This is a genomic window from Niastella caeni, from assembly GCF_004834005.1.
GTDB lineage: Bacteria > Bacteroidota > Bacteroidia > Chitinophagales > Chitinophagaceae > Niastella > Niastella caeni.
Genome location: NZ_STFF01000002.1, coordinates 692,058 through 749,728, shown reverse-complemented (window position 1 = coordinate 749,728; position 57,671 = coordinate 692,058). Strand labels below are relative to the sequence as shown.

48 protein-coding genes (2 of these 48 cut by a window edge) are annotated in these 57,671 nt (G+C 43.4%); 21 read left to right on the top strand and 27 right to left on the bottom strand.

Annotated elements, in window-relative coordinates; translation table 11 throughout:
* The 7 genes from FAM09_RS10510 to FAM09_RS10480 form a co-directional block, all read right to left on the bottom strand.
* A protein-coding gene (locus FAM09_RS10510) for a SusC/RagA family TonB-linked outer membrane protein (RefSeq protein ID WP_136577042.1) crosses the window boundary here: on the bottom strand, nucleotides 1-1,002 show its 5' end (the start). The gene continues 2,592 nt to the left of window position 1, outside the view; 1,002 of the gene's 3,594 nt are visible here — the first part of the coding sequence; the start codon lies at nucleotides 1,000-1,002; its stop codon lies beyond the left edge, outside the window.
* A gap of 187 nt (nucleotides 1,003-1,189) precedes the next feature.
* A complete protein-coding gene (locus tag FAM09_RS10505) occupies nucleotides 1,190-2,422 on the bottom strand; it encodes a FecR family protein (RefSeq protein WP_166437087.1) in 1,233 nt (410 codons plus the stop codon).
* Between the two features lie 182 nt (nucleotides 2,423-2,604).
* Nucleotides 2,605-3,186: an RNA polymerase sigma factor gene (locus FAM09_RS10500; protein WP_136577040.1), complete on the bottom strand. Its 582-nt coding sequence runs from the start codon at nucleotides 3,184-3,186 to the stop codon at nucleotides 2,605-2,607.
* Nucleotides 3,187-3,361: 175 nt separating this feature from the next.
* Nucleotides 3,362-5,788 (bottom strand): T9SS type B sorting domain-containing protein, encoded by a 2,427-nt coding sequence (locus tag FAM09_RS10495; protein ID WP_136577039.1) that lies wholly within the window; start codon nucleotides 5,786-5,788, stop codon nucleotides 3,362-3,364.
* Nucleotides 5,789-6,248: 460 nt separating this feature from the next.
* Entirely contained in the window at nucleotides 6,249-7,319 is a 1,071-nt protein-coding gene (locus tag FAM09_RS10490; protein WP_136577038.1) for a hypothetical protein, read from the bottom strand.
* Between the two features lie 218 nt (nucleotides 7,320-7,537).
* On the bottom strand, nucleotides 7,538-8,122 hold the full coding sequence (locus FAM09_RS10485; protein WP_136577037.1) for a hypothetical protein: 585 nt from the start codon (nucleotides 8,120-8,122) through the stop codon (nucleotides 7,538-7,540).
* Nucleotides 8,112-8,624 (bottom strand): RNA polymerase sigma factor, encoded by a 513-nt coding sequence (locus FAM09_RS10480; protein ID WP_136577036.1) that lies wholly within the window; start codon nucleotides 8,622-8,624, stop codon nucleotides 8,112-8,114. The genes FAM09_RS10485 and FAM09_RS10480 overlap by 11 nt, the downstream gene beginning before the upstream one ends.
* Nucleotides 8,625-8,760: 136 nt before the next feature.
* Here FAM09_RS10480 and FAM09_RS10475 point away from each other — a divergent pair, with 136 nt between their 5' ends.
* Both FAM09_RS10475 and FAM09_RS10470 read left to right on the top strand, forming a co-directional pair.
* Nucleotides 8,761-9,543, top strand: coding sequence for a GNAT family N-acetyltransferase (locus FAM09_RS10475; protein WP_136577035.1), 783 nt, complete (start codon nucleotides 8,761-8,763; stop codon nucleotides 9,541-9,543).
* Nucleotides 9,544-9,800: 257 nt separating this feature from the next.
* Nucleotides 9,801-10,316: a hypothetical protein gene (locus FAM09_RS10470; RefSeq protein WP_136577034.1), complete on the top strand. Its 516-nt coding sequence runs from the start codon at nucleotides 9,801-9,803 to the stop codon at nucleotides 10,314-10,316.
* Nucleotides 10,317-10,976: 660 nt separating this feature from the next.
* Here FAM09_RS10470 and FAM09_RS10465 read toward each other — a convergent pair.
* On the bottom strand, nucleotides 10,977-13,319 hold the full coding sequence (locus FAM09_RS10465; RefSeq protein WP_243751646.1) for a glycoside hydrolase family 2 TIM barrel-domain containing protein: 2,343 nt from the start codon (nucleotides 13,317-13,319) through the stop codon (nucleotides 10,977-10,979).
* A 235-nt stretch (nucleotides 13,320-13,554) separates the two neighbouring features.
* On the bottom strand, nucleotides 13,555-14,922 hold the full coding sequence (locus FAM09_RS10460; RefSeq protein WP_136577032.1) for a YeiH family protein: 1,368 nt from the start codon (nucleotides 14,920-14,922) through the stop codon (nucleotides 13,555-13,557).
* A 131-nt stretch (nucleotides 14,923-15,053) separates the two neighbouring features.
* Here FAM09_RS10460 and FAM09_RS10455 point away from each other — a divergent pair, with 131 nt between their 5' ends.
* The gene (locus tag FAM09_RS10455; RefSeq protein WP_136577031.1) at nucleotides 15,054-15,635 is read left to right on the top strand and encodes a Crp/Fnr family transcriptional regulator; all 582 of its coding nucleotides are present in this window, start codon (nucleotides 15,054-15,056) and stop codon (nucleotides 15,633-15,635) included.
* A 59-nt stretch (nucleotides 15,636-15,694) separates the two neighbouring features.
* Nucleotides 15,695-16,159, top strand: coding sequence for a DUF2214 family protein (locus FAM09_RS10450; RefSeq protein WP_136577030.1), 465 nt, complete (start codon nucleotides 15,695-15,697; stop codon nucleotides 16,157-16,159).
* 28 nt (nucleotides 16,160-16,187) lie between these two features.
* Here FAM09_RS10450 and FAM09_RS10445 read toward each other — a convergent pair whose 3' ends face one another.
* From FAM09_RS10445 to kdpF, 7 genes are all read right to left on the bottom strand, one after another.
* Nucleotides 16,188-17,888 (bottom strand): sensor histidine kinase, encoded by a 1,701-nt coding sequence (locus FAM09_RS10445; RefSeq protein ID WP_136577029.1) that lies wholly within the window; start codon nucleotides 17,886-17,888, stop codon nucleotides 16,188-16,190.
* The gene (locus FAM09_RS10440) at nucleotides 17,888-19,021 is read right to left on the bottom strand and encodes a sensor protein KdpD (protein ID WP_136577028.1); all 1,134 of its coding nucleotides are present in this window, start codon (nucleotides 19,019-19,021) and stop codon (nucleotides 17,888-17,890) included. The genes FAM09_RS10445 and FAM09_RS10440 overlap by 1 nt, the downstream gene beginning before the upstream one ends.
* Before the next feature lie 3 nt (nucleotides 19,022-19,024).
* Complete coding sequence (locus FAM09_RS10435; protein WP_136577027.1) at nucleotides 19,025-20,098, bottom strand: porin; 1,074 nt, start codon at nucleotides 20,096-20,098, stop codon at nucleotides 19,025-19,027.
* Between the two features lie 7 nt (nucleotides 20,099-20,105).
* A complete protein-coding gene (locus FAM09_RS10430; protein ID WP_136577026.1) occupies nucleotides 20,106-20,678 on the bottom strand; it encodes a K(+)-transporting ATPase subunit C in 573 nt (190 codons plus the stop codon).
* A gap of 14 nt (nucleotides 20,679-20,692) precedes the next feature.
* The gene (kdpB, locus tag FAM09_RS10425; RefSeq protein WP_136577025.1) at nucleotides 20,693-22,783 is read right to left on the bottom strand and encodes a potassium-transporting ATPase subunit KdpB; all 2,091 of its coding nucleotides are present in this window, start codon (nucleotides 22,781-22,783) and stop codon (nucleotides 20,693-20,695) included.
* Nucleotides 22,784-22,803: 20 nt separating this feature from the next.
* Nucleotides 22,804-24,519: a potassium-transporting ATPase subunit KdpA gene (kdpA, locus tag FAM09_RS10420; protein ID WP_136577024.1), complete on the bottom strand. Its 1,716-nt coding sequence runs from the start codon at nucleotides 24,517-24,519 to the stop codon at nucleotides 22,804-22,806.
* A 140-nt stretch (nucleotides 24,520-24,659) separates the two neighbouring features.
* Nucleotides 24,660-24,740, bottom strand: a complete 81-nt coding sequence (gene kdpF, locus FAM09_RS31540) for a K(+)-transporting ATPase subunit F (RefSeq protein WP_014220321.1) — start codon at nucleotides 24,738-24,740, stop codon at nucleotides 24,660-24,662.
* A 399-nt stretch (nucleotides 24,741-25,139) separates the two neighbouring features.
* Here kdpF and FAM09_RS10410 point away from each other — a divergent pair, with 399 nt between their 5' ends.
* On the top strand, nucleotides 25,140-27,089 hold the full coding sequence (locus FAM09_RS10410; RefSeq protein WP_136577023.1) for a KUP/HAK/KT family potassium transporter: 1,950 nt from the start codon (nucleotides 25,140-25,142) through the stop codon (nucleotides 27,087-27,089).
* Between the two features lie 100 nt (nucleotides 27,090-27,189).
* Here FAM09_RS10410 and FAM09_RS10405 read toward each other — a convergent pair whose 3' ends face one another.
* A complete protein-coding gene (locus FAM09_RS10405) occupies nucleotides 27,190-28,512 on the bottom strand; it encodes a sigma-54-dependent transcriptional regulator (RefSeq protein ID WP_136577022.1) in 1,323 nt (440 codons plus the stop codon).
* Between the two features lie 705 nt (nucleotides 28,513-29,217).
* Between FAM09_RS10405 and FAM09_RS10400 the strand changes: the two genes are divergently transcribed.
* Nucleotides 29,218-29,868 (top strand): rhomboid family intramembrane serine protease, encoded by a 651-nt coding sequence (locus tag FAM09_RS10400; protein ID WP_136577021.1) that lies wholly within the window; start codon nucleotides 29,218-29,220, stop codon nucleotides 29,866-29,868.
* A 150-nt stretch (nucleotides 29,869-30,018) separates the two neighbouring features.
* Here the strand turns inward: FAM09_RS10400 and tilS are convergent, their stop codons facing one another.
* Nucleotides 30,019-31,449: a tRNA lysidine(34) synthetase TilS gene (tilS, locus tag FAM09_RS10395; RefSeq protein ID WP_136577020.1), complete on the bottom strand. Its 1,431-nt coding sequence runs from the start codon at nucleotides 31,447-31,449 to the stop codon at nucleotides 30,019-30,021.
* Between the two features lie 115 nt (nucleotides 31,450-31,564).
* On the bottom strand, nucleotides 31,565-31,876 hold the full coding sequence (locus FAM09_RS10390; protein ID WP_136577019.1) for a tetratricopeptide repeat protein: 312 nt from the start codon (nucleotides 31,874-31,876) through the stop codon (nucleotides 31,565-31,567).
* 111 nt (nucleotides 31,877-31,987) lie between these two features.
* On the opposite strand from FAM09_RS10390, the gene FAM09_RS10385 reads away from it, so the two are divergent.
* From FAM09_RS10385 to rocD, 5 genes are all read left to right on the top strand, one after another.
* Nucleotides 31,988-32,731, top strand: coding sequence for an electron transfer flavoprotein subunit beta/FixA family protein (locus FAM09_RS10385; RefSeq protein ID WP_136577018.1), 744 nt, complete (start codon nucleotides 31,988-31,990; stop codon nucleotides 32,729-32,731).
* Nucleotides 32,732-32,935: 204 nt separating this feature from the next.
* Nucleotides 32,936-33,901, top strand: coding sequence for an electron transfer flavoprotein subunit alpha/FixB family protein (locus FAM09_RS10380; protein WP_136577017.1), 966 nt, complete (start codon nucleotides 32,936-32,938; stop codon nucleotides 33,899-33,901).
* An 84-nt stretch (nucleotides 33,902-33,985) separates the two neighbouring features.
* Nucleotides 33,986-34,585 (top strand): bifunctional nuclease family protein, encoded by a 600-nt coding sequence (locus tag FAM09_RS10375; protein WP_136577016.1) that lies wholly within the window; start codon nucleotides 33,986-33,988, stop codon nucleotides 34,583-34,585.
* Between the two features lie 103 nt (nucleotides 34,586-34,688).
* Nucleotides 34,689-35,555, top strand: coding sequence for a 4-(cytidine 5'-diphospho)-2-C-methyl-D-erythritol kinase (gene ispE, locus FAM09_RS10370; RefSeq protein ID WP_136577015.1), 867 nt, complete (start codon nucleotides 34,689-34,691; stop codon nucleotides 35,553-35,555).
* A gap of 287 nt (nucleotides 35,556-35,842) precedes the next feature.
* On the top strand, nucleotides 35,843-37,069 hold the full coding sequence (rocD, locus tag FAM09_RS10365; protein WP_136577014.1) for an ornithine--oxo-acid transaminase: 1,227 nt from the start codon (nucleotides 35,843-35,845) through the stop codon (nucleotides 37,067-37,069).
* A gap of 200 nt (nucleotides 37,070-37,269) precedes the next feature.
* Here rocD and FAM09_RS10360 read toward each other — a convergent pair whose 3' ends face one another.
* Together FAM09_RS10360 and FAM09_RS10355 are read right to left on the bottom strand one after the other, a co-directional pair.
* Nucleotides 37,270-37,671, bottom strand: coding sequence for a hypothetical protein (locus tag FAM09_RS10360; RefSeq protein WP_136577013.1), 402 nt, complete (start codon nucleotides 37,669-37,671; stop codon nucleotides 37,270-37,272).
* A gap of 45 nt (nucleotides 37,672-37,716) precedes the next feature.
* Nucleotides 37,717-38,964, bottom strand: coding sequence for a multidrug effflux MFS transporter (locus FAM09_RS10355; RefSeq protein ID WP_136577012.1), 1,248 nt, complete (start codon nucleotides 38,962-38,964; stop codon nucleotides 37,717-37,719).
* Nucleotides 38,965-39,100: 136 nt separating this feature from the next.
* Between FAM09_RS10355 and kaiC the strand changes: the two genes are divergently transcribed.
* From kaiC to FAM09_RS10330, 5 genes are read left to right on the top strand one after another with little or no spacing between them, the layout of a single operon-like run.
* A complete protein-coding gene (gene kaiC, locus FAM09_RS10350; RefSeq protein WP_136577011.1) occupies nucleotides 39,101-40,831 on the top strand; it encodes a circadian clock protein KaiC in 1,731 nt (576 codons plus the stop codon).
* Nucleotides 40,809-41,159, top strand: coding sequence for a circadian clock KaiB family protein (locus FAM09_RS10345; RefSeq protein ID WP_136577010.1), 351 nt, complete (start codon nucleotides 40,809-40,811; stop codon nucleotides 41,157-41,159). Before kaiC ends, FAM09_RS10345 begins: the two co-directional genes overlap by 23 nt.
* Nucleotide 41,160: 1 nt before the next feature.
* Entirely contained in the window at nucleotides 41,161-41,481 is a 321-nt protein-coding gene (locus FAM09_RS10340) for a circadian clock KaiB family protein (protein ID WP_136577009.1), read from the top strand.
* Nucleotides 41,482-41,513: 32 nt separating this feature from the next.
* Nucleotides 41,514-42,785, top strand: coding sequence for a sensor histidine kinase (locus FAM09_RS10335; RefSeq protein WP_243751645.1), 1,272 nt, complete (start codon nucleotides 41,514-41,516; stop codon nucleotides 42,783-42,785).
* The gene (locus FAM09_RS10330) at nucleotides 42,769-43,176 is read left to right on the top strand and encodes a response regulator (protein WP_136577008.1); all 408 of its coding nucleotides are present in this window, start codon (nucleotides 42,769-42,771) and stop codon (nucleotides 43,174-43,176) included. Before FAM09_RS10335 ends, FAM09_RS10330 begins: the two co-directional genes overlap by 17 nt.
* Here the strand turns inward: FAM09_RS10330 and FAM09_RS10325 are convergent.
* The 5 genes from FAM09_RS10325 to FAM09_RS10305 all read right to left on the bottom strand — a co-directional run bounded on the left by FAM09_RS10325 (nucleotide 43,169) and on the right by FAM09_RS10305 (nucleotide 49,508).
* Nucleotides 43,169-44,521 carry a DUF3526 domain-containing protein gene (locus FAM09_RS10325; protein ID WP_136577007.1) on the bottom strand — a complete coding sequence of 451 codons (1,353 nt, stop codon included), beginning with the start codon at nucleotides 44,519-44,521 and terminating at the stop codon, nucleotides 43,169-43,171. The genes FAM09_RS10330 and FAM09_RS10325 overlap by 8 nt on opposite strands.
* A 3-nt stretch (nucleotides 44,522-44,524) precedes the next feature.
* On the bottom strand, nucleotides 44,525-45,967 hold the full coding sequence (locus FAM09_RS10320) for an ABC transporter permease (protein ID WP_136577006.1): 1,443 nt from the start codon (nucleotides 45,965-45,967) through the stop codon (nucleotides 44,525-44,527).
* A gap of 16 nt (nucleotides 45,968-45,983) precedes the next feature.
* A complete protein-coding gene (locus tag FAM09_RS10315; RefSeq protein ID WP_136577005.1) occupies nucleotides 45,984-48,266 on the bottom strand; it encodes a TonB-dependent siderophore receptor in 2,283 nt (760 codons plus the stop codon).
* Between the two features lie 37 nt (nucleotides 48,267-48,303).
* Nucleotides 48,304-49,005 (bottom strand): ABC transporter ATP-binding protein, encoded by a 702-nt coding sequence (locus tag FAM09_RS10310; protein ID WP_136577004.1) that lies wholly within the window; start codon nucleotides 49,003-49,005, stop codon nucleotides 48,304-48,306.
* 152 nt (nucleotides 49,006-49,157) lie between these two features.
* Nucleotides 49,158-49,508, bottom strand: a complete 351-nt coding sequence (locus FAM09_RS10305) for a hypothetical protein (protein ID WP_136577003.1) — start codon at nucleotides 49,506-49,508, stop codon at nucleotides 49,158-49,160.
* A gap of 205 nt (nucleotides 49,509-49,713) precedes the next feature.
* Between FAM09_RS10305 and FAM09_RS10300 the strand changes: the two genes are divergently transcribed.
* The 5 genes from FAM09_RS10300 to FAM09_RS10280 all read left to right on the top strand — a co-directional run bounded on the left by FAM09_RS10300 (nucleotide 49,714) and on the right by FAM09_RS10280 (nucleotide 56,563).
* The gene (locus tag FAM09_RS10300; RefSeq protein WP_136577002.1) at nucleotides 49,714-50,163 is read left to right on the top strand and encodes a response regulator; all 450 of its coding nucleotides are present in this window, start codon (nucleotides 49,714-49,716) and stop codon (nucleotides 50,161-50,163) included.
* Between the two features lie 87 nt (nucleotides 50,164-50,250).
* Entirely contained in the window at nucleotides 50,251-51,453 is a 1,203-nt protein-coding gene (locus FAM09_RS10295; RefSeq protein WP_136577001.1) for a sensor histidine kinase, read from the top strand.
* A 391-nt stretch (nucleotides 51,454-51,844) separates the two neighbouring features.
* Entirely contained in the window at nucleotides 51,845-54,208 is a 2,364-nt protein-coding gene (locus tag FAM09_RS10290) for a TonB-dependent receptor plug domain-containing protein (protein ID WP_166437086.1), read from the top strand.
* A gap of 11 nt (nucleotides 54,209-54,219) precedes the next feature.
* A complete protein-coding gene (locus FAM09_RS10285; RefSeq protein ID WP_136576999.1) occupies nucleotides 54,220-55,209 on the top strand; it encodes a DUF4249 domain-containing protein in 990 nt (329 codons plus the stop codon).
* A 199-nt stretch (nucleotides 55,210-55,408) separates the two neighbouring features.
* Complete coding sequence (locus FAM09_RS10280; protein WP_136576998.1) at nucleotides 55,409-56,563, top strand: glycosyltransferase family 4 protein; 1,155 nt, start codon at nucleotides 55,409-55,411, stop codon at nucleotides 56,561-56,563.
* Between the two features lie 146 nt (nucleotides 56,564-56,709).
* Here FAM09_RS10280 and FAM09_RS10275 read toward each other — a convergent pair whose 3' ends face one another.
* On the bottom strand, nucleotides 56,710-57,671 hold the end of the coding sequence (locus tag FAM09_RS10275; protein ID WP_136576997.1) for a family 43 glycosylhydrolase. Its footprint extends 1,216 nt past the window's final position; the window shows 962 of its 2,178 coding nt (coding positions 1,217-2,178); its start codon lies off the right edge, out of view; its stop codon occupies nucleotides 56,710-56,712.

Here is a 57,671-nt window from a genome sequence, read left to right as displayed (position 1 = left end):
CGCAGCATCTCTTAAAATTGTTATGGTCTCAATACTGTTAGGGTTTATGTTAGTTATATCGCCGTCATATGGAAAATTATCAAGAATGATCAGGGGTTGCGCATTGGCAAATATGGTACTGCGCCCCCGGATATTTATTACAGGTTGATCAGATTTACTATTTCTGTAAAAAGCCACCCCGCTGGCTACTCCTTCCAACCGGGAAAGAACATCTAAAGAAGCACTTCTATTTAATAGTTTATTATCAATTTGAATAAAAGAACCTGTGGCTCTTTCTTTGGGAATTTGCTGGTAACCTGTATAAACAGATACGGAAACAGCCGCCAATTCACTTTCTACCAGTTTCAGTTGTACAGTGATCGAAGCCTGCCCTTCCAATCTTACAATTTGCGTCTCAAATCCGAGGTAAGAAATTTCAATAGTAGCATTTTCCTCCACTCCCCTTAATACGAAATCGCCTTTTACATTAGTGATCCCACCAATAACTGTTCCTATCACTTTCACGTTAGCGCCGGCTAAAGGCTCTCCCTTATGATTCATCACTTTTCCTGTTACCTCCCCTGGCGGCGCTTTATCAACTTGATTTATTTGCCGCTTTTCAACCAGCCCCCTTTTCCTTGTTATAACGATGGTTTTATTTTCGATGAGATAGCCAAGCTGTTGATCCTTCAGGACATGTTCCAATACATCTTCCAATGTAGCATCTTTAACATGTAAGCTGACCTTTTTTGCGTCTTTGATGATTTCTGTTGTGTATAGAAATACATAGCCGGTTTGTTGCTTAATGACTGTAAATACTTTTTCAAGCATCAGATCATTACCCGAATAAGTAATGGTTTGGGAAAACCCCTCGGCTTTTACCTGAAGAAATACAATGGTTATTAATATCGCAGTTAATTTCATAATTCGTAAGGCTTGCTTTCTTACGATGGCTTTTAAACAGTTTTTGGATTTGCCGGCAGTATAATAAATAACAGCCCGCAGGTAATTGCGAAATTGCATACCTTAGTAATTGAAAGGTTTGATAATTGGATTCCTAACAGTTTTGATTATTAGCCTTTTTTTAACCGGTGCGTCCACGACAACGCACCGGCTTTTTTTTAGGCTACCCCTGCTTACTGAACCTGGTTTCACAGATCGCAGCAAGAAAATTTGTTTAGTTTATCATAAAGTTCATATGGATTAAAATTTAATATTGTGACATTACGATCAATTTCTTTCCTTCAATGCGAAAACGGATGCCGGAATATTCCAGTAACCGCATCACCTGGGCCAACGATAAATTCCGCTCCATTTCTCCTACAAACAATTGAGTTGGCTTAGCTCCTTCATATACTACCCCGATATCATACCACCTCGCCAATTGACGCATGATAACAGTGATATCGGCATTATTAAAAATGAACCTTCCGTTTTTCCATGCTACTACAGATTCAAGATTGGCATCATTTACCACCCTGGTAATGCCATTATTTACCTGTGCCTGCTGGCCAGGTTTAAGTAAGGTTACGGAATTATCCTGCCTAACCTTTACAGATCCTTCCAGCAACGTTGTTTTAATTGTATCATCATCATTGTAAGCATTGATATTAAAATGGGTCCCTACAACCTGTACATCCATTCCCGCGCTTCGTTGATGCGTTACATGAACGATGAAAGGCTTCTTTTCTCCTTCCCCACCGGGGAGTGCAGGGAGGGGGCTTACTTCAAAATATGCTTCTCCGGTTATTTCAACTTTTCTTTCACTGCTGGTAAAAGCTACCGGGTATCGTATCGAAGCACCCGCGTTAAGCCATACCTTACTGCCATCAGCCAATACCACTTTATAGGTTTCTCCATTAGCTGTACTTAAGGTATTGAACAGTAATTCATTTTTCGCCTGGCTTTTTTCCTGATAAATTAAAGTACCATTATTATTAACAACATCCATCTCTCCCTGTTGGGTCAATAGTCCTACAACCGAACTATCCAACTTTACCTTGCTACCATCGGCTAAGGTTAACAAGGCGCTTGTTTTACCAGGGATAACATCATTTTGAGCTATTGTTCCGCTTTTTTCCTCTGGCGCCGGCTTATCTTTCTCCCTGCGTGTATTGAGCCAAAAAAAGAATGCGGCAGTAAGTATAACAACCGCTGCGGCGGTGGTTGCCACCTCTCTAAATATCTTCCACTGCTTTTTTATACCTATTCGCTTTCCTATAAACAATTTTTGTTCAATGAAATCCTTATCGCCTTCAACATCAATTTTATGTACCTCCATCAATTTTTGAAGCAGGTAATCTTTATTTTTCAGGCCCTCATACAACTTACGATTTTCGGAGTCCATAAGCCATTGTTCCAGCGCCACGCCTTCCGTTGAAGTAAGTTCTTCTTCGGTGATGGCTTTAATAATTATATCATTGATGCGACTATTGTCCTTCATACACATTCTTTAATAAAACGATTACTAATCCGGGTTATGGACTATATGAATACGTACGAACAAAAATTTTGTACCAGTGGGATTGGAAATATCTGCAATAGTTGGTTGGGAGTAATTTACCGTAGAAACGAGATCCTGGCAAAACGCTACGTATAACGTTTTATAATATCTAGCAATTCTGTTCAGCGTGACATCAAAAAAAGTACTGCCAGCGAAATTAATATCACGAATTGTTCTACACCAAGTGTAAGCCTAAGCGCTTTCATGGCTGCAGCATTGGTATTTCGAATGGTGTTTTCAGATAAGTTCAGCATTTGGGCTACCTCTGCCCTGCTATAACCTTCCAGGTAGGTGAGTTTAAACACCTGTTGCATTCTTTCTGGCAACTGACTGATACGCGTGTATAAGATTTGAATTAATTCAGCTTCCTGGTACTTCCGCTCAATAGCATTTTCACTTAAGGTTTCTGAGTGAATGAGCTTGCTTTTTATTTTAGTCCTTAGTTTATCCTTCCGCAAAAAATCGATACATGAATTCTTTATAACGGTATAGAAGTATACCTGTAGATGAGCCATGTTGGAAAATTGGTTTTTTTGGGCCCAGAGCTTTATAAACGATTCTGTAACAATATCCCTGGCTTCTTCCGTGTCACCGACCAAACTTTTTGCAAAGAAAAATAATTTCCTATACAATTTATCATACACTTCATGGAAGGCCGCGGGATCTTTATCCATGATGCGTTGCATAATTTGCTCATCGGTCATACAGTAATGGATATTTGACAAATCAGTGAAATAAGGTTTTCAAGGTAACTGCCTCAAGTTATACATCCCCTTCCTTAAAAGCAAGAAAATTAGCAGTTTTCTTAACATCCCATAACTCGGTTAGGGAATTCGTTATTGTTAGTATATGTTCCGAAGAAGAGAGTCGAAGTCGAAGTTAACGCACCAGCACAAAATTCCCTCTTTTAATAATCACTTTCCCGGTATAATCAACGGCCTGTACCATATAAACAAAATTCTCGGTCGCCTGCCTGCTGCCGCCAACCGTTCCATCCCAGCCTTTATTAGCCTGGCTGGTACTGAATATTAATTGGCCCCAGCGATTGTATACCCTGAAAAAGTTCAATTGCTGTATACCCACTAAAACCGGGCGGATGACATCATTGCGACCATCGCCATTGGGCGTAAACCCTGATGGCATAAAGATGTCGGCACCTGTTTTAAAGATCTTGACTGTTATAGTATCGGTACCGGTGCAGCCGGCCATTGTTTGTGCGGTAACAACATAAGTGATGGCAGCCGGCGCATTCATGTTATACATCGCAACCGGATCATGAATATTGGCAAAGTTCAAACCGGTGGCCGGCGCCCAGCTCCAGTTGTTGGCAACCGGATCGTTCACCGTAGCATTCAGTTGCAACGGTTGATTAACAACCACCGCCGTATCGTTTCCCGCATTCACAATGATGGGATCGGTGACGCCTATATGAAAGGTATCTTTTAAAGAATTGGGACAACCCGCATTCGTAACGGTCAATACAACATTCGACGTTGTTTTCGGCGTTGCCGTTACAGTTAATGAATATGGTAATGCAGACACCGTTCCACTGCCACCGGGCGTTAATGGCACATTATTGCTCCAGGCATAATTGGTACCGGTTGTAATAGTAGCGTTCAACACCGCCGATTTACCAAAGCAGATAGTAGACGAATCCGGAACAATGGAAGCAGCAGGCACTGGCACATTGAAAAACCGGACAGTTGCCAGCCCACTGGTATCGGCCGGACAAACGCCGCTTTTCAACAAGGCACGGTAATAAGTGGTGCGGGTAACGGCGCCCGCCTGGTAACTATCACTGTTGTTAACAGGCGTAATATTGTTCCAGTTGCTATTGTCGTAAGACAATTGCCAGTTCAATACCGATCCTCTATAATTCACTAAAGAGAGTGCAGGATTTACGTTTTCTCCCAGGCACACATTCGTATTGGTGGGGCTCACTGCACCGCCAAGCGTTTTGGGGTCCACCGTAATGAGGGCGGCGGCGCTGGTATCGATATTACAGGCGCTGCCATTTTGCACCAGGGCTGCGTACCGTGTGGTGGTGGACAGATTTTGTGCAGTATAATTGTCGGCGGTAACGGCTATCTCGTTCCAGGTAATGCCATCAGTTGAAGAAATCCATTTCAACACAGCCCCCACTTCATCTGCTACCGATAATGGACAGTTGTTGATACCGGCACAAATCGTTGTATCGTCCATTACTCTTCCGGCAACCGTGGGCGGCGAGGTGGTTACAGCAATAGTGGCTGTAAGATCGGCGCAGCCATTTACTTCGCGGTTGGTGATAACACCGCCGTTACTTCCTACTGTTACGTTAATAATATTAGTATTAGAGCCAGAGTTGATCGTCCAGCCGGCGGGAACTGTCCAGTTATACGTAGCACCAGCGAGCGCCGGTACCGAATACTCAATTGTTGAATTGGTACACGCTACTTTTTTTCCACTGATCTCCAACCCGGCGCAAACATTACGCAAGGCCACATAGGAATAAGCAAAATGGGCGCCGGGGGTGCAATTGTCTGCCGCAAAAGTGAGGGTAACCTTATCGCCCCGGTAAGGAGAAAGATCAAAGGTCACTTCTGTCCATCCTTTTGTCCATACATCATACAGTAAGGTCCCATTACCGTTGCCATTTCCCGAAAAAGACAAAAAAGGAACAGGGCTGTTGGTAAAACCATTGGCAAGCGCTGCGGCGGTATCCAGCGTGGCGCCGGTGCTCGTACCGCCGCCGGGTGCATTATTAAAAGTGGGCAGAAAATATTCCGGCGAAGCACAGGTAATAATACCGGCAGAAGTGGTTAATGTAGCTTTAAACATCGGCTGCTCTGCTGAATTATGTGTTCCATTTTCCAACACCATGGCATAAGCGTAGGTCATGGTATATGGAATAGAAGGATCGCCTGCAGGCACATCGATGGTATAAGAAATGGCCCTGGTAAATCCGCCGGGACTACGGCCACCGCTGGTCAGATCGCGCGAAGTGGATGTGGAACCCAGCATGATGGAATAATTGTAAGTATATCCATTTATGGTTGGAATGGTAGGGAAAAAGCCATATGGATCGTTTGTAGAAGATGTGATCACTTTTATGCCGGTGTTGCCGATGGTGTATTCGGGAATAGAAGCAACACCTGAATTAGGTGCGGGATAGGTTTGTGTTGCCCCATTCATCAAGCCGGTAGTGGCAGACCAAAACGACAGATCACCCGAACTAAAATTGATATTAGATGGGCAAGTTTGCACCTGTGAGCGGCCTGCAATAACTATAAGTATCGCAACAAAGCAGAATAAATATTTCTTCATCAGTGTTTTGATAGGGGCACAATAAAGGCTTGTAATCTATTGTACGAAAAATTAATAGTTCCGGTTGGTATACAATTTAATAAAAACAGGCTTAATTGGGAAGGGATTGGATCAGTGTTATGAAGATAAATATATTAATAAAAGGACCAAATAGTGCCACATGCATCGGTAATTTGCAGGAAAGAACCGACGAAAAGAAAGCAGGCCGCATGCGGGTTCCAGTGCAATCGGCTTATAACAAGAGCGTTGTGAGGTGTTTGCCGCCTTTTAATTACTGGAGAATTGGCTCTACCCTATTTCTCTAACCGGTTCAGGGCTTCTCCTGGCACGCCCAGTTAGTTGCATTAATAAATATGCAACAAAAAAACCGCGCATTGCCCTGAGCTCAGGGCGAATGCGCGGTATGCGGGAATATTTTGGTGTGATACAATAGCGTTAATGACTATTGTAGCATCAACGATTATTGGTATTGAATATAGATCGGCTGCGGTTTCTCGGCAAGCACTTCTTCAGGCGTTAGCATGTGGCTGTTCTGTTTGCGAATGTCGTTTTTATAAAACAACTTATATCCGGCAAACTGAATAGGCTCCTTCCACACATAGGCTTTGTAGCTGTCATGTTTAAGCGAAGGTTCGCCCCAACCGTCCATGTCGATAACGATCTGCACTTCAGGCTGAAGTTTGATGTTCTTGTAATTGGTAACCATGTTTTGGGTGAAGCGATGCACCACCAGGATCTTGGGCGGCAGGTTATTTTCTTTTGTGAGTTTGGCCAGGTAATCGCTAACAAAATTCACATCTGAGGCATCCATGGTACCGATCACGGCGCCTGGTCTTTTACCTGTTTTCATTGAGAACTCAGGATCGATACCCAGGTGTACGTGCGGCATTTTCAGGTATTTTTCCAACTGGGGAATTTCAGCCTGCACATTGCTAAAGCCCACCTGTACATCCAGGAAAACCAGGGCATTGATGCGGGCCGCCATACCCAGAATAGAGTCAATCTGGTTGAAAGGCATGCGCAAACGGTATTTGCCATCTCTTCCGGGACTACCCTGGGCAGTTACGGCAATGTAATGCAGGGCGGGTTGTACGGGAGTAGAAGGATCGGCGGCTTCCCACTTTTTCACTTCTGCGCCCAGCCTTTGCAGCATTTCATCTGGTGGATATTCGCCCAATGCACCCATATTTTTGGAATACAGGTTTCCGTAATAAGCCACTACCCTTTTAAAAGGAAGAATAGCGCCGGGCCTGGGATAGGCAGTTTTCACCGGCCAGCGACCTGAAGAATCGCCATTGGCCAACTGAATATTTTTACGATTAAAAAGAGCTGTGTCCAGCGTGGTAGCGGTGGCTGTAGCTACTGATTCCTTAACTTCTTTGGTGTCTTTCGTTTCTCTTGCCGCAGTTGTGTCGGCAACTTTGGGTTCGGCAGTATTGGCCTCTCCACTGGAGCAGGCATTCATAACGAGCGGCAAACAGGCAGCAACTAAGAGCCGTCCTGAGCGCGTTAACCAGGTATTTGATTTCATTGCGTGTGTTGCGGTTTTGTGCTTTTGGTTCATAGGTAAAACAGCGGGCGAAAATAAGTCAAAAGGAGTGATCAAAGCAATGGAGATGCCATTTTTCCGGTATGCTATTATATCCTACTTTTTTCCACTACCTGAAAACCCCTAGTCCGCTTTGCTTATAACGTATAAAGCACGGTTCTGGTATTGGCAACTCAATGAACTTCCCAATACTGTCTGAATCAGGCAGAGGGCTGGCTTTCGTTCTCCTGCAATTTCTGCCATAATACTTCCAACTCCCGCTTTTTGTTTTTATAAATAGAAAGCTCCCAACCGCTGGCATAAAAACTCAGTATAAAAAAGAGCGAAACTCCCAACGCTAACCAAACCGACTTTCCGCCTTCCCAAATACTTAACAGCACCAGGATCGCAACAGGAACAGCATTCCAGCGCATAATGTGGGCAATGCGCACCTGGTAGCTGGCCGCAGCCAACGCATGCTGCAGGTCGCCCGACAGGGTACGATCGTACCGTTGAAGTTCTTTCATCCGGCGGATACGTTTTACCAATACATACAATGCACTGCCAAACATCCATGCTGCCAACCCATAAATAAATATATGGTTATGGCGCATAAAATTGGTTCCCACTAAAAAACTTCCGGCAGCTATATTTACGATCAGTAACAGCCACTCTGTAAACCCGGCAATATGAATAGCCTGGTATCTTTTTGTAACAATGCGATTGTGCAACGCTTTTTCATTGATGATATACATAGGTTGATTATTTTGTGTATCCCAGATCTTTTGCAATTCTTCAAATTCCATGTTCAATGAATTTTTTCGATTGAATAATGAGTTGCTTTTTGATACGGTTGATCTTTACGCCTACATGCGATACCGAAATGCCCAATATGGCTGCCATTTCTTTGTAACTAAAACCATCCAGTAGTAGCAAGGCCAGCGAGCGATCAATTTCATCGAGTTGATGAATGGTTTCGTATAACCAGTTCAGTTGTTCTTCAACAGGAAATACAGGTGGCGATAAAATTTCCGGAATAGCCGCCATTGCTCCATTAGCGTTACGGTATTGTTGCTCTTTATTGATCCATCTGATGGCCGTATTAAGCGCTATCCGGTAGATCCAGGTAGTAACGGCCGATTCACGTCTGAAAGCTGGAATAGATCGCCAGACCTGGATCGTAATTTCCTGGAACAGGTCGTCCTGGTCCATAGCCGTACGGCCATAGGCCCGCACAATTTTAAAGATGAGCGCCCTATGCTGATCGAGCCATTGGTTAAATATATATCCCTGTTCCTGGAAGGTCACTACACGTATGTTTTATCATGTTAGTACTGGCAAGGGCTTATTTCTTACATTCAATATAAAATATTTAAACAAGCTCATGAATAGCAACTATTACATATGTGTTGGTATCGTTTAAACTATTCTCTATTTTCAGGTTATGCATACCATAAAAAGAGTTGATGACCTATTGAAGAAAAAGCTGGAACCGCTTTTTGTTAATCATCATTGTGCAGATCTAGGTATTAAAAGCATTTTAGAAGGACAAAGCGGTAAACAGATAAAGGTGGTGGTTGATAATGCTGCTGATCCCAATATTGCATTGATCAGGTATGGAACGTTTGGCATACTGGCAGGCAATGCGTCGCATGCTGCCGCTTCAGCACTTGTACAATCAATAGACCTTCCCTGCGCTATTCAACCATCTCCTGAAACGTGGATAAGCCTGTTGCAAAACAAATATGCAGATAACATTAAAAGAATTGAACGCTATTCATTTACTCATGAGCATATTGATACAACTATATTAAAGGAGATCATTGCAGAACATCCAAACTGCAATGCCTTACAGGAGATTGATACCGTCACAGCATATGCAATGGAACACGATGAGTGGCATAAATACCATTTTCTCAACTATGATTCACCGGAGGATTTTGCCACCAAAGGCTTTGCATGCGGTATCAACATAAATGGCGGGTTGGCAAGTGCCTGTTCCGCCGCCTTGCGTTGTACCAGCGGTATTGAACTGAATGTGATCACACTTCCGGCATACAGAAATCAAGGCCTGGCAGCCGTAGCAGCCGCCTGCACTATAAAAAGGGCTATGGAGCAAAACCTTATTCCGCATTGGGATGCAGCTAACGAACGTTCGGCCAGGTTGGCGATGCGGCTTGGGTATAAGCCAGCGGGGTCGTATTATACGTGGTTTGTGCCAGCTTAACAGTTTAGCACTTATAATCTACCAACATACTATATTAATCAATGAGCTCCAATCAGGGGCTTTTTATGGTAAAATCCACCTCCAACAAGCTTTTCCGCAAAATTTCCCGTAACTTTTTTTATGCACCTACAACACCTTGAACCACAGCACCTACAACCTTAAAGCTAGTACCAGTAAGGGTTTCCGTTTAAAGTTCTTTTGGGGTCTGCACTTGCAGATGTAAAATAACCTGTGTACATTTAATAAAACCCATCGTTATGAAAACTCGATTGCTCACTCTTTTGTTAACCTCAGTAGTTGCTACTGCCTTAGCGCAGACACCTCCGAACACAACCGTAAAGAATGTTGTAAAACCTGTTAGTAATACACAGACTGCAACACCACCACCCATTATTAATTTCGAAAACCAAAAGCTTCAGATCGATTCTTTAGTCCAGGTGGCCGAGGCAGGCCAGTATTTGGACCATGCATCTTTCAGAGGTAAAGCCCGTGAAGGCAAATACTGGGTTGAGTGTTTTTACAGCAAAGGCACCAGGGAGATCCTGAAAGCCAATTACCTGTTCACAACCGATTCGCTGAACTTCAGTAAGACTTATTACTTTAAAGCCAATAGCGTAATCAAGGTCCTTGACAATAATACTACCAATTACTACCAGATTGGTAACGTAATATTAAATGAACAGGGCACCCTGGCTAATCCAGCTTTATCAAAGAAGTTTAATGAACTGATTGTTGACACTTTTCAGGGTCTGTATCAGGGATTGTTCCCATAATACATATGGCTCGATCGCTTTAGCTACTCTGTAAATTGTATTTAAGTGTATTGAGTTCTTTGTATTAGCCCGCAAGTGGACCGTAAAGGCTTGTAAGTTGTTTTACATGAGTTGTAGGTTGTTTTGCAGCAGCGGTAAGTTGTTTTGAATAGACAATAATATGTTTTTCAACAACTATAAGTTGATTTAAAACAACGATAAGTTATTTTGACCTGACGATAGCATGTATTACAGCAGCGATAGATTGGTTTGAATCGACGATAATATGTCTTACAACAACATAAGTTGATTTAATTTAACGATAGCATGCATTGCAGCAACGATTAGTCGTTTTGTATTAAAGAAAACTTGTAATGCAATGGCCATAACAAGTTTTCGCCGACGGCAGCCTATTTTTCCCCTGGCAGTAACTATAATGCAGAACAATAACCTTGTTTGTCACGTCAGAATGCTTGTTTGCGTTGTTAGTTAACTGTTTTACAAGCCAGTTCATGTATTTATTTGAAAAGCCAAGTATTGCCCTTGAAAAAAGCGCCTGGCGCCTTACAAAAAGTAATTAGTGAGGCCGAAAAAGCAACCAGTGTGCATGAAAAAGCAACCGGCTAACCAGAAACTGTAACTGGTGCACTTGCAAAAGCATTTACCCACCTTCTAACAAACTTATTTCGCTATAATATCAATCGTTGCAGGTGCAAGCCCTGCTGATTTTGCCTGTAGTTTAATGCTACCTGGTTTTCCGGTCGACTGAACCACGGCGAGACACAATCCATTGAATGTTTTTCGTTCGCTGGCCTTGAAGGATTCCATACTAGTCTGGCTTCCATTATCAACGCCCGCTATAACCCCGGCACCGGCAATTGTAAACTGAATATTATTGGCCGCATCGGGAACCAGGTTTCCATCTTTATCAACCACCTTAACCGTTACAAACGACAGATCCTTCCCATTTGCCTGTATCGCACTTCTGTCGGCCTGCAACACTATTTTCGCTGGCGCTCCGGCTGTTTTTATCGTTTTGGAGGCTATCACTTTTCCATCTTTTCTCGATACCGCTTCTACCCTGCCCTGTTCATATGTTACCCGCCACATTACATGCAGCTCATCTCCGGTCTTTCTTTTTACCCCTTGCGATTTTCCATTAATGAACAACTCCACCTCATCGGCATTGTTATAATAGGCCCACATATCAACCACTTGTCCGGGTTGCCAGTTCCAGTGCGGAAACAAATGCAACATGTTCTGAGTGGTAAATAAACTTTGATACAAATAATAGGCGTCCTTCGGAAAACCTGCCAGGTCTACAATACCAAAATATGAACTGCGGGCCGGCCATGGATAAGGCGTTGGTTCACCAATATAATCGAAGCCGGTCCATACATACATGCCGCTGATGCTTTCATATTTTAAAAACATCTTTAACGTGGCCTCATGTGATGAACCCCAGGGTGTAAAACAGTTTTCGTAGGCAGAACAGGTTAAATCTGGATTGGCATTCGCTACTGGCAAGTCCCAGCGTTGAGGCCAGATGCGCATACTATCCGATGGCATATCGTAATGTCCTCTTGTTTGCAAGGCCGAAACCGATTCCGTTACGATGAAAGGTTTACGTCCCCATTTTTGTGTTACAGAATCCGGCGGCCAATCTCCATGATGATAGTTATAACCAACGAGCTCATTAATGCCTGATTGCAACAACCGGTTCATTGACCGCACTTCATTGTTAGCAGTTACAGTTGGCCGGTCATCGAGGCTACGAACTATTTGTTGCATTTCGCGCAAATAAGCAGTGCCCGCTGTATCGCCTTCTTTGGCCCATTGTTCCTGTATTTCATTGCCCACACTCCATATAAATACAGATGGGTGATTCCTGTCGCGCAGGATCTGATCTTTCAGATCTTTTTTATACCATTCGTCAAAGTCATTGCTGTAATCATATTTCGATTTGCTGCGTTTCCACATATCAAAGGCTTCGTCCATTACGATAAAACCCATTTTATCGCACAGATCAAGCAACTCAGGAGCCGGCGGATTATGCGAAGTGCGAATTCCATTAATTCCCATCCCTTTCATGATCTGCAACTGCCGCTCCAACGCCCGGGTATTGATAGCCGTTCCCAAACAACCTAAATCATGGTGATTGCAAACGCCTACAATTTTTACTTTCTTCCCATTCAGAAAAAATCCTTTATCTACATCAAATTGATAACTGCGTATGCCGAATGGCGTGGTATATTCATCAACCGTTTTTCCGTTGGAAATCACTTTCGTGACAGCCTTGTACAGGTATGGGTTCTCAATACTCCACAATACGGGGGTTTGAAGGCTGAACACCTGTCGCGTGGTTTGCAAAGCGCCTACATGCAGATTTTTCTGTGTTTGCACTGCCACCGCTTTCCCTTCTTTATTCAGTATGGCAGTTGTAACATCACAATATCCGCCTGTGCCGCTCAGCGTAGTTGTAATATTTACAGTTGCCCTTGTTGACGAAACCGAAGGGGTATTGATATATGTGCCCCAATTATCTACATAGATGCTGTTTGTTTTTACCAGCCACACATTGCGATAAATACCGCTGCCACTGTACCAGCGACTATTGGGCTGCTGGCTATTGTCGACTTTTACGGCAATGACGTTTTTTTCGTTACCGAATTTCAGGTACGGCGTAAGGTCATAGCGGAAAGAAATATACCCGTTTGGCCGTACCCCAAGCGAGTGACCGTTGATGAAAACTTCACTATTGCAGTATACGCCATCAAAATCAATAAAGATATTTTTGCCCTTATCTGTAGCCGGCAACGTAAATGTTTTCCGGTACCAGCCCAGGCCGCCGCGCAAGGCGCCACCACCCGTACCGGTCGGGCTCGTTGAATCAAACGGCAATTCAATGCTCCAGTCATGCGGCAAGTTCAGTTTGCGCCACGAAGCGTCATTGAAACTCGCGTCTTCAGCACGAGACACATTTCCCAGGTTAAAAGTCCAGTTCCTGTCAAAATCTTCACGCACCCGTGTCGGTTGCGCGGTCGCTGAAAAATACAAACAATGGAGAACACAAATAATGAGAAGAGAAAAGGGACGTAACTGCATAGCAATCTTTTTCGGGCCGCAAAATACACATCTCGCAGCAAATCACGGTAGCTGATTGTAAACAACCAGGTATTTAAATGTTACTTTAAGGGCATAAATCGTACGATTTTTATGATCAACCGTGCCACGGTAATTTAAATATATAAGCCCTTTTCTATTGAAGGTCAGGAAGAGGAAGCAGTATACCACTAAATAGCAGGTAGGCCCATAATAATGTCCAAATGATATTGAAAAACTGTGCAGCGATGAATGCCAGCGCCGGCCGGCCACCCTCATTTTTTACCAGGTCGGCAAACCGGGCTTCGAGCCCGATGGCAACAAATGCCAACGCAAACCATACGGTGCGGAGTGCGCCCAATACACCGTTGGCATTTTTAATGGTTGCAGCCGGAATTAAAAAGGAGAAAACCAGCGAGGCAGCAACAAACCCCAGTACGAACTTGGGAAAGCGTTCCCACACCACACCCAAGCCGGGTTTTTCTGTAGCTTGGTTATTTGCACCTTTTCTATACGTCCACCAGAGCGCTATAAAAAATGCGGCGATGCCGATCAGCACGTTCTGCGAAAACTTCACGATCACACCTGCTTTGACAGCTTTTGGACCTACCAATTCCGCAGCCGCCGATACGGAAGCCGTTGTATCCAATGTACCGCCCAACCAGGCGCCACCCACTATTTCGGGTATGTGCAATATTTTGATGATCCAGGGTTGCAACACCAGCATGGGAATGGCTACCAGCAAAACGAGCGTGGTTACATACGACAACTTCTTTTTATCGCCTTTGATGGCGCCGCTGGCAACGATAGCAGCCGACACCCCGCAAATGGCTACAGCAGAGGCAAGTATAACACCAAATTCATCGTCTACCTTTAGTTTTCGGCTGATCCACAGGGCCACAAACCAAACAGCGCTTACAACCAGTACCGATTGCAATAAACCCGGTAATCCGGCTTTCACAATATCTGTAAACAAAATGCTGGTGCCATATATGATCAACCCCGTTTTTATAAAAAACTCCGATCGCGCCGCTTCTTTCACCCATGCAGGTACTTTTGTTAGATTACCAATCAACAAACCAAGACACAAAGCAAATATTACATACTCCAACCCATAGTAACTCACCGCTGTATTGCCTGCTACAATTAAAGCGATTACAGCCAATACATAGATCAATAAAAAACCTGCTACGTAATTTTTTATGCTGCCACCTGATAACCCAATGGCAGCACCTGACAATACCAGGAAAAGCAACCCGGTTTGTGCGATCAATAAAATATTTTTGAGCGATAACACTTTACTCACCAACTCATCTTTATTCGCCCATTGATACAACGGTAATTGGAATTTAAAGTCATTCACAAATGTTGTGAGTGCCAATACGCCCACAATAATAATTCCCGCCATCAACACGGCCCAGATATCTTCCGTTACATTCTCTAACAAGGCCTTTTTGGTTGTGCGCTGCTGGTTGACTACTCCGGTAGTTGCAATGTTTTCTACATTCGCATTCTGGTACGACATGTTATAATAATTTGTAAGCTGTTCAGAAATCCCCGTGGATACAAGATAGCACTTTCTTTGTAGCCCATAATTTAAATGGACTTGCTTAGGACGCACCAAAACAAAAAACAGGGTAATTTTGTTAAAAGCACGTGGAACGAATTATAAAAAATAGTAACCAATTTTCTGACCTGTCAAAAAACAGTTTAGAGATCTTGCTACCCTTCTTTTCAAGGATCGACTACAAAAAAGGCGATGAATTGATCCGTTTCGGGAAACCCTGCCAATCGTTGCTTTTAATAGACAAAGGCTATTGCAGGGCCTACAACATCCAGGATGGTGAAGAAATAAATTTCGATTTTTATTTTGAGTACGAAACGGTAACCAATAAGAACAGCTACCTTTTCAATAAGACTTCCGATTTCACGGTTGTTGCCTGCGAACCCATGATCGTATACAAGATCAACAAAACAGACCTGTTGTACGCGATCGAACAATGCCCGGAAATTGAAATTGCAGGCAAAAAGAACCTGCAAGCCATAGCCGCAAAACAGGAAAAGCAGTTACAGCTTTTCAGGATACTCACCGCAAAAGGACGTTATGAATTTTTAGAAAAGAATGACCCTGACCTGTTACAACGGGTCCCTATTTCACAATTAGCTTCTTACCTTGGTGTAAAAAGAGAAACATTAAGCCGGATCCGGAACAAAAGAATGAAGCCGGCCATTATGTGATCTATATCACGGGTGCATGCGAATTTTCATGGTTTTATTTGCACTTACAATACGTGCATATGATACCACATTCATTCTATTTATTCTTTTTGATCATTCACCTTTCAGCATTTGCATTATTTACAGGAACATTCTTCGCCAGTATAATTACCAGCAATCAATTATGGCGTTATAGTCAAAAAGAGCCCTCTATTACAAAAGCGTTGTTGATCACCGCCGACAAATATGGCCGGATAATGGGCATTTGCCTGGGTTTAATTGTAATGGCAGGCATTTTAATGATGGCCAATATGCACAAAGTCTATGGCGCACAAATATGGATGAGGATAAAGATCGGACTGGTTCTTATTATTATTCTGTTCAGAATATTGAGCACAAGGTCGTATAAAAAAATAAAAAGCAGCCTAAACAGTGAGCCGGCTGCTTCTGTCGATGATATTAGAAAACGATTATCGTTTTTCCAGCTTGTGCAACTCGTACTTATTGCCGGAATTATTGTATTAAGTGTATGCAGGTTTAATTAACTGAATGATCTTTTAATACTCTGTTATATTACACCACCTTAAACCGGCAAAAAAAGTAACTGCCTTTACCGGGAGTTGAATCAACGCCTATCTCACCGCCCATGGCATCGGCAAAATCCTTGCTGATGGCCAGTCCCAACCCGGTGCCTTTTTTTTCATGAATACCCGGCACCCGGTAAAAGCGGTCAAAGATCTTTTTTTGGAGAGAAGCGTCGATGCCTATCCCAAAATCCTGTACGCCAATTTCTATATTTTGTTCATCGGGTTGAGTAGCCTTTACAACAATGTGATCGTTTTGCGCAGAATACCTGATGGCGTTGGTGAGAAAGTTATTGATGATCCAGCCTGCTTTTTCCGCATCGGCTTGTATGGCGGGCAACTTTTCAGCCAGTTGTTGTTTGATCTGGATATTCTTTTCTTTCGCGGCGTTTTGTACTGCAGCCAGTGCTTTTGCAATAATTTCGTGCACAGGTACGGGTTGCAGGTTCAGTTGCATCTTACCACTTTCTACCTGCGACAGATCAAGCAACTCACTTAAAATACGTAAGAGGCGCTGGTTATCATCTTTCAGGCTTTGCACCAGTTCTTTTTGCTCAACAGTCAGGGCGCCTACGCGTTCGTCTTCCAGCAAGCGCAAACTGAAATCAGAAGAAGCCAGCGGTGTTTTCAACTCATGGGATATGGTAGCAATAAAATTGGTTTTTGCCACATCCAATTCCTTGAACGGGGTAATGTTCTTCAAAATGATCACATGCCCTATCAGCTCCTGCTCCTGCTGAATATCTATTTGCTCTTTGGTAAAATAGTTCTCCTTATCATTTACCACTATCTTGAATGGCATGCCATTATCTTCGTTTGTAAGGAACCGGAACAGGTCATTGCGTTGTTGAATGGCCGACTGTTGTTGCCCCACCACTTCCGGTTCTTTCATATTCAACAATTGCAGCGCCTGCTGGTTCGCGAATAATACGGTGCCGCTTTTATCGATGCCAATGCTGGCATCCTTCAGGGAATTGATAACAGTTTCGGCCCGTTTCTTTTCAAACATAATTTTCGCCAGGTTGCTGTGCTCATAGGTATTCAATTGCTCGGCCATGTCGTTAAAGGCCTGTGCCAGATCACCAAATTCATCTTTCCGTTGCAGGTGTATACGCTGGCTGTAGTTTTTGTTGGCAATGGCTTTTATACCTTCGGTTAATTTAGTAATAGGATTGGCGATCAACCCCGGGAAGTTTACAATGAAGGTAAAACCGATCAGCAGGCAAAAAGTAATGATCATGGTGATGATCACTTTGGCGTTTTCTACTGCCTGTTGTGATAAGGCATTCTTTTCATTGATGGCGTTCAGGTTGATCTGAATGATGCGGCTGATGCTTTTTTGTAACGCCATTTGTAATGGCATGGAGTCGTCGTGTTTCAGAAATTCGTTATAATCGCGATGCAAGACGTGGGTAACAGCCGTTTCCCCTTTTTCGGTGATATTGTTTTCCTGCGCGGTAAGGTTCTCTTCAAATATTTTACGGGCCGTATCGCGTTCTCTTTCCCAGGCATTCAATGCATCCAGCATCTTGCGACCGTATTCCACGCTCTTGTAATTATCCTTTAACACATCTTGCGATGCCAGGCTGATCTTATTGAAATAAAAAAAGCCTATGCCGCCAACCAGCAGCAGCAACGCAAATAGAAAACCCATGCCCAGGGCAAGTTTTGTTTTAAGCTTTAATGCCATTACGATAATATAATAATATCAATATCTTTTTCCGATAAGGTTTTTAACAACTGGCTAAACAGACTGGTACGCAAGATAACCTGGAATAAATTCAAATGCGGCTTTCCAATACAAATGGTGGTGATCTTTTTTTCTACGGCCGCCTGAATGATCTCCTGCGAAATGCGCCGGCCTTTCACCTGCAACACTTCGGCGCCTAATTCGGTGGCCAGTTTTAAATTATTGATAAGATGACGCTGCGCTGCCAGTGGAATTTTATCCAATTCCTCCCTGGGTGTTTGCACATACAGCACAAACCAGTCGGCATTGTAATACGATGCCAGCCGGCCCGTTTTCCTGATAATGCGTTGTGCGGCTTCATGTGAGGTAGAAATACAGGCCAGGAATCTTTCGTGTTGCCATGCTTTGTTCTTAGTGACGGTATAATCTACTTTACGTTCTACCTGGCCTGCCACTTCTTTGAGCGCCAGTTCACGCAATTGCAAGATCTTCTCTGGCTGAAAGAAATTTGTCAGCGCCTGCTGCACTTTGTTGTGGTCATATATCTTTCCTTCCTGCAACCGCGTGATCAATTCCTGCGCTGTGAGGTCGATGTTCACCACTTCATCGGCCATCTGCAATAACTTATCTGGCACCCTTTCTTTTACTTCTACGCCGGTTATCTGTTTAACGTTTTCATTAATGCTTTCAATATGTTGAATATTCACAGCGGTGATCACATCAATACCGGCATCCAGGATATCTATTACATCCTGCCACCGTTTTTCATTCTTACTACCGGGAATATTGCTGTGCGCCAATTCATCTACGATCACTACTTCGGGGTGCAATAACAAAATGGCCTGCACATCCAGCTCATCCAGTTGCTTGCCTTTATAAAAGACCTGTCGCCGGGGAATCAGCGGCAAGCCCTCGATCAACGCATGCGTTTCCTTTCGATTATGCGTCTCTACATACCCCACTTTCACATTGATATTCTTTCGAAACAGGTCATGCGCTTCCTGCAACATGCGATACGTTTTTCCCACACCGGCGCTCATGCCAATGTATATTTTGAGCTTGCCCCGAACCGATTGATTGGCCAGGTCGAGGAAATGCTGCACCTGTTCGTCTTTATCGTTGGATATGCTCATGTGTTAAAAGCTTACCGCTGCAGAAAAAGTAACAGCGCTGTTATTACTGGCACTGTTTTCTTTCTTTATAAAAATATTGTCTTTGCTGTTTAACAGCCTTCCCTCCAGTCGCAGGGCTATGTTCTTCACCGGCATGTAATCGATGTTGGCAGAAACACCGGTTGTCTGAAATCCGTTCTCAGTACCGGTGACGACGATAATGCAGTGTTCATCGTTATAATATTCACCCCGCACAGCAATGGCCCATTGTTTTACCGGCAGGTACCGCAGTATGGCAACCGGTGCATACCAGGTATGGGTGTCGTTACTGCCTTTTGCTACCTGTTCCTGTCCTATATCAAATCCCAGTATTGCTTCTACCTTATCACTCAATTGAATGATGCCATATAAGTTATGAAAATATCGCCAAAGCCTTGCGCTGTCAGGCTTATCCGTGCCTAAAAAGGTACTGTAATTCAGCAATACATTGCCTGATGGTTTGAATTGGACCTGCGTACCCCAGCTCATCAATGAGTTACCGGCCACTCGTTGAATGCGTTGCCAGCCATTCAGCGCCATAGCGCTCAATAACCATTTGCCATTTTTGGTAGTGTAGTTGATCTTTGCGCCGCTTTCATAATACGGCGAGTTTTCTGCAACCAGGCTTCGCGTTACTGTACGACAATCTTTACTGATGGCGCTTTCAAAACCTATATGCGAAGGCATAATACCCATATCGAGCCATAGGTTGTTATTCTTACTTAATTTGAAACCCACATTCGCCTCAAAAACATTTTTTAGTACACCTGGCTCCGCCCCATAATTGGCATTCATATAAGTACCTGCTGCCAAAGCTAAATTCGCCCTGGCGCGCTCAGCCGAAAAACTTCCTTTTACAAAAGCCAGGTTAATGTTGAATTCATTGCTCCGGTTATGGCTATATAAAAATGACGGCCGGTTGTTGTCTGTTGGCTTATTAAGATCATAACTATAGTATGCCTCCGCATAACCGCTGATGCTCAGCTTACCTTTCGTTGTATCCTGAGCCATTGTGTTAGCTGAATAAAATACAGCTATCCAAAATAAAATTCTTTTCATTGCTGATCTATTTCTTATTAGCACTCAATGCATCTAAAGCTACATTCAGTTTCAACACATTTATCTTCGAAGGCCCAAGTATGCCGAACAACGGCTTTTCAACATGCCCTTCAACCAAAGATCTCACCTGATCTTCCGGTAAACTACGCATGGCAGCGATCCGCTTTATTTGTACGTACGCAGATGCAGGTGAAATATCAGGATCGAGGCCACTGCCCGAAGCCGTTACCATTTCAGCAGGTATGGCTGACTTTTCAATCCCGGGATTATGAACCAGGAACGTATCAATTCTATCCTGTACAGTTTTCAGGTAATCGGCATTGGTTGCACCTTTATTAGAACCCGCAGAACCGGCGGCATTATATTCCACCACAGAAGGGCGGCTCCAGAAGTATTTATCGGCAGTAAATTTTTGTCCTACGTTGGCATAGCCTGCTGCTTTTCCGTTTACGATAATGGTTTCTCCCTTGCCACCATTAGGCTCCAGTTTGCCCACAAGGGCAATAAACAAGGGAAAAATACCTGCACAAATAATAAGTAGAATAAGTGTGAGCTTTATTACAATCCCAATATTTTTCATTATTCATTTTTTAATTACATAAATACCGACAGCAACATATCAATCAGTTTGATGCCGATGAACGGAACGACCACCCCGCCCACGCCATAGATCAGTAAATTCCTGCGTAGCAAAGCGCTGGCGCCAATCGGCTTGTAGTTAACGCCTTTCAATGCAAGGGGTATCAGCATCGGAATAATAATGGCGTTGAAAATGATGGCCGATAATATCGCCGACTCAGGGCTTTTCAATCCCATTATATTTAAATGCTGCAAAGCCGGAATAGACGCAATAAACAAGGCCGGCACAATGGCAAAATATTTGGCCACATCATTGGCAATAGAAAACGTTGTTAACGTACCGCGGGTGATCAATAGCTGTTTACCAATTTCCACTACTTCAATGAGTTTGGTAGGATCATTATCCAGGTCAACCATGTTACCGGCTTCCTTGGCAGCTTGCGTACCACTGTTCATGGCCACGCCCACATCAGCCTGCGCCAGGGCGGGCGCATCATTCGTTCCATCCCCCATCATGGCAACCAGTTTACCGGTGGCCTGCTCCTTGCGGATGTAATTCATTTTATCTTCCGGTTTCGCTTCGGCAATAAAATCATCTACACCTGCTTTATTAGCAATGTATTTTGCCGTAAGGGGGTTATCACCGGTAACCATAACCGTTTTCACGCCCATTTTACGCAAGCGTTCAAACCGTTCCTGTATACCGGGCTTAATGATATCCTGCAATTCGATCACGCCTTTTATTTCATTATTTACAGCAACTACAAGCGGTGTACCACCATCACTCGAGATCTTTTTCACCTGCTCTTCTACTTCTTTCGGAACGGTGTTACCTGCTTTTTGGGCCATATTGCGTATGGCGTCAAAAGCGCCTTTGCGGATCTTTGTGCCATCAGGCAGATCAACGCCACTGCTCCTGGTTTCTGCGGTGAACTTTATAAAGGTGACCGGTGCGTTATGAACAGCTAAATGCTGGTCTCGGAACTGGTCGGGGCTTAGGTTTGGATTTACCTGTTTGGCAGCCAGCTCTACGATCGATTTTCCTTCCGGGGTATCGTCGGCCAGCGAACCATATACCACCTGTTCAATAAATTCTTTCTGCCCTACTCCATTCGCCGGATAAAAATTGGTAGCCTTCCTATTACCAATCGTAATGGTGCCCGTTTTATCTAACAGCAACACATCCACATCACCGGCTGTTTCTACCGCTTTGCCACTTTTTGAAATTACATTGGCCCGCAAAGCCCTGTCCATACCTGCGATACCAATAGCCGATAATAACCCGCCAATAGTAGTGGGAATCAAACACACAAACAGTGAAATGAATGCGGCAATGGTAATGGGTGTATTGGCATAATCTGCAAAAGGTTTCAGCGTTACACACACTATTATAAATATGAGTGTGAATGCGGCCAGCAAAATGGTCAAGGCAATTTCATTAGGTGTTTTTTGCCGGCTGGCGCCTTCTACCAGCGCAATCATTTTATCTAAAAATGTTTCACCGGGTTGCGTGGTCACCTGTACTACAATACGGTCGCTCAATACTTTCGTACCGCCGGTCACTGAGGATTTATCACCACCCGCTTCACGAATCACCGGCGCCGATTCGCCCGTAATAGCCGATTCATCAATCGTGGCAATTCCTTCAATGATCTCTCCATCCATCGGTATTACATCTCCCGGCTCGCAAACAAAGCGATCGCCTAACCGCAATTGCGACGAAGGCACCACTTTTATTTCCTTTACAAAAATGTCACCGGGCAATAACACTTTTTTGGCCGGTGTTTCTTCCCTTGTCTTGCGTAAACTTTCAGCCTGGGCCTTGCCTCTTGCTTCTGCCAATGCTTCGGCGAAATTGGCAAACAACACGGTCAATAATAATATGGCAAATACGACTATATTGTACCAAAGCGCACCCTGCGTGCTATCCTTTGTACCGAGCTGATACAATACCACCGCCAGCATCACGAATGTGCCAACTTCTACCGTAAACATCACCGGGTTCTTGATCATTAACCGGGGACTGAGTTTTACAAACGATTGTTTGATCGCGGTATTTACCAATGCCGGTTCAAACAATTTTATTTCGTGTTTTCTTTTTGACATAACTATTTTTTTGTCGGCATTTATTTCAGACTAAAGTATTCTGCCAACGGTCCTAATGCCAGGGCCGGGAAATACGATAAGGCATTTACAATAATGATCACGGCCAGCGTCATGCCGCCGAATGTAATAGAATCGGTTCGCAGGGTTCCCGCTGATTCAGGGATGTATTTTTTATTTGCCAGTAAACCGGCAATAGCAACCGGTCCTATAATGGGCAGGAACCGGCCAAGTATTAATACAATACCGGTTGTTACATTCCAGAAGATATTGTTATCACCAAGCCCTTCAAACCCGCTTCCATTATTGGCATTAGATGAAGTGTATTCATACAACATTTCTGAAAAGCCATGATATGAGGGGTTGTTTAACCAGGCAGCCGGTTTCACCGACCATGCCAGGCCCGGATGATGCGATACGAAATAAGCAGCCAGCGCTGTTCCGCTTTTAATTAAGAAAGCTGATAATAAGGTAATGAGGGCTGCGATCTTTACTTCCCGGGCTTCTACTTTATGGCCCATGAATTCAGGCGTACGGCCCACCATTAACCCCGAGATAAACACGGCTATAATGATGAAAATATAATAGTTCAGCAATCCCACACCCACACCGCCATACAGCGCGTTGATCATCATATCCAGGATGGCTACCCCACCTGATATCGGGGTCAGACTATCATGCATGCCATTCACCGAACCATTTGAGGTTGACGTGGTAGCAATGCTCCAGAAGGCTGTGGCTGCAGATCCGAGCCTGACCTCCTTCCCTTCCATACTGCCGATGTGCTGGGCAACTCCCAGGCGATCGATAGCAGGATTGCCTTTTGTTTCGAAATAGATATTGATGCTTACAAACACCAAAAACAAAAAGGTCATTACCCCGAAGATCACATAGGCGAGTTTTTTTCGATTGAGATAAAAACCCAGTGTAAACACCAGCGCCATCGGGATCAGCAAAATGGCAATGGATTCAATAATATTGGTAAAGTAGTTGGGGTTCTCCAGCGGGTGCGCCGAATTCGCGCCAAACCAGCCGCCACCGTTTGTACCCAATTGCTTAATGGCGATCATTCCGGCTGCTGGTCCACGTGATACCTGTACCGTATCGCCCTGCAAAGTAGTAATGGTATCCTTGCCATCAAAGCTGGCGGGCGTGCCATTAAAAGCCAGGATAATACCCATTACGATCGACAATGGTAATAAAATACGGGTAGTAGATTTTACCAGTAAATTCCAGAAGTTGCCCAGATTGCTGGTTGTTTTTTCTTTCAGCCCATTAAACAATGCTACCAGTGCTGCGATGCCGGTTGCAGCGCTTACAAACTGCAGAAAGGTAACTACAAACAGTTGCGTGAAATAGGTAAGCCCTGATTCGCCGGAATAGTGTTGCAGGTTACAATTCACCAGAAAGCTGATAGCTGTGTTGAATGCCAGGTCGGGTGTTTGGCCGGGATTGCCATCGGGGTTCAGCGGTAATTTGTTTTGAAAGATCAACACAAAAAAAGCGTACACAAACCACAACAGGTTTATAGATAGCAGCGCTTTTAAAAACTGCTTCCAGTTCATGCCTGCTTTGGGATCAATTCCACTGATGCGGAAGATCAGCCGTTCAAACGGGTTCATAAAATCGGTGATGGTGCGTTCACCGGCAAAAACTTTTGCCATGTATTTGCCCAACGGAATCGCCAGGATGATCGTGAGCAGGAACGTTATTAGTACACCAAATAATTCTGTATTCATACTTGTAAGTAGTGAGTGGTCAGTGGTAAGTAAACTTCCAGAATTCGCTTTTTGTATTCACACCGTCTGCTTACAGATTGCAAACCAACAGTGAGGTATGGGCTGGATGAATGCCCGCATTCACCATCGACCATTCACCATCAAAATTTTTCGGGTTTAATTAATACATACAACAGGTAACCAAAAACCAGTATTGATAAAATAAATAATGCGTTGATCATAGTTTTATATGTTTTCAAAAAAGTCAATAGTTCGAAAGAACAGGTAGAAACACATGAGTCCGGATGCAAAAAGAATGAGTGTTAGCATTGTTGTATTTTTTTGTTCGGGGAAGAAATGCCAATGGAGTGCCGGTATTATGAAAAAGCGCAGGAAATACAGCAAGGAGTTAATTAACAAAGTGATATAAGAAAATAGTTAACAAGTGTTCATTTAATCAAGCAATAAAAACCCTTTCATTTTGGAAGGGTGGTTTATCAAAATGAAAAGGTTAGTGTAACATTTACCATCCGGCCTACACTAATATTAAGCCCGAAAATAGGTTTGAAAGAAATAAATTCTCAGCCTGTTCAACAGTACAGGCTTACCCATTTTTCGGCAGGTTTAAAACAGGAAATAAAATGAGTTCATCATCATCACCGGCTGTATTTCACAAGAAGATCACTGCAGCAGGCATTTTAATTGCTACCGGTATCGTATTTGGTGATATCGGTACTTCTCCGTTATACACATTGAACGCTGTTTTTCATCATCGGGTCATTACTGAAGAGGTGGCTTTGGGCGCCTTATCGGCCATCTTCTGGACACTCTTCTTCCAAACTACACTTAAATATGTGATCATCACCCTGCAGGCCGACAATAAGGGGGAAGGCGGTATTTTCTCACTCTATGCCCTTATCAGGCGTTTCTGGGGCAAGTGGTTGCTGATCCCTGCCATGGCAGGCGGTGCTTTTTTAATGGCCGATGGTATTATCACGCCGCCTATTTCCGTAGCTTCTGCAATTGAAGGGTTACAAAAAATAAATCCGAACATCGATACGGTCCCCATCATCATTGTTATTCTTATTCTGTTATTCACGTTTCAGCAATTTGGTACAGATAAGATCGGTAAGGTGTTTGGTCCCGTGATGGTTGTATGGTTCACGTTCATTGGCGTATTGGGTGTGATGGCGCTTAGCCATGAACCCGGCGTATTTAAGGCGTTGAACCCCTACTATGCCTATGTAATGTTAAAAGAAGTACCAGGTGGTTTCTGGTTATTAGGCAGCATCTTCCTTTGTACTACGGGTGCTGAAGCCTTATACAGTGATATGGGCCACTGTGGTAGAAATAACATTCGCATAAGCTGGATCTATATCAAGATCATGCTGATCTTAAGTTATGCCGGACAAACTGCCTGGTTGCTGCAACATACCGGTCAGCCACTGGATACTGTAAGTCCGTTCTATCACATTGTTCCGGATGCGATATACATTCCTACATTAGCCATTGCTACCCTGGCAACTATTATTGCCAGCCAGGCGTTGATCAGCGGTTGCTTTACGCTGGTAAACGAAGCCATTCGTTTAGATATTTGGCCTCGTCACCGCGTATTGTTCCCCGGTAACATAAAAGGACAGCTATACATTCCTTTTTTAAACTGGTTATTGATGGCAGGCTGCCTGGGCATGGTATTGTACTTTAAGGAATCTACTAAAATGGAAGCCGCATTCGGGTTAAGCGTTACGCTTACCATGCTGATGAGTACCGTGCTGATCAATTTTTATTTACATGCCAAACGGGTACCCATGATATGGGTGGTATTGATAACAGGTTTATTCCTGGTGATAGAATTAGGTTTTTTGACGGCCAACCTGCAAAAAATAAAAGAAGGCGGTTGGATAACCCTGATCATTGGCGCTATATTATTCGCCATTATGTATGTATGGCGGAAAGGACGTACCATTACCAATAGCCTGAAGAAAATGGTGCCTATTGAGGAATACATTCCTTTATTAAAACGGTTAAGCCTGGATGAAAAGATCCCGAAATATGCTACCAACCTGGTATACCTGACCAGTTCGGGGTCGCCACGCAAAATTGAAAAGTCAGCGCTGAATTCTATTTTGTCAAAATCGCCCAAGCGGGCAGACATCTATTGGTTTGTGCACGTGAATGTACTGAATGAACCTTATGCTATGCGTTACCATGTAGAAACCATCGTTAAAGATGACTTATACTATATTGAATTTAATTTGGGTTTTCGCATAGAACCGCGCATTGATTATTATTTCAGACAGGTAGTGAATGAATTGGTAAAAACCCAGGAGGTAGATGTATCAACAAGACATGAACAGCATTACCAGGAAAGCAGGATCGGGGATTTCAAGTTCCTGATCATGGAAAGCTTCCTGTCGTATGAAAACGACATGCCTTTCTGGAAAAACATTTTAATGAAAAGCTATTTCAACCTGAAATACCTGAGCGTAAAAGAGTCAATCAATTTTGGCCTTGACCCCAGTAATGTAACGGTTGAAAAATACCCGGTGGTGGTTAATGCGGTACAGCATCCGCCGTTGGAGAGACAGTAGTTTGTAATTTCTGATTTCCGGATTTTGAGATTTGGGGATTCCTTTATGTTTAACTTTTTTCCAAATCTCGAAATCCCGAAATCTCTAAATCAGCAATTCCTTATTCAATCTTATATTCCTCCATCTTCCTATACAACGTAGTAAGCCCAATTCCCAGCAACACCGCTGTTTTTGTTTTATTGCCTTTGGTATAGTGCAGTACTTTTTGAATATGATCTTTTTCCACGCTGGCTAAGGAAAGGTTCGTAGAACCTTTATCTTGGATCTCAAAAGGCAAATGTTCCGGGTGAATGGTATCGCTATCGGCCATGATCGTTGCCCTTTCCAGCACATTACGTAACTCGCGAATGTTGCCTTTCCAGGCATGCTGTTGCAGCAATTGCAAAGCATCTATATGCAGATGTAACATTGGTCTGTTTTCTTTGGCGGCATAATATGCTAAAAAATGATTGGCCAGTACGGGAATATCTTCTGCATGATCGCGCAAGGCCGGCAGTGAAATGGTAAAGACATTCAACCGGTAATACAGATCTTCGCGAAAACTTCCATCGGCTACCGCTTTTACCAGGTCTCTATTGGTAGCAGCAATAATGCGCACATTTACTTTAGTGGTTTTTACATCGCCCAGTTTTATAAATTCACCATTTTCAATTACGCGCAGCAGTTTGGCCTGCAGGTCAATATTCATTTCGCCAATCTCATCCAGGAACAGGGTGCCGCCATCGGCCAGTTCAATCAATCCTTTCTTATCTTTTGCAGCGCCCGTATAAGCGCCGGCTTTATGTCCGAACAATTCTCCTTCTAACAGATCTTTGGCGAACGCGCTGCAGTTGATAGCAACTATAGCTTTATCATTTCGTTTGCTGTGCGCATGAATGGCATTGGCAAACACTTCTTTCCCGGTCCCCGTTTCTCCCAACAACAATACATTGGTACTGGCAGGTGCAATTTTCTGCGCTAGTTGAATGGCTTGTTGCAGCCGGGTGCTATGGCCAATAATGTCATTAAAGGTATAGGCGCCTTTCTCCTTGATTTTTATGGCTGATCTTTTTTGCGCATTCGCTTTATCTAAAGCCTGGTATAACAATGGTACAATGCGATCGTTATCGTTGCCTTTTGTTATATAATCAAAAGCCCCATTTTTGATGGACTGAACGCCATCGGGAATATTTCCAAATGCAGTTAATAGAATGATCTCGACGAGGGGATACTTTTCCTTTAGTTCTTTAACAAACCGAACCCCATCGCCATCTGGCAATTTTACATCGCATAAAACTATATCCGGTTCTTTTTGAGCAAGCAACGACCAGGCGCTTTTTAAAGTACCGGCCTGTTCAACCGTAAATCCTTCCAGTGAAATAATACGGCTCAATAATTTCCGAAGCTGTTCTTCATCATCGATTAATAAAATGTTACCTGGCATACGATGGATTAGTGCCAAAGGTAGGGAGTTCTATCTATCCGACATTTATCAGACATATCCGACATAATCGAAGATTAATATCAAGTTGGGCCAGCATTTTTTTATGCACAATGGCGTTCAAAATAGCTTCTTTCAATGATGCAGGCAAGGGGGTACTCTAATTCTTCTTTTCTCAACAACCCCTCATACCTGATCCTAAGAACCTATCAAAACTTGTCGGTGATCAAAATGAAAAAACCCCGACCGTAGTCGGGGGCATTTCTATACCTATGAAGACTATATCCAAATTTAGTTTGTGCTGCTGTCCCTGCATTTTCCTTAGCACCCGCCTTCGTTAAGGCTTCGAACTGGCGGGCATTTTCACATTTGCACATTATATATATGGCAAGCCGTGTACCATGCCAATCGGGCGGCAGTGCCAAAAGAATCGAGCAACGCCACAAAACACTCATCACTTATTGGTTTTCAACACATTGAAAACAATAATGGAGCATGAAAATAATTAAATTATAGCAATTATACCACCGTAAGACTACTTAAATTTGTTCCAAAACCGGAATTAACATTTCGTTTTGGGAAAATAAAATCACCATTTACCCTTATTCTTTTCTGTTATGCACCCAGCATTCACCAATTCGTCATACTTCCTGATAATGTGTGCTGTATAACACGTTTCTTACTATTTTTGGCCATCAATAAAAAGCAATGACAATAACCCTGATCATTATTATCATTACAGTAGTGGTTTCTATTGCAGCCTTTAGTAATGATAAAGTATACAACGATTTCATTTTTGACCCGCCAGCCGTAACCTACAACAAACAATGGTACCGCTTTTTAACCTGTGGCCTTATTCATGCCGATTATGGTCACCTGTTCTTCAACATGTATGCTTTTTACATGTTTGGCGATAACGTAGAAGAAAACTTTATTCGAATTTTCCATGAAAAAGGAAAACTGCTTTACCTGTTATTATATATTACCTCGCTTTTTGCCTGCCTGTTACCCACCTACGCCAAACATAAAACAGATGAATACTACAGGAGTCTGGGTGCTTCCGGCGCAGTTTCAGCGGTGATCTTTGCTTATATCTTACTCAATCCGCTTCAAAAAATAGGTTTGATATTTTTACCGCCATCATTGAGCTTGCCCGCCTTTGTTTTTGGTTTGCTTTACCTGGTTATCTCTTCCTGGTTGGATAAACGGGGCGGTGGTAACATCAATCACTCGGCCCACATCTTTGGCGCCTTGTATGGCATTGCCTTTTTAATTGTCGTCAGCTATTTGTTCTCCGATTACCATGTACTGGAAGAATTCATTGATAAAATACGGGCCTTTGCAAGCAGATTCTCCTAACGGCAGGCAGAATGGTGAATTTTGATTGTTGAATTGCTTAATGGCTAAATTGTTGAATTACTCGTAGTTCAGCCGGTCGAATTTATTGCGATGCCCCTAATCCGGAGCGCATAACCATTAAACAGTGAAGCCATCAAACCATGAAACCTTTCATAAATTTTCAAAACGTATTCGCAACACCTGTCGGGTAGCATCGGTGATTTTAAATCGATCATCAATCCGAAGTCCAACCACCCACACCACTTTTTTATTGCTTTCCAGTACCCAAACTTTTTCTTTATCGGTAAGCGATAGTTTTTGATCTATGAAGAACCGGGCGAGTTTCTTTTTCTTTTTTAATCCGAGCGGATAAAAATAATCGCCCTTTTTCCATTTACGCAGCAGTAACGGGAATTGCAGGTCAGCGCGATCAATGAAGGCCATGGAAGGGTCATTGATCAGTTGTACATTCTTATTACTTAAAGATTCAAAAACGAGTTTCCCATTTTCAAATACAACCTTGTTCTCCTCTTCATCTATAGCCAGCGTTTGCGCCTGTTCAGCCTGAACCGGTGCTATGATGAGCCAGCGCCGGTTTTTTATAATGCGATGCGTAGCCGATTGCACATACCGGCCCGATTCACTGCCCAGCAAACGGGCCACTTCTTCTACCTGAGCCGGCGAGCACCCAAAGTCTTTTATTATTTCATACACAATGGAATGCAATGGCTGCGATTTTTGCAGCTTCAGTACAGGGATGTGTACTTCACCTCCTTTATATTCCAGCAACTTTTTCTTATGCTGCTCCACGGCTTGTTCATATAATAACTCCATATCGGCAAAACGGCGCAGGTTGGCCACCAGGTTATTTTCTGCTTCGGGATAAATCTTTTGCACTAAGGGAATGAGCTGATTGCGGAAATAGTTTCGTGAATATTTATCCAGGGCATTGGAACTGTCCTCTACCCAACTGAGTTTATTTTCTGTGGCGTATTTTTTCAACTCTTCTTTTCGGGCAAACAGCAATGGCCGTACGATATCGCCTTGTTTCGGTAACATGCCGCGCAAACCATGAATGCCCGTTCCCCTGAAAAAATGCATCAGCATGGTTTCTATGTTGTCATCGAGATGGTGGGCGGTGAGGAGTACGTTTGTGGTTGGTGGTTTATGGTTTGTGGTTGGTCCTCCGCTTTTTTTGTTTTCCCGCATGACATTTTCTTTCCTATTTTCCGTCTCCGGCTTCTGACCTCCAACTTCTGACTTCAGTATTTCCGCAAACCACCCATACCTTAATGCCCGCGCAGCTTCCTGGATAGATAATTTATGCGTATCGACATACGCCTTTGTATCAAATTCCTTTATCAGAAACGAAACGTTATACTTATGCGCCAATTGTTGTACAAAATCGGCATCGCGTTCACTCTCCGCTCCTCTCAGGTTAAAGTTGCAATGTGCAATTACAAATGAATAGCCAGCCTGATGGCATAGTTCACACAGCACCACCGAATCAACACCACCGCTCACGGCCAGTATTAAAGTATCCTTTGGTGAAAAAAGATGATGATCAAAAATGTATTGCTGAAATCGTTGCAGTAAATCCATGGGAAAAATTCAAATTACAAATCGCAAATCACAAAAAAATTCCAAACAACAAATCTCAATTTGAAAAGCCCAAATCCCGCATTTGGTATTTTTGTTTGGTTCTTGGAATTTGGTTTTAAAAAGTGAGCTCCTCATACGCACTTCTCAGCTCGCCATATGCATGCTTGTCACCCGCTGTTTTGGCGGCTTCCATTCCCTTTTCATACCACTGAATGGCTGCATCGGTATCGCCGGTGCGCTCAAGTAATTTAGCCAAATGATAATAAGATCCTATATAACCGGGGTCCTGCGTAAGTATTTCCTCAAAAATACCCCGGGCAGTTGAATCGTCGCCAATTTTAATGTATTCCAATGCCAGCGCGTGTTTCAGAAAATTATCGCCAGGGGTGGCCTGCAAAAATTCCTTCAATCGGGTTATGCGGTCCATGTTTCCTCAATTAAAAAATCCATAAAATATCAAAATGTATCTTTATGGCACTTATATTTGTATATAAGATGGTTGCATAAACAACCAATGAACTATTAAATCTATTTGCCAATGAAGATATTAGTTTGCATCAGCAAAACGCCGGATACCACGGCAAAAATAGCTTTCACCGATAACAATACGAAATTTGCACAGGATAACGTACAGTGGATCATCAATCCATATGACGAATGGTATGCGCTGGTTCGCGCTATTGAACTAAAAGAAAAAGATCCTTCTACGGTACTACACCTCATCAATGTGGGTGGCGCCGATGCCGAGCCGGTTATCCGCAAGGCCCTGGCGTTGGGCGGCGATGAAGCTATCCGTATAAATACCACCAGCACCGATAGCTTTTATATTGCTTCGCAAATTGCCGATGTTGCAAAACAAGGTAACTACGATCTCGTTTTTACCGGTAAAGAAACCATCGACTTTAATGGTTCATCCATCGGTGGCATGGTGGCCGAATTGCTTGATATGCCTTACGTATCGCTCGCAATAAAATTTGAATTGAACGGAACTACCGCTACCATTACCCGCGAAATAGAAGGCGGCGAAGAAATGTGTGAAGTTAATTTGCCCGTTGTAGTTAGTTGTCAGAAAGGAATGGCCGAACAGCGTATTCCTAACATGAAGGGTATTATGAGCGCGCGCACCAAACCGTTAAAAGTGTTGGAGCCTGCTGCTGCCGATACCCTTACAACCGTGGCCAGTTTTGAATTACCGCCGGCCAAAGCGGGTGTAAAACTGATCCCCGCCGATAACCCGGCCGAACTGGTGCGTTTGTTACACGAAGAAGCGAAGATTATTTAATTAGCAAATGCTCAAATTAGTTCCGGCTGAGCCGGGAAGAAAATGATGTACCAGGCCTTATATCGCGTCTCATCTTCCGTTGCGTCGCACTCTTGTACGTTCAGTTCTTTACTCATCAAAAAACCCGAAAATGTGTAGTGAGCCTGGTGTTTGCTGTTTTGCATTAGCACATTTTCACATTTTCAAATTTTCAAATTGCCTTCCATGTCAGTATTAATATTTATAGATCAGGCCGATGGCCACGTAAAAAAAGCCTCTTACGAAGTATTAAGCTATGGCGCTAAAGTAGCCGAACAATTAGGCACATCTGCCGAAGGGGTGGTATTAGGCGCCGTTCAGGGCGATTTATCGGCACTGGGTAAATACGGTGTGAAAAAAATTCATCATGTGGCCAGTGATGCCCTCAATCATTTCGATGCACAGGTATTCACAAATGTAATTGCCCAGGTGGCGCAAGCTGCGGGGTCAAAAGTGATCATATTTTCTAACAACGTTGATGGTAAAGCTATTGCGCCCCGCCTGGCTGCCCGCCTTAAAGCGGGATTGGTTCCCGGGGCTGTTGGCCTGCCGGAAACTGCCAACGGATTCACCGTAAAGAAAAACGTTTTTTCGGGGAAGGCCTTTGCCAACGTAACTATTAATTCCGATATAAAAATTATCAGCCTTAACCCCAATTCGTACCAGGTGGTGGAAGGTACAGGCACTGCGGAAGTGGCTCCTTTTTCCGCAACAGTAGCAGCGCCTAAAGTAAAAATAAAAGCCGTGAACAAAGCCTCTGGCGAAGTACCATTAAGCGAAGCTGAAGTTGTGGTAAGTGGCGGACGCGGTTTGAAAGGGCCTGATAACTGGGGACTCATCGAAAACCTGGCCCATGTACTGGGTGCGGCCACAGCCTGCAGCCGCCCGGTGGCTGATGAGCACTGGCGCCCGCATCACGAGCATGTTGGACAAACTGGTCTTACTATAGCGCCTAATTTATATATTGCAGTCGGCATTTCGGGAGCCATTCAGCACCTGGCAGGCGTGAACCGCAGCAAGGTGATAGTGGTTATAAATAAAGACCCCGAGGCCCCCTTCTTTAAAGCGGCCGACTATGGTATTGTGGGTGATGCATTTGACGTTCTACCCAAAATAACGGAAGCGGTTAAAAAGCTGAAAGGAATGGCATAAATTAACCCGGTTGATTCAATGAAATGAGGTTAAATGATTTGGGCTCATTTTTTGAATAAAAACCCTTAGTTTCGTGCTTTCGTTATGAAGAAAATAGAGTTGGAAATAGTTGCCTTGTCACACAGCATTACTCAAACTCATTCCTATGCTGTGGTGTTGGGAGAAGTAAACGGGTTGCGCCGGCTGCCGATCGTAATCGGGGGCTTTGAAGCGCAAGCTATAGCTGTGGCACTGGAAAAAATGCATCCAAGTCGTCCCCTCACGCACGACCTGATGAAAAATTTCATGAATGCTTTCAACATTGATCTGCAGGAGATCGTGATCTGCGACCTGCAAGAGGGCATTTTCTATTCTAAGCTCGTGTGTGTGAGTGAACATGATACAGTAGAAATTGATTCAAGAACATCCGATGCGTTGGCCCTGGCCGTTCGCTTCGGATGTCCTATTTATACTTACGATAATATTCTCGAAAGCGCCGGTATTTTAATGGAAGACCCATCTGGCAAGAAAAAACAGCCCCGCGAAGCAGTGGCTGCCGAATCTTCTGCCGGTACCGACGACTTAAAAACATTGACGCTGGATGAGCTGAACACCTTGTTAAACGAGGTGCTGGAAATGGAAGATTATATCCGGGCCATAGCTATTCGCGACGAAATCAACGCCCGCAAACGCAACAGAGGATAGATTGTTAGTTGGCTGGATGGCTTAATGGTTGTCAGAAGGCGTAACCATCAAACAATCAAGCCATCAAACCATTATGCCTATCTGAATCACAAAATCTTTCTCTTTGATTGTTTTCCCTAATTGCAAAATAAATCTCGGGCTTCACGTAATTCGCAAACGTGACGATGGTTACCACGACCTGGAAACCATTTTCTATCCTTTGCCTTTAAGGGATGCGCTGGAAGTACTGAAACGTGAAACGGCAAACGTGAAACGTGAAACGCCTGAAGGTCATAGCTCAAAAGAGCATTTCGGGCCTGTCGCGATTCACATGAGCGGCCTGCCCGTGCAAGGGAAAGCAGAAGATAACCTTTGTATTAAGGCCTACAACTTACTGAAGAAAGATCACCCACAGCTTGCCGACATTGATATGTACCTGCACAAAGCAATTCCCATGGGTGCTGGTTTAGGCGGTGGTTCTGCTGATGGCGCTTTTACCCTGCAATTACTGAACGAAAAATTTCAACTGAATATCTCCCGCGAAAGGCTGCTCGATTATTCCCTCCAACTCGGTAGCGACTGTCCTTTCTTCATCATCAACAAACCATGCTTTGCAACCGGCCGCGGCGAATTGTTGCAGGGCATACAACTCGATCTGTCTGCTTATTCATTTTTAGTAGTGCATCCGGGCGTGCATATCAATACCGGTTGGGCGTTTTCACACCTCACTCCTGCCCCATCGTCGCAACCCTTGAAAGAGATCATTCAACAACCAATTGCCAACTGGCAAAAGTTATTGAAGAACGATTTTGAAGCACCCGTTTGCAAACACCATCCCGAATTACAGGCCATCAAAGAAAAGTTGTACAATTCAGGCGCCCTGTATGCGTCTATGACAGGTAGCGGGTCCTGTTTCTATGGCATCTTCCCCAAACAACAACTGCCTGCTATACAATGGCCTGTGCACTATGCCGTGTTTGAGCTGCAATGATTTGTCTATATATTTAGTAGTTTAATAAACTGATCATTTTAGCCCTCGCCTAAATTGATTATATTTGCACAAATAGATATCATTATCTACTACAAAGCCTACATACTACACTTTCTTCACTACAACCTCGATTTTCTGAATCATCGAGGATAATGACTAACTGGTCTCAACTTTGTTGGGGCCAGCATCAAAAGCATTGTATCCATTACTGCTACAATCCAATTTTCAATAAGGCAACTGTTTCATTATATCATTGCTTATTTATAATTATTTTATTTTACCTGCTTATGGTTTCCACGTTATCTGACAAAACGAAATATTATCTCGATCTTGAAGAACAATATGGCGCGCATAATTATCATCCCCTGCCTGTAGTGTTGCAAAAAGGAGAAGGCGTATATGTATGGGATGTTGATGGCAAACGCTACTATGATTTCCTGAGCGGTTACTCAGCCGTGAACCAGGGACATTGCCATCCGAAGATCATTGCTGCTTTTATATTACAGGCACAAAAACTAACGCTCACCTCAAGGGCATTTTACAGCGACGCCCTGGGCGAGTATTCGGAGTTTATCACCCAATATTTCGGGTACAATAAGGTGCTGCCTATGAACACAGGGGTTGAAGCGGTAGAAACGGCCATCAAACTGTGCCGTCGCTGGGGATACGCCGTTAAAGGCATTCCTGAAAACAAAGCCACTATCATTGTATGCAGCGAAAACTTTCATGGCCGTACCAGCACCGTGATCTCCTTCAGCACCGATCCTTCATCGCGTAACCAGTTCGGTCCGTATATGCCGGGCTTTACAGTTATTCCATACAATGATCTGCCGGCACTTGAAAAAGCATTACAGAACACCAACGTGGCCGGCTTCCTGGTTGAACCTATTCAGGGTGAAGCAGGTGTTGTTTTGCCTGATGATGGTTACCTGGCGCGTGCCAAGCAATATTGCGAAGCTGCCAATGTATTATTCATTGCCGATGAAATACAAACGGGCTTGTGCCGCACCGGTAATATGCTGGCTTGCGACCATGAAAATGTACAACCCGATATTCTGATACTTGGTAAAGCGTTGAGCGGCGGAACCCTACCGGTTTCGGCTGTATTGGCCAACGATCCTATTATGCTTACCATAAAACCCGGCGAACATGGGTCTACGTATGGTGGTAACCCGCTGGCCTGCCGCGTTGCCATTGAAGCCCTGACGGTTTTAAAAGAAGAAAATATGGCGGCTAATGCCAATGCTATGGGCGAATTATTACGGAAAGAGTTACAGGCGCTGCAATCACCTTACATTTCCGTTGTACGCGGAAAAGGTTTGCTGAATGCCATTGTAATAGATCACCCTGATAAAAATGCCGCATGGAATTTATGTCTTACCTTAAAAGACAACGGGTTGCTCGCCAAACCTACACACGGCGATAAGATCAGGTTTGCACCACCGTTAGTCATTAACAGAGAGCAAATATTGGAATGTGTGGGGATCATTAAAAAGAGTCTGGAGAGTTTATAGGCAACCAGTTATTCAGTTCATAAGTTATTTAGTTCGTGAGTAAATAACTTATGAACTAACTGAACTAAAATGGAAAACAATTCAAATACCAGCTATAAGCATATCACTTTCCATGCAGGATATTTACCGGGGTACCAGATTGGCAAAATTGGTAAGCTAATTAAGTGGAACCTAGGCTTTAACTGAAGCTTTGTATTACATTAACTCTTCTTCTCCTCTTCCTTCAACTTCATATCAGGAAACAACGACATAGCCATCATAACGATCGCAGAGAAAAGCATGATCCATAACCCGGCTTTTTTATCCGGGCAAATACCGCGATAACAACCGGAGAAAACAATAAAGCTTTTTATGGCATATGATAAAATGATGGCGCAAATAAACATGTTCCAGCGTTTGGCCCAGGTACGCTGAATGGAAAAAAACACAATGGCCACTATCGACACCACAATAAACACATTCCCCGGTTTGCCATAAATATTATTTTCAGAAAAGAACCCGGTAAAATTTTTATTCAGGTCGGGGTGAAACGTCCAGGGTATAAAACCAGCGATAACAAGAATAATAGAAGCCGCAATTCCAATCCATTGGGAATATTTCATCTGGGAAATATTTAAACCGCAAACATACTACATTCGGGTTATTCTTTATAACGTACTTATCATTTCCACTTCTTCTTCTTCCACCGCCGCTGCCGCCGCCTTTTGGGTTATAATTCTTCTTCCCAACCCAAAAACACAAAAAGCCCCCATAGCACAAAAGGCCATTACCCCGGTCATGGGCAAAGCCGTGTTGTTTTGCAGCACACTTACCAGGGCCGATGCACAGGCGCCAATACTCATTTGAATGGAACCCATCAGGGCCGAAGCGCTGCCTGCATTGTGGCCAAAGGGCGCTAAAGAAAGGGCCGATGCATTGGGAAATGTAAATCCCTGGCAACACAAAAAAAGAAAGATGAGAAAGATGGTAATGAACAGATCGCCCCAGCCCACGATCGTAAGGATGGCCAGCACCAGCCCGATAATGCTCTGGCAGGCCAATGCGGCTTTAATGATCTGCTCGCTGGTATAATTTTTCAACAATACACTGTTGATCTGGCTGGCGCCGATGAGGCCCATAGCGATCAGCGCAAATATCCATCCGTATTGTTTTTCACTTACGTGAAATATATCCATAAACACAGAAGGCGAACCGCCAATATAAGCGTACAACCCTGCCGCCGAAATTGCTGCCGTTAATGCATACGTGTAAAACTGCGGATGCCTGATGATGCCTGCAAAATTATTGAGGATAGGTTTGGGTTTCAGCGAGAAATTCGGATCTGGCTTTTTGCTTTCGGGCAATAAGAAATAAATGCCGGTAAGAATGAGCACATCAATGATCATCAACAGTACGAAAACCCAGCGCCAGCCCAACAAAGAAGTGATGTAACCACCTGCCGTGGGTGCAATAATGGGCGACACGGCCACCACCAGCATCAGCATGGAAAAAACTTTGGCAATTTCCGTCACTTCGAACAGGTCGCGCACCATGGCGCGTGCTGCCACTATGCCTACACAACCACCCAGCGCCTGCAGCAGCCGAAGCCCGATCAACGCATTCACCGATGTTGCCAGGGCGCACCCCAGTGACGCCAGCACGTAAATGAAAAGACCAACGTACAACGGCTTTTTTCGTCCAAACCGCTCTAATAGCGGGCCATATATCAATTGTCCGGCAGAGATCCCAATAAAAAAGCTTGACAATGATAACATCACCTGGGCTATCGAAGTATGTAACCCTTTTGCTATATCCGGAAAGGCGGGCAGGTACATATCAATGGAAAAAGGTCCGATTGCAGTCAACAAGCCCAGGATGAGAATCAGGTAAATTTTTTTTTGGGGTCTTTGCTGCATCAGGTAAAATTATAAAAAAAATTAATCGAAGACAGATCCTACGCATACACGCCTTCAATTTGTAGAATTTTTTCCACGAGCTCCATTGGCTCCATTTTTATATTACTTCTTCAACATTACAAAACCATATTTTTTAATGTCAGGTAGATCAAAAAAAAATTACACGACCTCTTTACAAAAAACCCTTACCGGTATTAATGGTTTCGATGAAATTACCGGTGGCGGCATTCCTTCACACAGACCTACGCTTATTTGCGGCGATGCCGGAGCAGGCAAAACGCTTTTTTCCATCGAGTTTATTGTTCGGGGAGCTTTAGAGTTCAGGGAGCCGGGTGTTATTTTAGTTTTTGAGGAAAAAGCGGAAGATCTTTCATTGAATGTTGCTTCGCTGGGCTTTAATTTAAAAAAGCTGCAAAAAGATGGCCTCCTGTGGATCGATCATGTACATGTTGACCTTAGTGAAATTGAAGAAACGGGGTTATACGACCTGGATGGTTTGTTCATTCGGTTAGACCATGCCATTGACAGCATTGGCGCCAAACGGGTAATGCTGGATACGATCGAGAACTTATTTGGCAGTTTTGAGAATGAAGCCATTCTGCGGGCAGAATTGAGAAGGCTTTTCAGTTGGCTTAAGAACAAAGGCGTTACCGCGGTCATCACCGCCGAAAGAGGACATGGCATGTTAACGCGGCATGGCCTTGAAGAGTATGTTTCAGATTGCGTGATCCTGTTAGAGCACCGGGTTACCAATCAAATTTCCACCAGGCTTTTGCGGGTAGTGAAGTATCGTGGTTCATTACACGGCACCAATGAATATCCATTCCTCATTGATGAAGATGGCATTTCTGTATTACCTGTTACTTCATTGTTGTTGAAACGAGAAGTGGCCTCACAGCGGGTATCCTGCGGTATCCCAAGCCTGGATGCCATGTTGGGCGGAAAAGGTTTTTTCAGGGGCAGTTCCATCCTGGTATCCGGAACAGCAGGAACAGGCAAAACCAGTATTGCGGCTTACTTTGCAGAAGCATCGTGCCAGCGCAAAGAGCGTAGCCTCTTTTTTGCTTTTGAGGAATCTCCTCAACAGATCATCCGAAACATGCAGTCCATAAAAATCGATCTGAAGAAATATATCGATGCCGGGCTGTTGCAGATCCATTCCAGCAGGCCTACGCTGTATGGGCTGGAATCGCACCTGGTAGCTATTCACAAAAAAGTAAAAAAGTTCAAGCCGCGTACGGTGATCATTGATCCGATCACCAACCTCACATCTGTTGCTTCTATCAGTGAAGTAAAATCAATGCTTATCCGTTTGATCGATTTCTTACAGAATGAAGGCATTACCGTATTGCTCACTGCGCTTGTGTATGATAAAGACAAGTCGATACAGGCCGATGAAGGCATTTCCTCTATTGTAGACGCCTGGATACAGGTGCGTGACCTGGAAGGCAATGGTGAGCGCAACCGGGGCATATACATTATGAAATCAAGAGGCATGAGCCATAGCAACCAGGTGCGGGAATTTGTTATTACCAACAATGGCCTGGAATTAGTAGATGTATACCTGGGCCCTGATGGCATTTTGGTAGGTTCGGCCCGGCAAGCGCAGGAATTGCAGGAAGCGACCGGTGCCGAAATGCGCACTTATGCTTTGTCGCGCAAAGACCGTGAACTTGAACGCAAGAAGTTGGTGTTGGAAGCCAAGATCGCTTCACTGAATGAAGAGTTTGAATCGGTACGCGATGAATTGAACAAAACTTTTGTAGAGGAAGAATTAAAGAAAGTGATCATGGAAAAGAACCTGAAACACTTAACTCAAAACCGTAACAGCCGAAATATAGAAAATGGTAAAAGCAACAAAAAATAAGACCGGAAAACGGGCTAAACCGAGAGTTAAAACTGCAAGGCCCAGAGATGACAAATGGATGTTGCGGTTATATATCGCCGGCAATACGCCAAAATCTACTGCTGCGCTTATCAACCTTAAAAGATATTGCGAGCACCACCTGGCCAACCGGTATGAACTGGAGGTAATAGATCTGCTAGTACATCCGCAATTAGCTGCCGGGGACCAGATACTTGCTATTCCCACGCTGGTAAGAAAAGTACCCATACCAGTACGAAAAATAATTGGGGATCTATCAAATGAGGAAAAAGTTTTGGTAGGTCTCGATTTAAGGCCTGTAAAAAAATGACATGAAAAAACAACGTGTGGTTAATGACCTTAAAAATGCAGCCAAACCACCACCGGAATATAAACTCCGGTTGTTTGTTACCGGCGCTTCCCCTAATTCTGTTAGAGCCATAACCAACATTCGAAATATTTGTGATGTTTATTTAAAAGGCCGTTACGAATTACATATCATTGACGTATATCAGGATGTTGCACTAGCCCAAAAGGAGCAACTCATTGCCTTGCCATTGCTAATAAAAAAGCTACCATTACCCGAACGAAAACTGATTGGTGATTTATCGGAAACAGAAAAAGTTTTAAAAGCCCTGGAGGTAGATGTGTGATGGATAGCAATGCACAACTTACTCATAACCTGATGCGGGAACTAGAAGAAACCCGCCGCCAGCTTTACGAGGCCAGGGAAATTATTGAGGCTATTCGTACCGGCCAGGTAGACGCCCTGGTAGTACAAAATGGTTCCATCCATGAATTATATACGCTGAAAACGGCCGATCATGCTTACCGCGTATTTATTGAAAAAATGACCGAAGGCGCCCTTACGCTCAGTCCGAATGGTATTATCCTGTATGCCAACTCCCGCTTTAGCGACATGATCGGTTTACCATTGTCGACCATCATTGGTCTTCCATTTGAACAATTCATTGCCGAGAACGACCGCCCATTTTACCGGAAACTTTTTAAGTTATCCTGGAAGGGAGATGCCAAAGGAGAAGTAGATATTTTTTATAAACATCACCGCACCCCGGTACAGTTATCGCTAACCGCCCTTGAACTTGCAGAAGGCACTTCCTTAAGCATTATCATCACCGACCTGACCCTTCAAAAAGCAACGCAACGAAAACTGGAAGAAAACAACCGGCAACTGGAGCACTTAAACCATACACTGGAAGACAGCAATCACGATTTGCAGCAGTTTGCATCGGTGGCATCGCATGATCTGCAGGAGCCATTACGGAAAATTCAAATATTTTCCAATCTCCTGAGAATAAAATCAGCAGATAACCTCACCAATGATGAAATCGCCTATCTGGAAAAGATCATTGGTTCGGCCGACCGCATGAAATCGCTGATCATCGAAATCCTGAACTATTCCAGGCTTTCCGCCGACGACAGTGAGTTCTTGCCGACTGACCTGAATTTGGTATTGAAAGAACTACTGGAAGATTTTGAATTGTTGATCGCAGATAAAAAAGCAAAGGTCCTTAACTATGGCCTGCCTGTGCTGGAAGTCAATCGCGGCCAAATACGGCAGGTATTTCAAAATCTTATTTCAAATGCATTAAAATTTTCTAAAAATGACATGCCGCCGGTTATAGAAATCAGATCTAAATGGTTGGCCGATAAAAGCTTCACCAGCAGTGAACAGGAAACCGGCCCATTCTGCCTGCTCACCATTTCAGACAATGGAATAGGATTTGATGAGAAATATGCGACCATTGTGTTTTCGCTTTTTCAACGACTTCATCCAAAAGATTCATTTGAAGGTACTGGCATAGGGTTAGCCATTACTAAAAAAATTATTGAAAAACACCATGGGCTTATCCAGGTAAAAAGCGCCGTTGGGGTTGGCACGCAGTTTATGATCATATTACCGCTAAAACAAATTGCAAATGGTCAGTCCTCATAAAATACCAAAAAAAATATTGCTCGCAGAGGATGACCCCGATGATCGCGGGTTCTTTTTCGAATTTCTGGAACACCGGCATGACGTGTTATTACTTCCACCAGTAGAAAATGGAGAAGAAGTTTTTGAATTCCTGGAAAAAGCGAAGAATGGCAATTTTCCCGATCTCATTATCCTTGATCAAAACATGCCGAAATGCAACGGGCTGCAAACCCTGGCTATTTTAAAAAACCATAGCCATTATGAAAACATCCCCGTATTTGTTTATTCTACTTATACCGATGATTATTTAAAGCAACGCAGTATACAATTGGGCGCCAGATCAGTACTGGAAAAACCACTTTCGCTGGAAGGCTACGAGAAAATGATAGACGCCATTTTGGAGCTTATTTAAAAAGATCATTCCTTTTAAAAACAAACACACCTGCTCCGTATAGGATCAACGATGCAATAAACAAAGGCAGCGTAAGCGGAAGCCATCGTATGCGCACATCTGCAGTAAAATATTCAGGGACATGCATTTTCCATTTCTCATTGGCCACTGCACTATCACCAAATACCTTCGGATAGAAGTAATGACGCAGCCGTTCATGAAAATACACCGTACCATCCAGGTATTGTAACTGCTGCTGCAAACCGGCACTGGCAATATTACTAAATTGTAACTGGGTATGCATAACCGGGAAAAACAAACTGGCCCTGGTGCTTACCAGCATTCGCTTCACTAATTTTTGTTGCATGGCTTTGCTATCTTCTCGTGCTTCATCATCGCCCAATTGTTGCATGGCATAAAACCACAGATAGTTGAATGCAGGCTTGGTCCATACATACTTCCTGTATTCAGGGTAATGACTGAAAAAAGCCTGCATGGTGCTGTCTTTATTTTTATCCCATTTAGTGTGATAACCATCCCGTTGTTTCAGCAAGGTGCTATAAGCTTCGGGCACTGCATATTTAGCCGTGATGTAATTATTTACCAGGCCGGGGATCAACAAACAAAAAACCGCCCATGCGCTCAATAACAACAAGGCATTCATACTTGTATTTTTTTGCATGGCTATAATTAAAAAGCTGATCCCAAACCAAACAATACAATACAGTATGGCGATAATGGAATAAGCAGCAAAAGCGTTGTCAACCGGAATGCCGATAATAAATTTTGCCAGCAACAGCAGGGAGAGCAAAAGCGACAATACGACAACAAAACGAATACTCAGCTTTTGCAGAATGAAACCCAGCGGCTGGTTTGCCTGCACATTTACTAACGGCCATGTTCCGCTTTCCTTTTCCTGCGAAAGCAAATTGAAATTAAACGCAATGATCAACAGCGGCAACAAAAAAACAATAACAAAACTCAGATCAAAATTGCCGGTCATCAGGTTGTAGGGGTTATACAGATCGGTATCATACCGCTGCGCTTCCAGCCCACGGATAGTAAATGATTGTATAGCCGCATTTACATCGCGCTGACCAATTGCCAACGCCGCTATAGGAGCAGGTTTATTGATGTAGGCGAACTTTAAATAATACATCAACAAGCCAAAATCATTTTTTATAAACTGCGTATTACGTTCAATATGCGCCTGCTGAAATCGGGTAACCGATTCAATGGCAGCTTCCTGTTTTAACAAAAACTGCCGGCCAATAATAATACTGATAATGCCTACCGTAAAAAACAGCATCAATGCCACCAATACAGATCTGCTACGGATAAAATTCCTGAACAACAATATGTACATAAGTTATATAGCTTTTGCTTTTCCGGATGTATAATAGATGCAGCACAACGACGATAACAACCACGACAACAACGACAGGAGCGCTATGCATTGCTGCTTTGCGATCGCCCTGAGATCCTGGTATTGATACCTGAAATCAGGAAACGTTGTCCAGTGGCTTCGTTCAATACTATAAGGTTTGTCATTGCTACCCAACTTTTTGTTACTGATATATTTCATTTGCAGGCTGTTCATGGTTTGAGCCAGGTTATACCGATAACTTTCTGCCTGCTGCTGAAAATGCCGGTAGGCGGTAAAATCAGTTCCGCTAAAGGCCATCGCTATGTTTTTGAAGCTGATAAAGGGGTCTATGAATGCGGCATTATAACTTACATTGTTCTGTTTGTCATAGATATCATACAATCGTTGCAAATGCTCGTTGTATAACCGGGCGCTCATCCGCTCCCCTTCCTGCATTTGAAAACCACTATAGTTAAACGAAAGCTGTTGTACTGAATCTACTTTGTTTGCCCGAAGCACGGAGTCTTTCAATTTTTTATAATGTTCGTCATCAGGGTTGTGACTATCGCCCAATTTCAGCAGGTCTGCTTCTACCGCCGTTTCAAATTGTATTTTAGCCGGTGCAGGATGTAAATAGCTACCAATAGCCTGTAAGGTCTTGGGCAATACAATAGCCCAGATCAACCAAATGCCTAACAATTGTAACAATGCTGCCGCGCTGGTCTTACCCGCAGTTGATACACATATAGCCACCACGCTTACTATCCAGAGAAAAATAAGCGCACTACCTGCAATGACAACCGATCGTATCAATAAACCGGCATTGGGTATCGCCTGGTTTTGTATAGCCACTACCAACAACATACTTACCAGCACCGGCAATAAGAAAATAATGCCGATGGAAAACAGCCCGATGCTATTTCCCCAAACAATTGCCCGAAAGCCGGCGCCCTGGCTTAACAGAATTTTCAGTGTGCCATTTTCCCGATGTTGCGCTACGGCGCCAAAACCCAGGAAAAACAGGATAAGCGGTAATACAAGCTGTAACAGCATGGCCACACTGATCTCACCGAATCGCAGCAACCCTGTACTAAAACCGGCTTCACTAAAATTTACTGTATTCTGTTTGTGCGCTTCCAGGTAAACGGCATTGCCGGTATAACTTTCCATGCCGCTTTCGAACATGCTTAGCGGGTGTTTCATCCTGAACGCAAATGAACCAAAATGCGCCATGCGGTGCGGATGCTTATCCGGGTTGGCTTCCCAACTTTCTCTTGCCTTCTTTTGGTATGCTGCCCTTACTTTATTTTCCCTGATATACGTTGTGTAGCCGGTAACTGCAGCATAGATGATCAATGCCAGCCAAACTGTAAAAACCGGTATAAACACATTACTCCTGAATACAGTTTTTACAAAATGCCTTGCTATCAATTGTACATTGTTCATTCAAAACTTTTTATAATTAAAAACGATATGTGGCTGTTAACATCCCGTTGCGCGGCGCACCTGGAAAAAGCCGCAGGTAAGTTTGTGCGCCGATCCAGTAAGTAGTATTAAACACGTTGTTTACATTAATTGCCAATTGCATATTGCTTTTACCTGGCGTGTAATACAAAGCCATATCCATAATGGTATAGGCTGGCGTTTTGAAATCCCGGCTAAACCAGGGAAGCCGATCGCCATTATATTGACCGCCTATGCCAATTCCAAGGTCTTTGAGCTTTGAACCCTGCGGAAAATTGTAGCGGGTCCACAGGTTGGCGCTGTTATAAGGCGTGTTTTGTTTTCTGGCATTCTTTAATTCTGGATTGTTGTCTTCTATTATTACCGCATCAATATAACTATACGAGGCATTGATCTGCCAGCCAGGCATCAGGTAGCCTGCTACATCAATCTCAATGCCTTTACTTCTTTCCGCGCCACGGGTAGTTAATGAATCAGGGAACGCTGGAACATTGGCGTTCAACAATAAATTTTTCTGGTTGATCTCATACACGGCTGCATTCACTTGCAGTTTTCCTTTCAACAAGGTTGCTTTTACGCCCCCTTCTTTCAGATCACTGATGAGTGGTTTGAATTGGGCTGCGGATTTGGCTGTCCATAAAAAGCCACTCGTATTAGGCATCAACGTAACCGTATTGCTTTGGGGTTGAAAACCTTCCAGGTAGGTGCCATACACATTTATGTTCTTAGTCACCGCATATGTAAGGCCGGCACGGGGCAACCATTTGCTGTTGGTGAACGATAATTCGTTCGGCGCTTTATGGTTGGTAACGTCTTTAAACCATTCCTGTCTTATGCTAACCAGCAAGGTAAACCGGCGCCACTTCAATTGCTCCTGAACATATACAGCATTGGTAGTAGTTAAGGCGGAAGGAAGCGCCGTTCTTGCATTCATTATGTAATCGTTCAGGTTACGAATGGTATAAGCAGGGTTTTCCAGGTCAAAATGGTTTACATTGGGCTTCGGTAATGTATTGCCTTTGTAAGTGATTGTTTGATAATTGGCAGCGTTCGCCAAAACAAAGGAGCTGGCAACCGTACCATCTTTTAATAAGAAACCCCGCGCCGCGTTTTGCCCGCCGCCTTTTAGCTTTTCCCAGCTATGCAGATCATACCCCAACAACAACTGGTGATAAAGGTGTCCCGTATTAAAAACAAAATTGAAGTAACTGTTTATGTTATCAATATTCCAGTGTTGCTTACGCTGCACAAACTGCATACCGGCCAATGTATTTACCGGCTGGTTATTGATATCCATGGCGAAGGCATTCGTAGTCCTGTGCTCCTGCAGATCTTCCTGCCAGGTTTGCTTCATATACACCGCATTAAAACTAATGGCATCGGAAAATTTATGGGATAGGCTGCTCATTACCACAAACTCCTTCGACCTGAAAAAATCATTGGGCGCAGCCAGGTTCAAACTAATGGGTGTACTGTGTAAGTCGGTAACACCCGCCTCAGCGCCAAAAATAGGTTGTCCGCGGTCGAGGTTGCCCACCATATTGCTCAGGATCATTTCTACATTCACCGCTGTTTTATTATTGGGTACATAAGAAAAAGACGGCGAGATGAGCAATGAATTATTTTTTACAAGGTCGCGGTAACTCTTTGCTTCCTGGTAAGCGCCGTTTAACCGGTATAACAATGTTTTCTCTTTGTTCAAGGGACCTGTAAAATCCAGTGTGCCCCGAACCGTACCAAAGCTGCCGGCACTCAGGCTTATCTCTTTGCGGTCGATGGTCAATGGTTTTTTTGTAACGAGGTTAATACTACCGCCGGGATCAACGCTGGCAAAAGTGGCGCTGGCCGGTCCTTTGATCACTTCTACCCTGTCAATGTTAATGGTAATGGGCTGTAAAAAATAATATTGTCGCGTACGCATGCCGTTAATGATCTGGCCCTCTTCATTCTGGCTGATGCCCCTGATCGTATACTGATTATAAAAACTGGATGGTATAACACCCGGAATGATCTTTACAGCATCCGCCAGTTGAAAAGCCTGCCTGTCGGTGATCAACTCTTTGGTAACAGTTCCGATAGATTGCGGCAACTCTTTGTTGAGAATGGCTGTTCTGGTAGCAGAAAAAGAATAATCACTATTGTATTTCTGGGCATTTCGGCCAATCACTTCTACCGTTTGTAGTTGCGTTATTTTTTCTTTTGTACTGTCTATAATACTGTTCTGGCCATAGGTAAATCCTGATACCAGTATTAAAAAAAATAGCAGTAGCTTTTGTTCCATACGGATCTATTATGTTTTTAGTATTTATGAGCTTTGTTTAAATGGTCTCCAGGTATAGTTGCTGTAATTCGGTGGCTGAGATCTTATTGGTAGCTATCGTGTGCACCAATGTTCCCGCCTTCATGATTCCGATCCTAGTTCCCACATTTACCGCATTAAAAATGTCGTGCGTTGCCATGAAAATGGTTTTTCCTTCAGCGGCTAATGTTTTACAGATCTTTGTAAACTCTGCCGTAGCTTTTGGATCAAGGCCACTGGTAGGTTCATCCATCAGGATCACATCAGCGTTTTTTGCCAATGCGATGGCAATACCCACTTTTTGCCGCATGCCTTTTGAGTAAGTAGAAAGTGGTTTTTCAAAAGCATCCCATTGCAGGCTCGCTCGTTTTAAAAAGTCGGCCAGCATATCGCGGGAATATTTAAACCCGGCCAACCGGCTGAAGAAGTCCAGGTTCTCAACACCTGTTAAGTTGCCGTATAACTGAACAACTTCGGGGATATAGGCTATAAACTTTTTAGTGGCGGCATCATTGGGTTTTACTTCCACGCCGTTAATGACAGCTTTACCGCTGTTGGCTGCTGTAAATCCAAGGAACAAATTAATGGTGGTTGTTTTACCGGCCCCGTTTTGACCCAGCAAACAAAAGATCTCCCCTTTTCCAATTGAAAAATTGAGGTTGCGCAGCGCAGCCGTACCATTGTACTGCTTGCCAAGCTGCTTAGCTTGTAGTACAAACATGTTGATATAATTAAAGTGGAATCAATGCGTTTAATCGAGCGCGTTTCATTCCTTCAGCTATGCTCAGGACAGGCTCGCTCAACGCTTCATATACCGGCCCTTCTACTTGTGCCTTCAGCGACACGCAGAGCCGTCATAATTGTAAATAGATATCAGGAGATGGAAGGTGGTCCCTTATTGGGCAAGGGAAATGAAGGCGCTGCTACAGCAGGAAGTTGATAGTATCCATTCTTTGTTCCTGTAACTTGAATGGTTTTTTCAAATGCAGCTATTGAATGATCGTTATAAGCAGCATACTTGTGCGAACAAACCGAACAATTTGCATCCTGCGCCGATTCGTTCCCCTGCGTAAGTAGATCATGGTTGCTGCCAGGGTGATTAGTTTGCCTGGCCGCATGAACAATCTTATGGTGATGCCAAAGCTGTACAGGCGTTGCTACAAACGTATACAAGGCCAGTAAAACAGCACCGATAAAATATTTATATGTTCTGATGGCAGTCAAACAATTTGCAATATTGTTGCAAAAGTAATTATTTGGTGTTTAACTATAAAATATTTTAATCAACAGGGTTCGCCATCTTCTTCTGTAGGCCGCAAATAAATGCATCAAGCATTAAAGCAACTGTTTTGCTGATCTGCGCGTCGGTACTATTGATTTTGTTACCTTGTGACATATCTAATCATATACTAAACCATAACAGGAAACTTTGATTCGAAATTTTTTTTTGGCCGACGACGATCAGGATGATAAAGAACTCTTTGAGGAGGCCCTGCGAAATATCGACAATCACATTGAATTTCACACGGCGCCTAATGGTAAAGAACTTATAAACCAACTATTTACTGCTAATGTAGAGCCGGAGATCATTTTCCTGGATATCAATATGCCTGAACTGGATGGATGGGAAAGTTTGAAAAAAATTCAACAGGATGATCGCCTGCGAACAATTCCTGTTGTGATGTACTCAACTTCGGCCATGGTGCTTGACGGAAATAAAGCAATAAAAGCAGGCGCGGTATGTTATCTTGAAAAACCGCCCAGCTTTATTAAACTGAAAGATTTCCTGGAAAAAATAATTGTTTCTTCTAAAGACGGGCTGATAGACACTCTCAAAACGATAGAAGCGTCAAAAACGCACAACCTTTTAGTGGCATAGCGGTGTATGCAGGATACTTTACGCAAACGAAAGAGCAAACGGCTGGCATGATTTTTTATCGAACAATCATTCAACTTTTCCTTACTAATGAGCGAAAGACCTCCAGCAGATAAATTGCAGCTTGGCAATATTCAACCAGACTATACCCGTTTGGCGGAAGAGAAGTTTGGAAAGATGATCTCGGAAGTGGAAGACTATGCTATCTTTCTGCTCGATACCAATGGAACAATACAATCCTGGAATAAAGGTGCGGAAAAGATCAAAGGGTATACCGCTGATGAGATCATTGGAAAAAACTTCAGACAATTCTACACATCCGAAGACATTAAAAACGAGTTACCCGAAAAACTGTTAAAAGCCGCTGAAGAATATGGCAAAGCCGCTAATGAAGGATGGCGACAAAGAAAGGATGGAAGCACCTTCTGGGCAAGTGTTGTTATAACAGCGCTGCATGATGAAAAGGGATCCATCATAGGATTTTCAAAAGTTACCCGCGACCTCACTGAACGAAAAAAATATGAAGATCATCTGCTTAATAGTGCCTTTGAACTGGAATCTAAAAATCATGAATTAGAGAACCTGAATGCAGAACTCTCCGCGTTTGCATATGTAGTGAGCCATGATCTGAAAGAACCTATCAGAAAGATCAGGATATTTGCCGGCCGCCAGTTGGAACCGGATAAATCACCGGAAGAATTGCGTTTATATACACAGAAGATACTTTCTTCGGCAGAGCATATGCAAGCGCTGATGGAATCGGTATTGTTGTATTCCCGCATATCGAATGAGGATACAGAACAGGAAACAATAGCACTTACTGATATTCTCGATGCGGTTATAAATGATCTTGAAATCACTATTAATGAAACCCATGCAAAAATAGTTGCCCCCAACCTCCCTTTTATTAAAGGGTTCAGGTTTCAACTGCACCAACTCTTTTTGAATTTACTGTCGAACGCCATCAAATTTGCAAAGCCTGGTATACCACCGGCAATTACCATCACAACCACTTTACTTTTCAATAGTCATTTACCTGCTGAACTTCCTGCCAAAAACCGACCGCATTACCGGATCACTTTTGCCGACAACGGAATTGGCTTTGAACAAGATCAGGCAGATAAAATCTTTGATGTCTTTAAACGGCTGAAACCAAAAACCGATTCAACCGGCACCGGTATCGGGCTTTCCATTGTAAAAAAAGTAGCCATCAATCACTTCGGTTATGTAACCGCAGAAGCACAACCGAACCAGGGCGCCCAATTTCATGTCTTTCTTCCGGCAATGGATTAACTCCTGTTTTTTACTTTCTTCTCTCTCTGCGTTTTTTCTACAAATCATCAACAATTGCTTTAAAGATGGTAAATGAATTTAATTTTGATTAAAAACGTTTAATCAACTTCGTGGGCTATCAACGAAGCAACACCACATAATGAAAAAAAATTATCTCAGCTTGTTGCAGGTGGTATTCAGGAAAAGTTTACCAGAGTATGGTTGAGCCCTGTCCTTTTTCTTTGGAAAAAATAAAAAATATTTTAAGTCCCGATAGTCCTAATTGGCTGTTCATCCTTCTAATTAATGGTACCACGAAATGTATAAACAATTTCTAATAAAACGAATGATACCCGTACTGGTATTCATAGTAACTGTATTGTTTCTTAACCAGAAACCATATGCGCAGGATTTGACTAAAACGATAATAAACATCGACTTAAAAAATGCGACACTTGATGAAGCATTGGCTACCATACAACGTATCACTCCTTTTAAATTCAATTTCAAAACCGCTGATATTGCCCAGGTGAACGGCATCTGGTATAAAAAGCAACGAGTTCCGGTAAGTAATATACTGACCGATCTGCTGGCTAATACATCACTACAATATGAGCAGGTGGGGAATTACATTCTCGTAACAACAATCAAAAAGCCATTGATTCACCGGGTAACAATAATTAATCAGGAATCCTCGCGGAACAATATAGAAGAAGCCACTACAGGATGTGCCCTATTGCAATCCGTTACCGTAGCTTCTGTAACAACAAAAAAAAGTATCAGGAAAGTAACAACCGGCCATCACCGGTTATCTATTAACAGTATCAAAAATATGGCAATGGCAGGCGGCGAACCGGATGTTTTAAAAAGTTTACAGCTTTTACCGGGCATCCAGACTTCCGCCGAAGGCACTACCAATTTATCGGTACGCGGCGGATCGTATGATCAAAACCTCATGCTCCTGGATGAAGCGGCGGTATATAACCCTACTCACACACTTGGTTTCTTTTCTGCTTTCAATACCGATGCATTAAAAGATGTTTCTATTTATAAGGGCATTTTTCCTGCCCAGTACGGTGGACGGCTATCTTCGGTTGTGGATATTCGCATGAAAGAAGGTAACAGTGTAGCACAAAAAGTTACCGGAGGTATCGGCCTGCTCGCCAGCCGGTTAACCTGGGAAGGACCAGTCAAAAAAGAAAGATCCTCTTTTCTGCTTTCAGGAAGATACAGCAATATTGGACTCTTATTGAATTTATCTCATATATCGAATCTGATCAAGATCAGTTCCAAGGATAGCAAGGTGGCATTTTATGATCTGAATGCCAGGTTCACTACCCAATTAGGTAATAAAGACCGGCTTTCCATATCGGCTTATTTGGGACATGATAAATTTTTCATGCATTTGATCGACAAAACGAACCTTATGAAATGGGGCAACATCACCTTTTCAACACAATGGAATCATGCTTTTAATAACCGTTTATTTGTCAATACTTCCCTGCACTACAGCCGTTACAATTACTCAAATGCTTCATTCAGGGAGTCAAGAGATTTTACCTGGCATGGGCATATCCAGGAAATGACCGCGAAAACTTACTTTGACTGGATGATCAATTCCAATAACCACCTGCAAGCCGGCGTAGGTATTGCCGTGCAGGATGTATTACCGGGAAAGGTAGTTCCCAATAATGACAGTGCGGCGTCAAAAAAGGTTTCATTAAATAACCGGCGGTCGGCCCGGCTGTTTGTGTATGTAAGTAATGAACAAAAAATAAGCAGCCGCATCCATATTTCGTATGGGATTCGCGCAACCGGCTTTGCAGCACTAGGCGATGCGGTGGTATACCGGTACAATGAGGGTATGTCAGCACCCATTGACAGCACTTACTATCCGAAAGGGAAAATAGTACAATCGTATTTCGCTGCAGAACCCAGGATCACTAGCAGTATGTTGCTCGGCAATAACACTTCTGTGAAAATTTCTTATGGCCGCAACTACCAGTTTCAGCATCTGTTAACCAACTCATCGGTAGGGCTGCCAACAGATATGTGGATATCAGCCGACAGCTACTTTAAACCACAATATGCCAATCAGTTTGCTACAGGAGTATATAAAACATTCCGGAACGACCTTTATGAAGCAAGCATAGAAGGGTATTACAGAAAATCATACAACATCATTGACTTCAAAGACAATGCAGATGTGTTTATGAACGCCCACATGGAAACACAGGTATTAACCGGCGAAGGCAAAGGCTATGGTATTGAATTGCTCGCTAAAAAAAATAAAGGGCAGTCAACCGGATGGATCAGCTATACCTGGTCAAAATCATTCCGCCGCATAAATGGCATAAATAACAACGAATGGTATCCGCCCACTTACGATCACCGGCATAACCTGTCGCTGGTGTATAACCGCCCGGTCACTAAAAGATTACATATTGCTGCCAGTTGGGTATATCGAAGCGGCGGGCGTACTACGATCCCTGTTGGCACATACATTTACAATGGGGTTCGCTTTTTTTATTATGGAAAAAGGAATGGGTATACCCTCCCCGCCAATCACCGGCTCGACATCAGTTTAACATGGCACGAAAAGTTTAAAAAGAAAAGAAAATGGCAGGGTGAATGGAATATCAGCGTATACAATGCATACAACCGGAAAAATATATTCGCCCTTTACATAAGCGAAATCGTTGCTAATGATGCGAAGGCTTACCAGGTTTACCTGACAGGCATATTACCAACAATCACTTACAATTTTACATTTTGACACAATCCTATATGCACACGAGATGCTATTCTCTTACTGGTATTATGTTGCTCCTGCTTACAGCAGGTTGTACCAAAGAGTTTAATATCGAGCTTGATAAAACCCAACCCTTATTTGTTATAGAAGGACGGATAAGTAATTTAACAGGGCCTTACTACGTCCGGATAACGAAATCAACCAATTCGCTTGGACTGGGCGGCGGCCCCTATAACGACAGCGCGGAAGCAGTAACGGGAGCGCTGGTGACGATTTCTGACGATTCGGGCATAACCGACACACTAATTCCCGCCAATAGCTATAACAGGTACCGCTATTTTTACTTTTATAAAAACGGGAAAGTGGATTCAATAAAAGAGCGCCTGCCACCCTATTATTCTGATAAATACAGGGGAGACAGGGGCTATTATGAAACTACAAAAATAACCGGCCGGCCGGGGCATACCTATCACCTGTTGGTTCGTACAGGCAATGAAGAATTTCACGCATCCGCTTACATGCCTAATGCTCCGGAGATAGATTCTGCTGCCTTAAAGGAAGCCACCATCAATGCAAAAGGCGACAAAGGTCTTTTACCTTTTGTGTGGTTTAAAGAACCGCAAAACGAAAAGAACTATTACCTACTCATGTACAATCCGATAACGGATTATCCTTATGATAATTCATTCAACCGTTTTATTCCTTCTGGCGTATATCCGTTCTATGTTGTGGATGATGCGCTTTTACCGCCGTACATAAACGGTATGGCTGTACAAATGATGGTTAATGGCCATGATCCATATAGCAACAACTACCCTTATATAATATATAATGATCCGGTTCAGGTAAGACTATCATCTTTAACCAAAGAAGCATACAATTTTTTCAAGGCACTGGGCAGGCAATTGGAAGATGACGGCAATGCCTACAGACCGGCGCCGTCATCACCCCCTGGTAATATCAGCGGGAACGCATTGGGATTATTCTGGGCAACCCAGATCTCACATAAACTGATTTTACGATAAGGTGAGTTCACCAGCAGTTTTCTTATAAAGATTACGGTTACCGTGTATGAACGCAACCGAAGTAGAACATACTTCTGGTTGCGTAATGGAAGCCTTTTGCCATAAATATGTTAAACATGAAAGCAAGTTGCTGATAGCTATGCCTATCGGCATGACCGTTCTTTTTCTATAACCGATCCATCTAAATAAAACTTTACTTATGATCATAGGATTCGATGCCAAAAGAGCCTTTCAAAACAAAACAGGATTAGGTAACTATAGCCGTACCCTGTTAACTTCCCTGAATGAATACTTCCCCCAACATCAATGTTTGTTATTCACGCCCAAACGTACTCCTTTATTAAAAACAGAAGGTTCGCCAAACCTGAGAGTAATAACACCCGAATGGCAGCCGGCTAAAAAATTTCCATCGCTATGGAGAAGCTTGTGGATGACCCGCGATCTGAAAAAATACAATATTCCCCTATACCATGGCTTAAGCAATGAATTACCTGCCGGGATAAACAAAACAGGTATCCGTTCAGTTGTCACGATCCACGATCTGATCTTCGAAATGTTTCCCCATCAATACGACAAGGGTGAAGTATGGGTATATAAAAAGAAATTTAGAAATGCCTGCCAGCAAGCCGATGCCATCATCGCTACCAGTGAGCATACAAAAACGGATATCATTAATATCTATAAGGTACATCCTGAAAAGGTCCATGTTTGTTATCAGAGTTGTGATGTAGCGTACGGGCAACCGCTATCACCGGTTATGATATCGCAAATAAAAAAGCAATACCACCTTCCGGAAACCTATTTTTTGTATGTAGGGTCTATTATTGAAAGAAAAAACCTGCTGACTGTATGCAAAGCGTTGCATGCATTAAAAAACAAGTGCGAGATCCCATTGGTGGTAATTGGGGAAGGCAAACAATACAAAAAGAAAGTGCAGCAATGGCTTGCTCAACACAATCTCTTACACCAGGTGATCTTTTTATCGGAAATGGAAACCAGCAAAAATTCACCCGACTATCAAACCGGGCGTCACTTTCCCGCTATTTATCAGGGCGCCAAAGCATTTATCTATCCAAGTATGTATGAAGGGTTTGGCATTCCTGTTCTGGAAGCCTTACACAGCCACATACCGGTAATAACAACAAATAGTTCCAGCCTGCCCGAAGTAGGCGGTGATGCAGCACTGTATTTTGAACCCAATGACGTAGAAGGTTTATGTGATGCTTTGATAAACGCGGCGTATAACGATACCATTCGCCAGCATTGTATCAACAAGGCACAGCAGCAAATACTTCAATTTACCAGACAAAAATTTGCAGCCAGTGTTTTAAACGTATATCATTCATTAATCTGATCCTCGTTACAACTTATTCCCCTCTCCTATCCAGCTTCGAAGTATTGTTAACTCAAGCCGGGTGGGTTGAGGCACGGGAGAAATGATATACGAACTGTCGCCTGCTGCATTTGCGATGCTGCTTTTTTCCAAGGTATATTAGCGCATTATTTCCTTTTTAAAACAACCGGTTTAATACCTGTATGGGTTGGCTTTGCTGGCTTGATACTGCCATCTGCATTGAATTCCAGTTTGTCGATGCACACTTCGCGATTATAGCCTGCAGCTTCTCCCATGGTAATACCCTTCGGGTAATTGAAGCGGTGATACACAATGTACCACTCATCTTTTCCCGGGATCTGAATGGTTGTATGATGGCCTGTACCATAAATTTCCAATGCAGTATCCTTGGCAATCACTATATTATTTTCCGGTATATTGATCTTTCCTAAGGGACCATCAGTTGTTCCATAACGCACGCGGTAATCGGGGTCGCGGGTATCATTCTCTGACCAGGTAAAATAATACGTGTCATTACGGTAAAATACATGCGTTCCTTCCCTGAAAGTCCTGTCGGGTTTTAAAATAGTTACCGTCTCCTGTTTAATGGAAGTCATATCCTCACTTAATTCTGCACCGGCCATAAACCCATTTCCCCAATACAAATACGACTTACCGGTTTTCGGATCGGTAAATACATCCGGATCAATTACCTGTCCGCCTTTTACTTCTTCCGGTTTGTCGGCGATCAATGGTTTGCCTGAATCAACAAATGGCCCTGTGGGATTATCGCTTACCGCCACACCTATCTTTTGAGCAGCCGTGAAATAATAAAAATATTTGTACTGTCCATTGATCTTCTTTTCAACAATACAGGGCGCCCACGCATTCCGCTTTGCCCAGCTTACATCTTTGTTTAGATCAAGGATCACGCCTTCGTCTTTCCAGTTCACCAGGTCGCCCGATGAAAAACATTTAAAATAAGTTCCTGACCAGCCGTTAAATCCATCACTGGTAGGATAGATATAAAATTTCCCGGTTTTTTCTGCATAGATGATATCCGGATCAGCGTAATAACCAACTAAAGCAGCATTATGATATTCTTTGGCAATTACTGAATATTGCTGTG

Coding starts and splice junctions, on each gene's coding strand:
- FAM09_RS10505 (WP_166437087.1), bottom strand. CDS start 2,422: ATGAAGGACAATAGTCGCATCAATGATATAATTATTAAAGCCATCACC.
- FAM09_RS10500 (WP_136577040.1), bottom strand. CDS start 3,186: ATGACCGATGAGCAAATTATGCAACGCATCATGGATAAAGATCCCGCG.
- FAM09_RS10495 (WP_136577039.1), bottom strand. CDS start 5,788: ATGAAGAAATATTTATTCTGCTTTGTTGCGATACTTATAGTTATTGCA.
- FAM09_RS10490 (WP_136577038.1), bottom strand. CDS start 7,319: ATGAAATCAAATACCTGGTTAACGCGCTCAGGACGGCTCTTAGTTGCT.
- FAM09_RS10485 (WP_136577037.1), bottom strand. CDS start 8,122: ATGGAATTTGAAGAATTGCAAAAGATCTGGGATACACAAAATAATCAA.
- FAM09_RS10475 (WP_136577035.1), top strand. CDS start 8,761: ATGCATACCATAAAAAGAGTTGATGACCTATTGAAGAAAAAGCTGGAA.
- FAM09_RS10470 (WP_136577034.1), top strand. CDS start 9,801: ATGAAAACTCGATTGCTCACTCTTTTGTTAACCTCAGTAGTTGCTACT.
- FAM09_RS10460 (WP_136577032.1), bottom strand. CDS start 14,922: ATGTCGTACCAGAATGCGAATGTAGAAAACATTGCAACTACCGGAGTA.
- FAM09_RS10450 (WP_136577030.1), top strand. CDS start 15,695: ATGATACCACATTCATTCTATTTATTCTTTTTGATCATTCACCTTTCA.
- FAM09_RS10445 (WP_136577029.1), bottom strand. CDS start 17,888: ATGGCATTAAAGCTTAAAACAAAACTTGCCCTGGGCATGGGTTTTCTA.
- FAM09_RS10440 (WP_136577028.1), bottom strand. CDS start 19,021: ATGAGCATATCCAACGATAAAGACGAACAGGTGCAGCATTTCCTCGAC.
- FAM09_RS10435 (WP_136577027.1), bottom strand. CDS start 20,098: ATGAAAAGAATTTTATTTTGGATAGCTGTATTTTATTCAGCTAACACA.
- FAM09_RS10430 (WP_136577026.1), bottom strand. CDS start 20,678: ATGAAAAATATTGGGATTGTAATAAAGCTCACACTTATTCTACTTATT.
- kdpB (WP_136577025.1), bottom strand. CDS start 22,783: ATGTCAAAAAGAAAACACGAAATAAAATTGTTTGAACCGGCATTGGTA.
- kdpA (WP_136577024.1), bottom strand. CDS start 24,519: ATGAATACAGAATTATTTGGTGTACTAATAACGTTCCTGCTCACGATC.
- kdpF (WP_014220321.1), bottom strand. CDS start 24,740: ATGATCAACGCATTATTTATTTTATCAATACTGGTTTTTGGTTACCTG.
- FAM09_RS10410 (WP_136577023.1), top strand. CDS start 25,140: ATGAGTTCATCATCATCACCGGCTGTATTTCACAAGAAGATCACTGCA.
- FAM09_RS10405 (WP_136577022.1), bottom strand. CDS start 28,512: ATGCCAGGTAACATTTTATTAATCGATGATGAAGAACAGCTTCGGAAA.
- FAM09_RS10400 (WP_136577021.1), top strand. CDS start 29,218: ATGACAATAACCCTGATCATTATTATCATTACAGTAGTGGTTTCTATT.
- tilS (WP_136577020.1), bottom strand. CDS start 31,449: ATGGATTTACTGCAACGATTTCAGCAATACATTTTTGATCATCATCTT.
- FAM09_RS10390 (WP_136577019.1), bottom strand. CDS start 31,876: ATGGACCGCATAACCCGATTGAAGGAATTTTTGCAGGCCACCCCTGGC.
- FAM09_RS10385 (WP_136577018.1), top strand. CDS start 31,988: ATGAAGATATTAGTTTGCATCAGCAAAACGCCGGATACCACGGCAAAA.
- FAM09_RS10380 (WP_136577017.1), top strand. CDS start 32,936: ATGTCAGTATTAATATTTATAGATCAGGCCGATGGCCACGTAAAAAAA.
- FAM09_RS10375 (WP_136577016.1), top strand. CDS start 33,986: ATGAAGAAAATAGAGTTGGAAATAGTTGCCTTGTCACACAGCATTACT.
- rocD (WP_136577014.1), top strand. CDS start 35,843: ATGGTTTCCACGTTATCTGACAAAACGAAATATTATCTCGATCTTGAA.
- FAM09_RS10360 (WP_136577013.1), bottom strand. CDS start 37,671: ATGAAATATTCCCAATGGATTGGAATTGCGGCTTCTATTATTCTTGTT.
- FAM09_RS10355 (WP_136577012.1), bottom strand. CDS start 38,964: ATGCAGCAAAGACCCCAAAAAAAAATTTACCTGATTCTCATCCTGGGC.
- kaiC (WP_136577011.1), top strand. CDS start 39,101: ATGTCAGGTAGATCAAAAAAAAATTACACGACCTCTTTACAAAAAACC.
- FAM09_RS10345 (WP_136577010.1), top strand. CDS start 40,809: ATGGTAAAAGCAACAAAAAATAAGACCGGAAAACGGGCTAAACCGAGA.
- FAM09_RS10340 (WP_136577009.1), top strand. CDS start 41,161: ATGAAAAAACAACGTGTGGTTAATGACCTTAAAAATGCAGCCAAACCA.
- FAM09_RS10335 (WP_243751645.1), top strand. CDS start 41,514: ATGCGGGAACTAGAAGAAACCCGCCGCCAGCTTTACGAGGCCAGGGAA.
- FAM09_RS10330 (WP_136577008.1), top strand. CDS start 42,769: ATGGTCAGTCCTCATAAAATACCAAAAAAAATATTGCTCGCAGAGGAT.
- FAM09_RS10325 (WP_136577007.1), bottom strand. CDS start 44,521: ATGTACATATTGTTGTTCAGGAATTTTATCCGTAGCAGATCTGTATTG.
- FAM09_RS10320 (WP_136577006.1), bottom strand. CDS start 45,967: ATGAACAATGTACAATTGATAGCAAGGCATTTTGTAAAAACTGTATTC.
- FAM09_RS10315 (WP_136577005.1), bottom strand. CDS start 48,266: ATGGAACAAAAGCTACTGCTATTTTTTTTAATACTGGTATCAGGATTT.
- FAM09_RS10310 (WP_136577004.1), bottom strand. CDS start 49,005: ATGTTTGTACTACAAGCTAAGCAGCTTGGCAAGCAGTACAATGGTACG.
- FAM09_RS10295 (WP_136577001.1), top strand. CDS start 50,251: ATGAGCGAAAGACCTCCAGCAGATAAATTGCAGCTTGGCAATATTCAA.
- FAM09_RS10285 (WP_136576999.1), top strand. CDS start 54,220: ATGCACACGAGATGCTATTCTCTTACTGGTATTATGTTGCTCCTGCTT.
- FAM09_RS10280 (WP_136576998.1), top strand. CDS start 55,409: ATGATCATAGGATTCGATGCCAAAAGAGCCTTTCAAAACAAAACAGGA.